This is a genomic window from Vibrio limimangrovi, from assembly GCF_054064025.1.
This window is the reverse complement of record NZ_JBSUGF010000014.1, coordinates 1-54,104: the sequence shown is the minus strand read 5'-3', so window position 1 is coordinate 54,104 and position 54,104 is coordinate 1. Positions and strand designations below refer to the sequence as shown.

The 54,104-nt window shown below is 43.1% G+C and carries 48 protein-coding genes; 33 read left to right on the top strand and 15 right to left on the bottom strand.

The features are described 5' to 3' along the window. Positions 1–434: 434 nt before the first annotated feature. From ACWYU8_RS18570 to ACWYU8_RS18555, 4 genes are all read left to right on the top strand, one after another. On the top strand, positions 435–1,556 hold the full coding sequence (locus ACWYU8_RS18570) for an endonuclease/exonuclease/phosphatase family protein (RefSeq protein WP_457521213.1): 1,122 nt from the start codon (positions 435–437) through the stop codon (positions 1,554–1,556). Positions 1,557–1,879: 323 nt separating this feature from the next. Beyond that, positions 1,880–2,677 (top strand): hypothetical protein, encoded by a 798-nt coding sequence (locus tag ACWYU8_RS18565; RefSeq protein ID WP_457521212.1) that lies wholly within the window; start codon positions 1,880–1,882, stop codon positions 2,675–2,677. Then, a complete protein-coding gene (locus tag ACWYU8_RS18560) occupies positions 2,667–3,773 on the top strand; it encodes a KTSC domain-containing protein (RefSeq protein ID WP_457521211.1) in 1,107 nt (368 codons plus the stop codon). The genes ACWYU8_RS18565 and ACWYU8_RS18560 overlap by 11 nt, the downstream gene beginning before the upstream one ends. 456 nt (positions 3,774–4,229) lie before the next feature. Further along, positions 4,230–5,468 (top strand): ISL3 family transposase, encoded by a 1,239-nt coding sequence (locus tag ACWYU8_RS18555; protein WP_457521210.1) that lies wholly within the window; start codon positions 4,230–4,232, stop codon positions 5,466–5,468. A gap of 216 nt (positions 5,469–5,684) precedes the next feature. On the opposite strand, the gene ACWYU8_RS18550 is transcribed toward ACWYU8_RS18555, so the two are convergent. The 3 genes from ACWYU8_RS18550 to ACWYU8_RS18540 form a co-directional block, all read right to left on the bottom strand. Next, on the bottom strand, positions 5,685–6,302 hold the full coding sequence (locus tag ACWYU8_RS18550) for a flavodoxin family protein (protein ID WP_457521209.1): 618 nt from the start codon (positions 6,300–6,302) through the stop codon (positions 5,685–5,687). Positions 6,303–6,388: 86 nt separating this feature from the next. After that, entirely contained in the window at positions 6,389–7,327 is a 939-nt protein-coding gene (locus tag ACWYU8_RS18545; protein ID WP_457521208.1) for an alpha/beta hydrolase, read from the bottom strand. Positions 7,328–7,400: 73 nt separating this feature from the next. Continuing rightward, complete coding sequence (locus tag ACWYU8_RS18540) at positions 7,401–8,315, bottom strand: alpha/beta hydrolase (RefSeq protein WP_457521207.1); 915 nt, start codon at positions 8,313–8,315, stop codon at positions 7,401–7,403. Positions 8,316–8,443: 128 nt separating this feature from the next. Between ACWYU8_RS18540 and ACWYU8_RS18535 the strand changes: the two genes are divergently transcribed. The 3 genes from ACWYU8_RS18535 (at position 8,444) to ACWYU8_RS18525 (ending at position 10,770) form a co-directional block, all read left to right on the top strand. Further along, positions 8,444–9,373 carry a LysR family transcriptional regulator gene (locus ACWYU8_RS18535; protein WP_457521206.1) on the top strand — a complete coding sequence of 310 codons (930 nt, stop codon included), beginning with the start codon at positions 8,444–8,446 and terminating at the stop codon, positions 9,371–9,373. 512 nt (positions 9,374–9,885) lie between these two features. Further along, the gene (locus ACWYU8_RS18530; RefSeq protein WP_457521205.1) at positions 9,886–10,371 is read left to right on the top strand and encodes an acyl-CoA thioesterase; all 486 of its coding nucleotides are present in this window, start codon (positions 9,886–9,888) and stop codon (positions 10,369–10,371) included. A gap of 153 nt (positions 10,372–10,524) precedes the next feature. Then, positions 10,525–10,770 carry a hypothetical protein gene (locus ACWYU8_RS18525; protein ID WP_457521204.1) on the top strand — a complete coding sequence of 82 codons (246 nt, stop codon included), beginning with the start codon at positions 10,525–10,527 and terminating at the stop codon, positions 10,768–10,770. 366 nt (positions 10,771–11,136) lie between these two features. Here ACWYU8_RS18525 and malG read toward each other — a convergent pair whose 3' ends face one another. The 3 genes from malG to malE form a co-directional block, all read right to left on the bottom strand. Then, positions 11,137–12,027: a maltose ABC transporter permease MalG gene (malG, locus tag ACWYU8_RS18520; RefSeq protein WP_444493664.1), complete on the bottom strand. Its 891-nt coding sequence runs from the start codon at positions 12,025–12,027 to the stop codon at positions 11,137–11,139. A gap of 12 nt (positions 12,028–12,039) precedes the next feature. After that, positions 12,040–13,614, bottom strand: a complete 1,575-nt coding sequence (malF, locus tag ACWYU8_RS18515) for a maltose ABC transporter permease MalF (RefSeq protein WP_457521203.1) — start codon at positions 13,612–13,614, stop codon at positions 12,040–12,042. A gap of 78 nt (positions 13,615–13,692) precedes the next feature. Continuing rightward, complete coding sequence (malE, locus tag ACWYU8_RS18510) at positions 13,693–14,871, bottom strand: maltose/maltodextrin ABC transporter substrate-binding protein MalE (RefSeq protein WP_457521202.1); 1,179 nt, start codon at positions 14,869–14,871, stop codon at positions 13,693–13,695. Between the two features lie 679 nt (positions 14,872–15,550). Here malE and malK point away from each other — a divergent pair. The 15 genes from malK (at position 15,551) to ACWYU8_RS18435 (ending at position 31,365) form a co-directional block, all read left to right on the top strand. Continuing rightward, a complete protein-coding gene (malK, locus tag ACWYU8_RS18505; protein WP_457521201.1) occupies positions 15,551–16,669 on the top strand; it encodes a maltose/maltodextrin ABC transporter ATP-binding protein MalK in 1,119 nt (372 codons plus the stop codon). A 468-nt stretch (positions 16,670–17,137) separates the two neighbouring features. Continuing rightward, a complete protein-coding gene (locus tag ACWYU8_RS18500; RefSeq protein ID WP_457521200.1) occupies positions 17,138–18,538 on the top strand; it encodes an undecaprenyl-phosphate glucose phosphotransferase in 1,401 nt (466 codons plus the stop codon). Beyond that, positions 18,528–19,757, top strand: coding sequence for an outer membrane beta-barrel protein (locus ACWYU8_RS18495; RefSeq protein ID WP_457521199.1), 1,230 nt, complete (start codon positions 18,528–18,530; stop codon positions 19,755–19,757). Before ACWYU8_RS18500 ends, ACWYU8_RS18495 begins: the two co-directional genes overlap by 11 nt. Positions 19,758–19,769: 12 nt before the next feature. After that, a complete protein-coding gene (locus tag ACWYU8_RS18490) occupies positions 19,770–20,303 on the top strand; it encodes a polysaccharide biosynthesis/export family protein (protein ID WP_457521198.1) in 534 nt (177 codons plus the stop codon). A 15-nt stretch (positions 20,304–20,318) separates the two neighbouring features. Further along, a complete protein-coding gene (locus ACWYU8_RS18485; protein WP_457521197.1) occupies positions 20,319–22,499 on the top strand; it encodes a GumC family protein in 2,181 nt (726 codons plus the stop codon). Then, positions 22,477–23,283 (top strand): putative capsular polysaccharide synthesis family protein, encoded by an 807-nt coding sequence (locus ACWYU8_RS18480; protein WP_457521196.1) that lies wholly within the window; start codon positions 22,477–22,479, stop codon positions 23,281–23,283. Before ACWYU8_RS18485 ends, ACWYU8_RS18480 begins: the two co-directional genes overlap by 23 nt. A 15-nt stretch (positions 23,284–23,298) precedes the next feature. Continuing rightward, positions 23,299–24,345: a glycosyltransferase gene (locus tag ACWYU8_RS18475; protein ID WP_457521195.1), complete on the top strand. Its 1,047-nt coding sequence runs from the start codon at positions 23,299–23,301 to the stop codon at positions 24,343–24,345. Further along, entirely contained in the window at positions 24,323–25,534 is a 1,212-nt protein-coding gene (locus ACWYU8_RS18470; RefSeq protein ID WP_457521216.1) for an O-antigen ligase family protein, read from the top strand. The genes ACWYU8_RS18475 and ACWYU8_RS18470 overlap by 23 nt, the downstream gene beginning before the upstream one ends. 25 nt (positions 25,535–25,559) lie before the next feature. Continuing rightward, a complete protein-coding gene (locus ACWYU8_RS18465) occupies positions 25,560–26,390 on the top strand; it encodes a putative capsular polysaccharide synthesis family protein (protein ID WP_457521194.1) in 831 nt (276 codons plus the stop codon). Beyond that, positions 26,390–27,421, top strand: a complete 1,032-nt coding sequence (locus tag ACWYU8_RS18460) for a glycosyltransferase (RefSeq protein WP_457521215.1) — start codon at positions 26,390–26,392, stop codon at positions 27,419–27,421. Before ACWYU8_RS18465 ends, ACWYU8_RS18460 begins: the two co-directional genes overlap by 1 nt. A 9-nt stretch (positions 27,422–27,430) precedes the next feature. Continuing rightward, on the top strand, positions 27,431–28,738 hold the full coding sequence (locus tag ACWYU8_RS18455) for an oligosaccharide flippase family protein (RefSeq protein WP_457521193.1): 1,308 nt from the start codon (positions 27,431–27,433) through the stop codon (positions 28,736–28,738). A 2-nt stretch (positions 28,739–28,740) separates the two neighbouring features. Further along, a complete protein-coding gene (locus tag ACWYU8_RS18450) occupies positions 28,741–29,130 on the top strand; it encodes a VanZ family protein (protein ID WP_457521192.1) in 390 nt (129 codons plus the stop codon). 92 nt (positions 29,131–29,222) lie between these two features. Further along, positions 29,223–29,549 carry a N(4)-acetylcytidine aminohydrolase gene (gene yqfB / locus ACWYU8_RS18445; RefSeq protein WP_457521191.1) on the top strand — a complete coding sequence of 109 codons (327 nt, stop codon included), beginning with the start codon at positions 29,223–29,225 and terminating at the stop codon, positions 29,547–29,549. A gap of 33 nt (positions 29,550–29,582) precedes the next feature. After that, entirely contained in the window at positions 29,583–30,182 is a 600-nt protein-coding gene (locus tag ACWYU8_RS18440) for a TetR/AcrR family transcriptional regulator (protein ID WP_457521190.1), read from the top strand. Between the two features lie 148 nt (positions 30,183–30,330). Next, complete coding sequence (locus ACWYU8_RS18435) at positions 30,331–31,365, top strand: NADP-dependent oxidoreductase (protein WP_457521189.1); 1,035 nt, start codon at positions 30,331–30,333, stop codon at positions 31,363–31,365. Between the two features lie 349 nt (positions 31,366–31,714). On the opposite strand, the gene ACWYU8_RS18430 is transcribed toward ACWYU8_RS18435, so the two are convergent. Continuing rightward, positions 31,715–32,590: an NAD(P)-dependent oxidoreductase gene (locus tag ACWYU8_RS18430; RefSeq protein ID WP_457521188.1), complete on the bottom strand. Its 876-nt coding sequence runs from the start codon at positions 32,588–32,590 to the stop codon at positions 31,715–31,717. Positions 32,591–32,754: 164 nt separating this feature from the next. On the opposite strand from ACWYU8_RS18430, the gene ACWYU8_RS18425 reads away from it, so the two are divergent. Beyond that, positions 32,755–33,399: an HAD family hydrolase gene (locus tag ACWYU8_RS18425; protein WP_457521187.1), complete on the top strand. Its 645-nt coding sequence runs from the start codon at positions 32,755–32,757 to the stop codon at positions 33,397–33,399. Positions 33,400–33,678: 279 nt separating this feature from the next. Beyond that, positions 33,679–34,131, top strand: a complete 453-nt coding sequence (gene azu / locus ACWYU8_RS18420; protein ID WP_457521186.1) for an azurin — start codon at positions 33,679–33,681, stop codon at positions 34,129–34,131. Positions 34,132–34,221: 90 nt separating this feature from the next. Here azu and ACWYU8_RS18415 read toward each other — a convergent pair whose 3' ends face one another. Then, positions 34,222–36,048, bottom strand: coding sequence for an ABC transporter ATP-binding protein (locus ACWYU8_RS18415; protein WP_457521185.1), 1,827 nt, complete (start codon positions 36,046–36,048; stop codon positions 34,222–34,224). A gap of 145 nt (positions 36,049–36,193) precedes the next feature. On the opposite strand from ACWYU8_RS18415, the gene ACWYU8_RS18410 reads away from it, so the two are divergent. From ACWYU8_RS18410 to fhuB, 4 genes are read left to right on the top strand one after another with little or no spacing between them, the layout of a single operon-like run. Further along, complete coding sequence (locus ACWYU8_RS18410) at positions 36,194–38,293, top strand: TonB-dependent siderophore receptor (RefSeq protein ID WP_457521184.1); 2,100 nt, start codon at positions 36,194–36,196, stop codon at positions 38,291–38,293. A 55-nt stretch (positions 38,294–38,348) separates the two neighbouring features. Continuing rightward, complete coding sequence (locus tag ACWYU8_RS18405) at positions 38,349–39,134, top strand: ABC transporter ATP-binding protein (RefSeq protein WP_457521183.1); 786 nt, start codon at positions 38,349–38,351, stop codon at positions 39,132–39,134. Continuing rightward, entirely contained in the window at positions 39,125–40,054 is a 930-nt protein-coding gene (locus ACWYU8_RS18400; protein ID WP_457521182.1) for an iron-siderophore ABC transporter substrate-binding protein, read from the top strand. Before ACWYU8_RS18405 ends, ACWYU8_RS18400 begins: the two co-directional genes overlap by 10 nt. Next, a complete protein-coding gene (gene fhuB, locus ACWYU8_RS18395; RefSeq protein ID WP_457521181.1) occupies positions 40,051–42,018 on the top strand; it encodes a Fe(3+)-hydroxamate ABC transporter permease FhuB in 1,968 nt (655 codons plus the stop codon). Before ACWYU8_RS18400 ends, fhuB begins: the two co-directional genes overlap by 4 nt. 48 nt (positions 42,019–42,066) lie before the next feature. On the opposite strand, the gene ACWYU8_RS18390 is transcribed toward fhuB, so the two are convergent. From ACWYU8_RS18390 to ACWYU8_RS18360, 7 genes are all read right to left on the bottom strand, one after another. Further along, positions 42,067–42,912 carry a mechanosensitive ion channel family protein gene (locus tag ACWYU8_RS18390; RefSeq protein ID WP_457521180.1) on the bottom strand — a complete coding sequence of 282 codons (846 nt, stop codon included), beginning with the start codon at positions 42,910–42,912 and terminating at the stop codon, positions 42,067–42,069. Between the two features lie 228 nt (positions 42,913–43,140). Further along, complete coding sequence (locus ACWYU8_RS18385; protein ID WP_457521179.1) at positions 43,141–44,481, bottom strand: HlyD family type I secretion periplasmic adaptor subunit; 1,341 nt, start codon at positions 44,479–44,481, stop codon at positions 43,141–43,143. Next, on the bottom strand, positions 44,453–46,174 hold the full coding sequence (locus ACWYU8_RS18380; protein WP_457521178.1) for a type I secretion system permease/ATPase: 1,722 nt from the start codon (positions 46,172–46,174) through the stop codon (positions 44,453–44,455). The genes ACWYU8_RS18385 and ACWYU8_RS18380 overlap by 29 nt, the downstream gene beginning before the upstream one ends. 62 nt (positions 46,175–46,236) lie before the next feature. Beyond that, positions 46,237–46,809, bottom strand: a complete 573-nt coding sequence (locus ACWYU8_RS18375) for a calcium-binding protein (RefSeq protein WP_457521177.1) — start codon at positions 46,807–46,809, stop codon at positions 46,237–46,239. A 201-nt stretch (positions 46,810–47,010) separates the two neighbouring features. Beyond that, the gene (locus tag ACWYU8_RS18370; RefSeq protein ID WP_457521176.1) at positions 47,011–47,667 is read right to left on the bottom strand and encodes a LuxR C-terminal-related transcriptional regulator; all 657 of its coding nucleotides are present in this window, start codon (positions 47,665–47,667) and stop codon (positions 47,011–47,013) included. 227 nt (positions 47,668–47,894) lie between these two features. Next, complete coding sequence (locus ACWYU8_RS18365; protein ID WP_457521175.1) at positions 47,895–48,563, bottom strand: LuxR C-terminal-related transcriptional regulator; 669 nt, start codon at positions 48,561–48,563, stop codon at positions 47,895–47,897. A 178-nt stretch (positions 48,564–48,741) separates the two neighbouring features. After that, on the bottom strand, positions 48,742–48,942 hold the full coding sequence (locus ACWYU8_RS18360) for a restriction endonuclease subunit S (RefSeq protein WP_444493717.1): 201 nt from the start codon (positions 48,940–48,942) through the stop codon (positions 48,742–48,744). A 372-nt stretch (positions 48,943–49,314) separates the two neighbouring features. Here ACWYU8_RS18360 and ACWYU8_RS18355 point away from each other — a divergent pair, with 372 nt between their 5' ends. From ACWYU8_RS18355 to ACWYU8_RS18335, 5 genes are all read left to right on the top strand, one after another. Then, positions 49,315–50,271, top strand: coding sequence for an AAA family ATPase (locus ACWYU8_RS18355; RefSeq protein WP_457521174.1), 957 nt, complete (start codon positions 49,315–49,317; stop codon positions 50,269–50,271). Between the two features lie 13 nt (positions 50,272–50,284). Beyond that, positions 50,285–51,211 carry a DUF58 domain-containing protein gene (locus ACWYU8_RS18350; RefSeq protein ID WP_457521173.1) on the top strand — a complete coding sequence of 309 codons (927 nt, stop codon included), beginning with the start codon at positions 50,285–50,287 and terminating at the stop codon, positions 51,209–51,211. Positions 51,212–51,242: 31 nt separating this feature from the next. Beyond that, positions 51,243–51,719, top strand: a complete 477-nt coding sequence (locus ACWYU8_RS18345) for a DUF4381 domain-containing protein (protein WP_457521172.1) — start codon at positions 51,243–51,245, stop codon at positions 51,717–51,719. Positions 51,720–51,729: 10 nt separating this feature from the next. Continuing rightward, entirely contained in the window at positions 51,730–52,716 is a 987-nt protein-coding gene (locus ACWYU8_RS18340) for a vWA domain-containing protein (protein ID WP_457521214.1), read from the top strand. Continuing rightward, positions 52,709–54,104, top strand: a 1,396-nt coding sequence (locus ACWYU8_RS18335) for a VWA domain-containing protein (protein WP_457521171.1), incomplete at its 3' end; no start/stop codon positions are given. The genes ACWYU8_RS18340 and ACWYU8_RS18335, both read left to right, overlap by 8 nt.

Below are 54,104 nucleotides of genomic sequence, written 5' to 3'. Positions count from 1 at the left end.
TCACAAGAAACCGAATATACGACCGCATCTTAACTTTGAATTGCTAAATCACTTTGTAAATACGTGGATTCCATATAAGGAATGGGGCAGAAACGCTTCAGCGAGGATCGTCGCTAGCAAGCCTCTGGACAAAACTACAACCTCAAAATTTTTAAACTATCGACTCGGCGGCCATTCAGAAATTGTTTGATATTATTAATTTAAGCAGCATTAAAAGGCTTTTGGTGATTCCAATCTACCAGCCTTGAACTAAATTAGTGAACTGACACTTATTCTCTCCACATAAATAATTTTCGGCTAAACGAACAATAAAAAGTAAATTATAAGTATGTCACAAATCATTTTTTACCTCATTATTCGGTGAAAACCTACTATGAATTAGGTCAATTACCATCTAAATCAGATTCTCTTGTTTACTAAAGCAAGGAGTCTGTATGTCTTTCAGTAAACTTCTCTATCACTCTATATTTTTCTTAATCATTTCAACGAAACCTGTTCACGCAGAACCTTCCGGCGCTGACACAGTTACGTTTTCAGTGGCTACCTATAACGTTAAATTTCTGTCCGCGTGTATGCACAAAGAGCGCCAGAAAAAATTCCAGCAAGTCGTAGACAATCTTGAAGGCGTGGATGTTGTTGCGTTGCAAGAAGTCCGTGACCGCTTTGCAGCAGAGTACTACTTCGACCCAGCCGAGTGGGTGGTGATTCTAGACGATGACAGTACCGATGACATGAACCTGGCGTTTGCAATACGAAAAGGTATTCATTACTCACTTGCCTCCGGAGCCGTAAAGAATGCGGATTCAATTCTGGATTTCGCGTTTGATAAGCACAACCCCAACTTCATCGACGAGCGCAGAGTTCTGAAGCTGATTGTGTCAACTGATGCCGGCGATGTCCTCGTGCTTAATCACCACGCCAAATCACGATATAGCGGTAGACTGGACACGGAGACTACAAGGGTTAACGCATCTCTCAATATTCTCGATTTCATCGATTCCAGCTCTTATGACAAAATCGTTCTGCTTGGTGATTTTAATGATACGCCGGATGACGCTTCTCTGAATACTTTAGAAACTGGGGCATTATCACCTCAAGCGCTTGAAAACGTACCGGGCACTTACTTTGTCAATCTGGCTGAGCCTTTAGTTGCTCAAAATCTGGTGAGCTATGGCCTGAAAAGTAACGCAAAAACCGACGCTCTAATTGAGCTTGTAGATGCTGTTGTTCCGGACAGCCGACAAACTAACCTCGACAATTATGCAGCCGACGTTGAAGTTACGCATGCAATGTATGATCAGATACTGGCAACCCCCGCTTTGTTATCGTCATACAACAACCAAATGTATGCCTATACCTTTGAAGAACTCGACGCCGTAGCCGGTAATGCGGATACCCGCGCTTCCGATCATACTCCCGTCATAGCTACTTTCGGTATCAATGCACATCCCCTACCCAAACTCGCCATTATTTCTCTGTTAGCCAACCCAGTAGGTACCGATTATCAGAACGAATCCATAACCCTTCTGAATACCGGATCGCCATTCAATGGCTAGTTACTGCTTAAGGATGCAAGTGATAAAAGCACGTTGCTCACAGCAAACTTAGCCAAAGGTGAACAAGCCACTTTCACTATCAGTTCCGGAGTCACATTGAACAACAGCGGGGACACAATCACGCTGCTTGACCGATATGAGCGAGAAATTCATACAGTTACCTACACATCTTCGCAAGAAGGGATAGAAAATACTTTTTGAGGAATATTACTTTTTTTGCCTGATGAGTCTTCATCATAGGTAACGTGCTCGGAAAGCATTGTTGTCGAAGTTAATTAAGCATCAAATTTAGAACAAACTTCAAGTAACAATTAAGGATAAATATGAAGTCAATAAAGAGTTTAGGGTTAATTACCCTTATGTGCTCTCAAAGTGCTTTAGCTAGCAGTGAGTGGGTCTCAGACCAGGTTTATACAGCTGGTGATGTAGTCACATGGCAAGGAGAAACTTACATTTCATCACACTGGACCAATGGTATCGAACCTGTCATCAATGACATTAGTTGGGACGGATGGGTGTATGTTGAAAATTCAGATATACAATCTTGGGAACCCAACAAAGAGTATGATGGAGGGGATCTCGTTAAGATCAACGCAGACTACTATATTGCGAAATGGTGGTCTAAAGACTCCATTCCCTCCGACTCGTCAGCATGGCGAAAGCTATCAGATTTTGATGTAGACCCACCAACAACTCCAATAGCGCCCGTACTCGGAAACGACGAAGATAACAACGGTATACGTGATGACTACGAAGAAGCAGTTGCAACCATGTATCTACCAAGCCAACAACGTTATACACAGGTAGCCATCGCAGCCAGTTTCGTTTGGAAGATGCAAACTGAGGTTGCACTCGATGACACTATCACTATGACACCAGAAGCTGCAGCTATTGCGTTTAACGAGGAACTAGCATTAGACCAATGCTTTTTACAACTCAAAGCAGAAGACCCAGATTTCGAATACCCTCACCTAGCTTACTACAACACTGTTGAAAGGGCTCATAGATCTCGTGTTGGCCATGAACGGATAGGAAAAATGATCGGCGAAAGAACAGACCTCATCATCATCCCAACAGAGCCATGCGTTGGTTACAATAAAGGAGATACCGATGAAATCTAAAATTATAACTCTCCTGACAATACTAACTAGTGGGCTATTTAGTTCAACAGCTATGGCCGACAGATATTGCGTGCAGAATGCGGACAAGCTCCAGCTGTTTTATGTAAACGGCATGTTCAAGAAACTTTCAGGTTTTACCACTGATCTGGCGGCTATCAATGAGTTTCAAGAAAACCACCTATACATGTTTGAGAAAGCAGGAAACGCTGAAGGGGTCCACAACTATGACGAAATTGTAGCAAACCAATTATTCGAGCTAGTGCAACATAAAACCAAGGACATGGAAGTAAATGATCCGATACGACTGCTTTTGATTTCGTTCGTAGCAGGAGAGCTCAACAAAGCTTCTCGTGGCATGCTGGAACAAATGAATAATATATTAAGTGTTATTAACTTTGAAAACATAATGGGCATTATCCACGAAACCAATTATAGAAACATGCGAACGAGACTTTTTTCAGTATTGGCACGTTGCAATAGAACAATATTGCTGACTCATGGGCAAGGAAATTTTTATGGTAATACACTTTACTCAGATATTTTCGACTCGTATCAATACTATTACGGACCCGAACTCAGTGAATTTCCTATGCTAGGTTATATGGGACTATCCAATCCAAGTCATGAAATCGGTGGTCCTGCTGGTGCTAACAACCCTTCTATTGCTAAGACATTTACCAATGAAGATGACCTTTTCACAAATGCATTTAGATTTAGTTTTGGTGGAGTACCATCTAATCCAGTCAGTGGCAGTTCTATGCGCGACTTCAGTGGCCATACACTACGATATTCTTACCTAGAAAGCCCTGCAGTACGTGACATTTTAGCGAGCATGTTTGAAGATATAACCAAGGGAATTACGCCTTTCCCAATGTATGACCAACATCCGTCCAGTTCATCCGCAATAAAATCCATTGGCTACTCGAAAATAAATAATATTCTAGACGTAGAGTTCGAACATGGTGGCGCATATCGATACTTCGATGTGCCAGTTGGTACTTGGGAACATCTATATAGGTCAACATCGCACGGTACATATTTCAACGAAAATATAAGAGGCAATTTCTCTTACGAAAAGTTAGAACCACTACCGTAACTGCCTTTGAAGAAAAAAGAGCGAAATTTCTAGTCTGATAACTCACAGGGATCTGAGTTTAACTCAGATCCCTTTTTATTTAATAAAAGTATAACCTTAGATTACAAAAATTTAAAAAAGCATAGGGTGATGTGCAGTATATATTTAAAATAGCATATGCTTAAACTCTAAGTGAAAGACTCCAATATATAGAATCTCATGGTAACTGCATTTACGAGAGTTTAAAGATCTCTTAATAATAAAACTTCTGTATCACACACCAAAATCATCACAGCAGTCGTTCAGGGTGTGCTAGAACGCCCATGGACATTTTCGTGTTAGGATTTTTGCACTAATGAAAGCATTTCAGATTACCAAAAGGGCTCTTCTCCGCTTACATGAGTCAGAAAACAAAACGCATTTATCATAAAGCCATGATTTATAATGCTTATTTTTATTATAAGTCAGTAGTGTATTTTGTCGTCTTTGTCTTCCTCGTTGTTTTGCTTTAAAGGCCAGTGTGTAGAATCTTGTTCAATAGAAGAGGTGTCTCAATCAGTATTCGTTCGCTGTCGTCGAGACCGAAGATATAAGGTCAAAGATCCAATCACAGGCACACCCTGCACCGTAGACCATTATGTTAAAAGACGACTTCAGGACCTGCCTGTTAGCGGTCGACCATGCACGATAGAAGTTGAGCTGGCTAAAACCAGAGATAAAGAAGGAAGACGATTGATTGAAGCGACTGACTATGTAGCTAAAGGAGGTCGCTATACCGCTCGCTTTTGCAAGTTCATCAGCGGCTTGTGCCGCCACATGAGCATACATGCAGTTTCTCAGCATTTAGGCATTCGCTGGGAGACAGTAAAGAACATCGATAGAGAATACTTGCGCTCAAGCCTACCAGCATTAGAGCCTGAGAAACTGAATAACCTGATCCATATTGGCGTCGATGAAGTAGCCAGAGCTAAAAGACACGATTATATGACCGTCGTTTACGACCTGGTTTCTGGTCATTTAATTTGGGTAGAACATGGTCGAAAAACAGAAGTCCTTGTCTCATTTTTCGAGCAGTTATCAGAGCAAACAAAAGCTGGCATTAAAGCAGTATCAATGGATATGGGGCAAGCTTACCAATCAGCAGTAAGGAAAATGCTACCCCATGCAGACATTGTTTTTGACCGATTCCATGTGATGCAAAATTACTGCATTTTAATCAGAAAAGAGAGGGCAAAAGCTTTTAGAAAGGGTTCTCACGATGAGAAAAGAATGCTTAAAGGAACACTCTTTCTCCTACTAAAAAATGCTCAAAAGTTGGATGACAAGCAGTCTGATCGACTCGATGACTTGCTCGAGAGTAACACGACGTTATGCGTTATTTATATGCTAAAAGAGCAGCTACAAACGATATGGGATGAATCCTGTTATGAAACCATGGTAGCGGCTCTTGAAGCATGGTGTCGCCTAGCGAAATCAACCCGAATACTGTCACTAAGCAACTTTGCCGACGCCATATTAGAAAGAAAAGTAGGCATCTGTAATTACGCAAAATACAAGCTGACCAACGCTCGGGTTGAAGCAGGTAATGTATCAATAGGATTACTTAGACGAAGAGCCAGAGGAGTGAGAGATACAGACTATTTTAAGTTGAAGATCAGACAAACATCGGTTCCTGATACCCACTCAACTTTTTACCCAAATATCAAGCTCACCTAAGCGGAGAAGAGCCCTTTTGTATGTCAAAATTAACTGAAAATCTATGTTCGTACTTTGGTTCACAACACGTTTCGGGGCAGATTCGTGTCAGCCGATACGGTGCCGACACACGATACGGTGCCGACATGTGATCACCAACCGATTTTGTCGGTGAACTAAATACCAAGGGAAAATAAATCATTTTTATGCTATTTGACTGTCGTGACGCTAGTAACCTCACTCCAATTTATCAAAGTTGTTTAGCATTTGCTGAGTTGAAATCTGGTCACCCATGCGTCCACGATTCACATATTGATGTTTAAAGCTAACCGCACCTTTGGAACGAACTAATAATTCAAAGTCTCTGATATAACTTTCTTCAAACTTGCTGTTAAAAGTATTGAATAGGACAACATTTTTACCTGTGAAATCGCTATTTTTAGCAAACTGCCATATTGGTGTTGCTGGGCTGTATAACCAGATAGGCGAGCCTAAATAAATCGTTTCATAAGTTGATAGGTCAATCGTTTCAGGACTGATATCAGCAATATTGTTGCGAGCATCCTTTAGCGCACTTATCCACCCCGGAATGCCAAGTTCATAGTCTTCTGCGGTAATCTCGTAGAGGTGTCCACTCCTTTTATCTGCTATATGGTTTGCCAGCACACCAGTATTTCCAGAGCGAGAGAACACAACTACAGCAACTTTTGAATTAGTCGCTACGGGAAGAGAGCCAACTTGCGTTAATAACTTGTTCTTTGAAAACTGCGAGTTTTCTACTCGAGTCACCACAAAAGCAACAGTGAAGACCGCTACAATAGCGAGTACTGCAATTATAATTATCCATCGTGTCATATTTGCTGACCTACCCACTTCAAACTCAATCTTACGGTGTTAAAAAAGCGCTTTGTAGCCATACAAAACGCTCCTAACTTGTTGTATTACTTTAGGTGTGTTCCAAGAAATGCAGAAACCTTGTCCATTGCCATGCTTACCGCTTCGGGATGGTCATACAGTTCATAGTGAGACCAGTTTTCCAAATTAACCAGTTGTCGGTCTTTTGATTGAACAGAGCGACCATAAATTTCCTGTCCATCACGATAAGCACCAAACGCCCCTACTTTTTGACCGACTACGGCCATAACAGGCTGAGTCAATAACGTTTCTGCGAATGCAAAAGCATCCCAACTCAGAGTTTTTTGTGCATGTGAAAACAACATACGTGTTGCTCCACCTTCGGTTTGTCCACGTGGCGTTTTATAGTATTCGGTAGCTTCGAAGACATCTCTCTCTGTTAACCCATTTTCTTTTGCAAATTCAACACTTGGAGGAAGAAGTTCATTGATTTGCAATTCTGAGCCACGCGCTTCGGCGGTTCGCTGTGCAGCCATAGCTTCAAGGTTGGCGATAGGGTCGTACATACTAAAACCTTCACGGAACAAGCGGCCTAAGTTGACAGGCGTAATACCTACGACAGCTTTCAAGCGCTTTTCGGTTAGGGCTGAATTGATGATGTAACCACCGCCGCCGCAGATACCGAGTCCACCAATTCTATTCTCATCGACATAAGGTAAAGTCACTGCATAGTCGATAACGCGACTGATATCTTCAACACGTTGACTTGGATCTTCTACGTAACGAGGCAATCCCCCCGATTCTCCCTGGAAGCTCGCATCAAATGCGATCACGACGTAACCTAACTCAGCAAGAGCCTTACCATAGACAGCGCTGGATGTTTGTTCTTTACAACTACCAAAAGGATGAACGCTTATCATTGTTGGGTAGCGTTTTGATTCATTAAAGCCTTCTGGGAATAAAACTAATGCAGACACATCCCAAGCCATATCAGCATTTCTGAAAGTAATTTTTTGCATGTTCATAATCAATACCTTAAGAGTAAAAAGCCTTGAGAGTAGAAAGGCTCAAAGAAATCGAGCCTTTCATCGGGGAATATTAAAGAGTGCGTTGGAAGAAAGAAGCGAGTTGGGATACTGCGTCATCGACGTATTCGGCAACATCATAAAGCGACATATGGTTTGCACCATCAATGACATACAAGGTTTTATCTGAACTCGCAGCTCGCTCCATCAGGTCATCACTCATCCACTTGCTGCCTGCGTCACTACCAACGACAGCAAGGATTGGTTGAGTCAAAAATGCTTCCGCTTTGTGGTACGCATCGTAAGTAATGATCTGGTTTAAGTTACGGGTTAGAGCAAAACCCGGAGCATTTGGATGTTCACAACGTGGTGTGTGGTAATATTCCCATGCTTCTCGCAGTTCTGCGTTTGGTGCATCTTCTTCACGCATCGGAGCTAGAGGAATGATTGCGAATTCAGAGCCATTAGCGTCAGTTGTACGTGCATTCGACCCAAACTCTAAGTAACCAAGGGCATCAGCATCATTAACCGAATTATCCCAACCATTACGGAACATTTGACCGATATTAACTGCGCTAACCATGCCTAAAGCTTTAATACGACGGTCATTAATCGCCGCGTTTGCGCTGTAACCCGCACCAGCACAAATACCCATCGCACCAATTTTGTCGTTATCGACATAGTCCAATGTTGTTAGATAGTCGACAACTGCACTCACGTCTTCCGTGCTTGTATAAGGGTTTTCCATTTGACGAGGTTGACCTGTGCTTTCTCCTTGGTATGAACGGTCAAAAGCAATAGCGATTAAGCCGTTTTCCGCAAGTTTACTCGCGTATAGACCTGCGGTTTGCTCTTTCACACCACCACCTGGGTGTGAAACAACAACGGCTGCATATTGTTTACTTGCATCAAAATCTGTAGGGAAGTTGATCACCGCAGAAATCTCAATACCTTGACCGTTTAGATTTTTGAAAGTGACTTTAGACATAGCGACATTCTCCAGTAGAGGTTAACTGTTCATCTCAGGCTGACCTAAGCTTTGATGTAATATTAGTCAACAGACTGTTTCGGATAAATATCGTTTTACCTACATGACTGTTTAGTTATACTTAACAAATGCGAATAGAACCTTCTTTACTTTCATCACTGACATGGTTTGCACATATTGCTCGCCATCGCAGTTTCACTAAAGCGGCCTCAGAAATGGGGGTGACACGTGCTGCCTTATCACAGCACCTGAAAGCGTTAGAGCAACAACTACAAGTACGATTAATCAATCGTACAACCAGAAACATGTCGTTGACTGAAGAAGGTCAGCGTCTGCTTGATATTTTACAGCCTTCATTGATTAGCATTGAACAAGTCGTAAACGAACTGAACGAATCTCATCTAGAACCTTCAGGATTAATTCGTATCAGTGTATCGAGAACCGCAGCTAGGCTGCTTATTGAGCCTCACCTCGCTGAATTCCTCTCTCGTTATCCCAAAATACGCTTAGAGTTAATCATGAATGATGGTTTTTCTAACATCGTCGCAGAAGGCGTTGATGCTGGCATTCGCTTAGGAATAAGCTTGGATGAACACATGGTCGCAGTTCCCATTACTCCACCATTAACAAATGCAATCGTCGGTTCCCCAGATTATTTCAAAAGAAATGGCACCCCTCAGAATCCTGAAGATCTAGAAACACACAATTGCCTCGCTTATCGTTTTACCTCAAGCGGAACAATTGATCATTGGTCTCTCACTTCTCCTGATGTTGAAAAGCACACCGTCGTTTTCGAGCCTAAAGGCAATGCTATTTTTAATGATGACTATAGTATGTTACAGGCCGCAATACAGGGTGTGGGTTTAGTGAAGCATATTGATTTATGGGTGGATAGACACATCAATGAAGGAAGATTAGCTCGAGTTCTTGCTCCTTGGTGTAAAGAGTTTCCAGGTTTTTATTTATACATACCTTCACGAGAGAACATGCCTAAAAAAATACGCGTTTTGATGGATTTTTTAATCGAAAAGCGCGAACTTCTGAAACCCAAAGAGTAATTATCAGATTACTTTGAATAGGGAAAGCGCTAAGGCACATTGAACAAAGTGCCATTAACCTAAGCTTTGGGGCATAAATGCGTCAGCCCAAAACGCTGAATCCTGAATGTGGTGACTCTATGTGTGGCGACGCTGTAAATAAGGCTGCTAATTGGCCTATTGATAATTGAAGCAAGTAATGTTCAAGCTCGGAGTCCGTTACAATTTCAAAGTCTGTAAATAGAGACACTGGCTTGACGGACTTACCAACACCTTGTTCTAAATGTACAAACTCTCTTCTATTCAATGTGCTGAGCGCATTTGATAGTGCGACTTAGCTCGCCCTGTCAAATCTGATAATTGATTAGGTTATCGCAAACATTCACCTCACAAAGCCTCTTTATGAAGTTGTCGTAAACTTACATAAGTTTAAGCAATGAGGGGCAATATCATTTTATGGTTGTATAAAATATCAATTTATGATTTTAATTATCACTTAATTGTTGCATCAGAAAATCACAAAGGAATGACAGATGAGCAGTGGTCAAAGAAATATTACCCTTCGCTTTTTAGCGGAACCGGGCGACGTCAATTTTGGTGGTAAAGTCCACGGTGGCGCTGTAATGAAATGGATCGACTTAGCGGCTTATGCCTGTTCGGCAGCATGGAGTGGGAAGTACTGCATTACTGCTTATGCAGGTGGGATTCGTTTTGTTGCCCCGATTCATGTCGGTAACCTAGTAGAAGTGAGTGCAAAAGTCATTTATACCGGACGCACTTCGATGCATGTCGCCATTGATGTACAAGCCAGCGATCCGAAAGAGATGAAAAACCGTTTAACCACTCACTGTATTGTGATCATGGTCGCTGTAGATGAAGAAGGCAAACCGACAGACATTCCGAAGTGGGTCCCTGAATCGGATGAAGACAAAGCGTTAGAACGTTCAGCGATTGCACTGATGAACATGAGAAAAGAAATCGGCGAAGAAATGGAAGCGCATGTGAAATATCTTAAATAGCTTTTATCTCTTATCAAAAAATAATTCCCGTTGATGTGTGAAGCAATGTCATGATTCAGCTAATTGTTTCGCACTCAACCATAATTGTCATAAATCCTTCACCTTGTTTTGCTTAAATCCCTGCACTAATTTGGCAATAAATGAGTTCGGATCTTGGCACAAGTAAAAACCACCTTAAGTGAAGAGACACTGACCAATTTAAAGGCGGTCGAGTATCAATGGGTAAGAACAATGTATGTCGAGGGTTATAGCGAGACTGAAATTAACCATTATATTCAGAAGTGCTTTGGTGGTGATGTTACATTCGCAAATCTTTTTCGTCGTGTCGCACTTCAGCAGGAGAGCTTATATACGCTCCTCCAATATCTTGGATGTGCCCCTTCCAGCCGTGAGTTTTAAGCCTGCTTTTCTCTTCTTAGTCGTTTAGAGAATCACCCATAGCTATTTATGTGAAGTACTACGCACAGCATTTCTGTACAACTATGTAATCCATTACAAAGCCGCTAATCTTGGCTTGTTTCCCCATATAGGCTGTGTATAGATATAAAAAAACCTGAGCGTAAACTCAGGTTATGGTTACAAGAAACTGTTAGTGATTGAGTCGTAAGGAACTAAGCTAACAGCCAGCTATGCGTAACGCCAATATAAGCACAATATTACTGATCGGCGGCCAAACCAAAAGTGTAATATCAATGCCAAGTATAAGGGCGACCATATGGTCGCCCTTTTCTAGTTATTCTTTCCAATCTCACAGACCAGTTGAGATTATCCTTTCACACCACCAGCGGTTAGACCACCAACCAACCAGCGCTGCGCTAGTAAGAATACTGCAGTGATTGGCACTGCCGAAAGTACTGCAGCAGCCGCAAAGTCCCCCCACAAGTAGTTTTGTGGGTATAGGTATTGCTGCATACCTACTGCTAATGTGTAAGAGTTTACATCAGAAAGCAGGAGTGATGCTACAGGAACTTCACCGATCACCATGATGAACGACAGGATAAATACGACCGCTAGAATTGGCACAGACAATGGTAGCAGTACCAAACGGAACGCTTGCCACGGTGTCGCACCGTCCAGTGCCGCCGCTTCTTCCAGCGACGAATCGATGCTTTCAAAGTAACCTTTGATTGTCCATACGTGCAGTGCGATACCACCTAAGTAAGCGAAGATCAAACCACCGTGAGTGTTCAAACCCAAGAACGGAATGTACTGACCGAGCTTGTCGAACAGAGCGTAAAGGGCAACCAGTGCCAACACTGCCGGGAACATTTGGAAGATCATCATCGCTTTAAGGATGGTGTTCTTACCCTTGAACTTCATACGTGCAAACGCGTAAGCAGAGGTCGTCGATAGCGCTACAATCAGGATTGCAGAGATGCCACCCACTTTTACTGAGTTCCATAACCATGTCATCACTGGGAATGGAGGCGGTGTTACGCTGCCGTCTGCGTTCGTAATTGAGAAACCTAGAGCCAGCTTCCAGTGATCCAATGTTGGGTTATCTGGAATCAAGCTACCTGTTGCAAAGTTACCTTCACGGAATGAAATCGCGATGATCATCAGCAAAGGGAAAATAATTAGTGCTAAGAATGCCCACATTGCGATATGAGTAGCCCAAACACGATACTTTAATGACTGACCTTGTACCATTGCCATTGTAATGTCTCCTTAGTCTTGAGCTACTTTAGTTACACGTAGGTTTAGTAGAGCCAACGCGCCAACCAATAGGAAGATAAGTGTTGCTACCGCACTTGCCAGACCAAAGTCTTGACCACCAGCACCTTCAAACGCGATTCGGTAGGTGTAGCTTACCAATAGGTCGGTGTAACCTGCAGGTTCAGATGTACCTATCATGTTTGGACCACCGCCTGTCAACAACTGGATTAGAACGAAGTTGTTGAAGTTAAACGCAAAGCTTGCAATCAACAGCGGAGTCAATGGCTTAAGCATCATTGGCATGGTAATGCGTGTAAAGTTAGAGACGAAGTTTGCGCCATCAATAGCAGACGCCTCGTAAAGGTCATCCGGAATCGCTTTAAGCAGACCCATACATAGAATCATCATGTAAGGGAAACCAAGCCAAGTGTTTACAATCAAGATCATGCTTTTCGCCATGAATGGGTCAGAGAACCAAGCAGGGCTAATACCAAACAGACCTTCAAGTAGCATGTTGATCTCACCAAAGCTTTGGTTAAACAAACCTTTAAAGATCAGGATAGAAATAAACGCTGGAACCGCATAAGGCAGAATTAGTAGAAGTCGGTAAACAGAGCGGCCTTTTAGCTCTTCCCACTGAACCACACTCGCCAGAACCAAACCGATGATTAGAGTAAATAGTACGGTTAGTGCAGAGAAAACAATCGTCCAGATAAAGATGCTAATAAACGGCTCTTTAATTCCATCGTCTTTCCAAACACGTTCAAAGTTGTGCGAGCCAATACCCACCACGAAACCCGGAGACACGGTACTGCCAACAAACTGACCATTGTCATCTACTGGCTGGTAATAACCCGTTTCCATATTAGGGCGAAGCGTTTCTTCAGTGCGGTTATCAAAGAGTGTCTCACCATCTTCTTGAAGTGTGTACAGAGGGACAACGGCTGCGAATTTACGCAAACCACTCATGCGGATGTCATCACCATTTGGCAGGTGAAGATCAACACTACTCAGCGCATCACGATTACCAACAATGGTTTTGATCTGTTCTTTTTCACCCGTCGCTTCTTGGATTGGCGTTAGATCTAAATCCGTTGCGGAAAAACCATTCAGCTGGAAAGTTGGAGTGGCAAGTAACTCACCATCCTTCTCAACCACAATTTGATGCCCCTGCTCAGTTTTGTATAGATTGAACGGGTAGCTATCACCGCTTTGATACGTTCTGTCCAAAAGTACAGTTTGTGCACGCTCAAAAGAGAGTTGGTTTTTCGCACTGTAGTTAGTAAAGGCCAAACCTACCGTATACGCCAACGGGAAGAGAATGAATAAGATCATCCCTGCGATACCAGGATAAATATAACGGTGAGCGTAAGTTTTTTTACTACCAAAAATGTACAGTGCTAGAGCGGTAAGAATGATCGTAAGTAGTGCAAACGCAATCTCTCCGCGCGAATACATAAGAATTGTTGCGTAACCATTAATAATGCCGACTGTGCCTAAAAGCGCCCATTTGATAAACACTTTTTTGCTGCTCGGAAGGTTGGCTGCTGGTGCTGTCATAGCTTTTGTACCTTGAACTGACTGCATAGGGAACCTGCTAGCGAATATAGAATAAATATAGAAAAGTAAGGAGGAGTTACCCCCTCCTTAAAAAGTACTACTGAATTATTTAGTCATTTGTTTTTCTGCATCTGCAAGCGCTGCATCTACAGTTTGACGGCCATCTACTACGTTGATGATTGCGTTCTTAGCCGCACCCCAGAATGCGTTCATTTGTGGGATATTTGGCATAATTTCGCCGTTCATTGCGTTATCCATTGTTGCTGCGATTCGTGCATCTGAATCTAGCTCACGCTGGAATGAGTTAAGCGCTACTGCACCTAGAGGCTTGTCGTCGTTAACTTTGCGTAGACCGTCGTTAGTCAGTAGGTAGTTTTCTAGGAATTCTACCGCTAGGTCTTTGTTAGGAGACGCAGTGCTGATACCCGCAGTTAGAACACCAACAAATGGCTTAGAAGACTGCCCCTGGAATTTAGGTAAAGTGGTTACGCCGTAGTTGATACCAGACTTCTCGATGTTACCCCAAGACCATGGGCCGTTGATGGTCATCGCTGTCTCACCCTGGTTGAACGCAGACTCAGATACTGAGTAGTCCATATCTGGAGAGATGATTCCTTTATCAACAAGACCTTTAACAAAGTTCATCGAATCTTTAACACCTTGCTTAGCGATACCAACGTCTTTAACGTCATAACCTGCAGAAGTGTATTTGAACGCGTAACCACCATCAGCCGCCATTAGTGGCCATGTGAAGTACGGTTCTTTTAGGTTCCACATGATTGCAGACTTGCCGTCTTTCTTAAGCTTCGCGTCAAGCTCTGCAACTTCTTCCCAGCTCTTAGGCGGATTTGGAACAAGATCTTTGTTGTAAATTAGAGATAGAGACTCAACTGCTACTGGGTAGCCGATAAGTTTGCCGTCGTAACGCACAGCATCCCACGCGAAATCAACAATGCCTTCCTGGATTTCTTTAGAAGGTTTGATCTCAGCCAGAAGGCCAGCTTCTGCGTAACCACCAAAACGGTCATGCGCCCAGAATACGATATCAGGACCATCGCCTGTAGCAGCTGTTTGTGGGAATCGGTCTTGAAGACCGTCAGGGTGAGCCACTGTAACTTTAATGCCAGTGTCTTCTTCAAACTTCTTACCAACTTCCGCAAGGCCGTTATAACCTTTATCGCCGTTGATCCAGATAGTTAGTTGCCCTTCTTCGATGGCAGCATGAGCACCAAAAGACCCCAAAGCAACAAGAGTACCTAGTGCTACAGCGCTTAACTTTTTCATGTTCGTATCCTTTGTTATATTTTTCATGTAGGGCTAGTCCATTGAGGTTCAGCCGTATTTCGACACATATCATCTGAAATAATCCAATATGTCTCATCCTCCTAATCCCTACGCCCTCATAATTATGGCGTATTTTCGTGATCTTCATCGCCATGCATTAGAGACTTAAATCACAAAAAAGACTTATGTCGTGATCGACTTCAAGTTTAAGCCACGCAATTATGTGATTTCCGCCCAACTCCTTCATTACTACTCCTTTTTTACTCCTCCCCATCTACTCCCCCTGCAATTATTTCGATTAGGAGGATGTGACAATTGGAACAATCTTAGAAACTTCACCCATCCAAGAGTGGATGGTAAGAACCCTTTCCCAGCAATACCTAGAGTTAGGTGAGAAGACTTGCTGGTTTTGCATTGCCATACGAGTGGAATGTCATTAATAGTCGTTGTTTGTGGTTACTATTTTCACGGGGGAGACAACGCTATTAATGTGGGGGAAAGAAACTCGTACTTGGCTGTGATGGGTAGCACTTCTTTTAGGACAATTTATTGAAGTGCTACCCTAACTTTTCTTATCAACCACCATTACTATTACTTACCAATTCCTACCGTTACTGCTCGCTAGATAATTCATATAATTGAGTGGTACATAATAAAAATTTGATCGAGGACGAGCTACATGGCGAGTGTTACGTTAAAAAATGTGTGTAAAGCGTATGGCGACGTACTGATTTCTAAAAACGTAGACCTGGAAATACACGAAGGCGAATTTGTTGTTTTCGTAGGTCCATCAGGTTGTGGTAAATCTACCCTTTTACGTTGTATTGCTGGCCTTGAAGACATCACTTCAGGTGATCTGTATATCGGTGACCAACGCATGAATGATGTTGAACCATCCAAACGTGGTGTTGGTATGGTCTTCCAGTCTTACGCGCTATACCCACATTTGAATCTCTACGACAACATGTCTTTTGGTCTAAAACTGGCAAAAGCAGACAAAGCAGAAATCGACAAACGCGTTGATCACGCAGCAGAAATTCTACAACTTGGCCACCTTCTTGAGCGTCAACCAAAAGCACTTTCTGGTGGCCAGCGTCAACGCGTTGCGATTGGCCGTACACTGGTTTCACAACCGGATGTATTTCTGTTGGACGAACCTCTGTCTAACCTTGATGCGGCACTGCGTGTAAACATGCGTTCTCAAATCACCAAGCTACAACGCCAGTTGGGTTGCACCATGATTTACGTAACGCACGATCAGGTAGAGGCGATGACAATGGCTGATAAGATCGTCGTTCTGGACGGAGGCTATGTCTCTCAGGTTGGTAAGCCTCTCGAGCTATACCACTACCCTCAAAACCGTTTCGTTGCAGGCTTCATCGGCTCTCCAAAAATGAACTTTATGAGTGTTTTCATTGAAGAAGCCGAAGCAGAACGCGTAAAAGTTCAGCTTTCTAACGGTGTATCTTTCTGGATTCCTGTTGATGGTACGACTGTGAACCGCGGTGACCGTATGTCTTTAGGTATTCGCCCTGAGCATCTACTGCAAGCGACCGAAGCGGACGCAAGCATTCACGGTGAAGTGATGATTGTTGAGAAACTAGGTAACGAAACTCAGGTATACCTGAACCTTGAAGGTGCAGATGCTGACGTTATTTTCCGTCAACCAGATACGCTAGCTGTCGACCTTGGCGATAAATTAGAAATTGGCATCCCGGCACACCGTTGTCACCTATTCCACAGCGATGGTCGCGCATGTCGTCGCCTATTTAAAGAGAATGGCGTAGACGTCAAATAATTTATTTTCATTATTGGTTATCAATCCCTCTCAATCGAGAGGGATTTTTTATATCTAGCCTAATAATGGATCGGGAGTAATTGACCATTTCCCCTCTGGAACACTCATGGCCAAATATAATTACACCCACAACTTATCCATTACCTTTTCGTTCCAAAATTAGTTCATTAGACAACTACCAGACTAAACCTTAGTTTAAATGTTTAGCCCGAATTCATAATACTTTTACTCAACCATACCTTCTAAGTACCAGCTTTTTCCTAAACAAGAAACTTCGACCTAGGTCTAAATTTCATTCTTAATTCCACTTACCTCGCGAAGCCGAATTTTTAAACTTAACTCGGAATTTAAGTGTTAGAACAGCACAAAAATTTCGTTGCAGAATCTGTTCACTAATTAAAACGTTTACGAAGCAGCTATTGGGTAATAACCCCAGTGGCGGTAGCGTGTCAGAAGGGAATCTAGGTAATGAAACACAAAGGACTTATTCGTTCTCATGAGGCAGAGTTCGCTTTTTTATATCGAATCGCAGATCTTGCGGTCATTGTCTCCTTCATGCTGTTTCTGGTATTCGAGCGTATGAATACCTTCATAGGTAAAGACTATCTCCTATTGTCATTCGTGGGAGGAATCTCATTCGTGATCATGGCTGAAAGCGGAAGTCTTTATCGTTCTTGGCGCACCAGTTCATTCCGAGTGCAAGTGCTTATCGCATGTATGTCCTGGCTATTCACCGTCGCATTGCTTTTTGTTGTTCTTTATTTCGCTGAAGTCTACCCACTATTTGACCGCAATACGTTAGCTCTATGGGTAACCATTACGCCGATTTTACTTTTGGTGTGGAGAATTACATTCCGTACGGGTTTAGCTTACTTACGAAAAATGGGCTTTAACACGCGTACTGCAATTATTGTTGGTCAAACACCTCATGGCATTACCCTAGCCAATGAGATCCAAAACCATGCAGAGCATGGCGTCCTGTTCGATGGATTTTATGACGAGCGTACTGCAGGTCGAGTACCAAACTCGGAATACCCTATCAAAGGGGGAGTAAGTCAGGCATTAGAGCGAGCCAAGCGTGGAGAAGTCGATTACGTTTATATTGCGATGCCAATGCATGCCAAAGAACGTATCGTCTCTATTCTTAACCAATTCTCTGATACGACGGCAAATACTTATTTAATCCCGGACTTCTTTACCTACAACTTACTGCATTCTCGCTGGGATCAAATTGGTCAAGTACAAACTCTGAGTGTTTTCGATACGCCATTTGCTGGGTTTTCTTCCTGGATAAAACGAATCGAAGATATCATCTTCTCCAGCATCATCTTGGTGTTGATCTCCCCTATCCTGCTCGCCATCGCTATTGGTATTAAACTGACGTCCAAAGGACCAGTAATCTTTAAGCAGTACCGCTATGGCTTAGATGGACGCAAGATTGATGTCTGGAAATTTCGCTCCATGACCACCATGGATCAAGGTTCTCACATCAAACAGGCGACTAAAAACGATCCTCGCATTACCCCATTTGGCGGCTTTCTTCGTCGTACCTCGCTTGACGAATTACCGCAATTTTTTAACGTCTTACAAGGCACTATGTCCATCGTAGGACCTCGACCTCATGCCGTTGCGCATAACGAAGAGTACCGCCGAATTGTTGACCGCTACATGCTTAGACACAAAGTAAAACCAGGCATCACTGGCTGGGCGCAAATAAACGGTTATCGCGGCGAAACCGATACTCTGGATAAGATGGAAAAACGTGTTGAGTTCGATTTGGATTACATCCATCAGTGGTCTGTCTGGATGGATATCAAAATTATCTTCCTCACCGTGTTTAAAGGCTTCACTGGTTCTAATGCTTACTAAGGTCAAAACAATGAAGAAGGCAACGCCAATCATTGCACTAGCGTTTTGGTCTACGTTCTCTGTAGCAGAACCCATGGCCGTGACAACCGAGTCAGGTATTGAATTTATTCCTCAAGTTAACGTCTTTTACGAAGGCGATGACAACGTGAATAAAGACGAAGAAAATGCTAAATCCATCAATACCTGGGGGCTTGAACCAAGCCTGCTTGCACGTATCGAACGCAACCAATACCGCGCAAATATTCTGTATAAACTGAAAGCGGGATTCTCATCTGATGACCGCAATGATTTCGATGATCATACGTTTCAATTTGCCAATTTCCTCGAGTTTAACCATCGCAATCGTCTGGTTATCGATTACCAATTCCGTGCCCAGCACGAAGTGAGAGGTGAAAATATTACGGAAGGCAATGGTGGTGCCGTGGATACACCAATTAGATTTCACCGTAATGATATTAAAACCAATTACATTTTTGGTTCCCAAGGAGCGAAAGGGCGGTTTGAGTTCGGTATCGACTACAGTGACAAAACCTATCAAAACTATCGCGACGGCTTAACGTCCTCATCGGATCAGAAAACCAAATACAACGACTTTAGAGCACCCAGTGCTCATGCTGAGTTTTATTTGCGAGCAACGCCAAGAACTTATTGGTTGGTAGGTAGCAGACAAATCCAAACTGATTATCAGCACCAAAACCCAGACGCATCTTCCAGAGACAACACGACTGGCTTTTACTATACCGGGGCTGAGTGGGAAGTGACCGGAAAAACACAAGGTATCGCTCGACTTGGCTACCAAATTAAAGATTTTGACAGCAACGAGAGAGAGACGTTTAAAGGTTTCAGCTGGGATATCGGCTTCGAGTGGCTACCTCAAGAACACACTCTCATTACGGTAAAAACAACCCAGGCTGCGGTTAATCCCGATCAAGATGGCGACTATAACCTACAAACACGCTATCGAGTCGACTTGAAACATGATTGGAACAGCTACCTCTCTACACAGTTCGGTGCTTTATACCAGGAAGATGATTATACCGGGGAATTTACGGGGAACAGAGATAGTGAACGTTACGCTCTGTCTACAGGTATCGATTATCAAATAAAGCGCTGGATATTGTTACAGGCAAACTGGCAATACCAAGACAAAACTTCGGATCGACCAGACTATAGCTTCAACCAGAATACTTGGACATTAAGCGCTCAATTTTCGTTATAACAAGGATTTTTAATGAACCCATTAATTAAGTTTATTAGCTTGGTGTTTTTGCTATTCAGCACGCTTGCTACTGCTAGTTCTAATGAACAAGACTATTTACTCGACACCGGGGATACCATTTCGGTACAAGTCTATGGAGAAGAGGATCTCTCGATCAAAAACATCCTGATCACATCAGATGGCTACTTTGATTACCCTTACCTAGGCCGAATTAAAGCCATCCAGAAAACGCCTAAGCAGATCAAAGACGAGATAGAAACAGGACTGAAAGGCGATTACCTCATCAACCCTAAAGTAATGGTCACGATCAATACCTTTCGCCTTTTTTACGTAAATGGCGAAGTTCGCAAACCCGGCGGTTTCGAATATCGCCCCGGTTTGACGATTGAAAAAGCCATCGCATTAGCGGGTGGACTTACGGACAGAGCATCACGCAAGGGTGTAAATCTCACCAAACATAAAACCGGAAAAACAGTAGAAAGCGTCAGCATGGACCTGAATGTTGAGCCTGGTGACATTGTATTTATTGATCAAAGTTTCTTTTAAGTGATAGGTACTCAAATGAACGGAACTCATCCACACAACTTCCAGATGAACAAAGTAGAATTGATTCGTTTTGGCCATCACTATAATACGCTTAAAAAGAACGGGTTAAGCATTGCTGCTTTTACGTTGATTTTCTCTTTGGCATGCACTTGGTACATCTATTCAAAAACGTCAATTTACCAAGCGACGGCAACGCTTTTGATTCAGGAAGAACAAAAAAGCGCCCTATCCATAGAAGAAGTCTACGGCGTCGATACCACCAAAAAAGAGTACTTCCAAACTCAAGTGGCGATATTACAGTCAAATCATATTGCCGATAAAGTGATTTACAACCTGAACCTGACTCAGTACCCTGAATTTTCACGTACCGGGGGGCTAAAACAGAAGATTGATGAATTAAAATCGGTCCCACTGATACAGGACTTACTCAACGTCGCCCCAAACCCAACAGAAACCGCACAGTACTCTCAGTCTTATTACCGAGCCTTGCAAGTATTTAAAGAGCAACTCGATATTGACCCCGTACGCAATACTCAGATGGTCAAAATCAGCTTCCGCTCTGCTGACCCAATACTTGCAACTCAAATCGCCAATGCGGTAGGGCAAGCCTATATCGACGCTAACTTCGAAGCGAAACTGGTCGTCACGCAAAATGCAGCAACTTGGTTAACAAACAACTCTCAAAAACTTGAAGAGCGTTTAAGAGGTTCAGAGCAAGTACTGCAAGAGTTTCTGCTACAAGAAGGTCTGATTGATATCAACGGTATCGATGAAATCTATGCTAATGAACTGGAAGAGCTCAACCGTAAACTCAATACCGCAGTTAATAACCGCATTGAAGCGCAAAGTTTGATTGAGCTACTAAGACGCAAATCATCACAAAGCTTAGATAGCCTTCTCTCTATTGATGAGTTCGCCAATCAGGCACAGATTCGCGATCTAAAACTCTCAGAAGCTCAGGCTCAAAAGAACTTATCTGAGCTGGCTCAGCGTTACGGACCTAGACACGATCGTATGGTCCAGGCAAAGGCTCAATTAGCTTCTATCCAAACTCGAACCCAGCAGTTGATTCGCGAAATTTCATTTAGTAAACAACAAGACTTACTCGCAGCGAAATCTCAAGAAGACATGCTACGTGCAGAATTAGATCGCAAAAAAGTGGAATTTCAATCCTTAGGCTCTAAAAAGGCACGCTATGATCAACTCAAACGCGAAGTTGAGTCTAACCGAGACCTCTACGAAGCATTCTTAAACCGCGAAAAAGAAACCAGCGCAACCAGTGATTACAAAAATGTCACCGCTCGTTTTACGGATAAAGCAATTATCCCTCTGTTTCCAATCGCTCCGCAAAGAATGAAGCTTGTGCTTATCGCGACATTCTTCGGATTTGCTATTGCGTGCGCACTGGTCATCATATTTGAAACGCTAAACGAAGTAATAAGAAGTGATTCTGATGTTGAGAAAAAACTTGGCGTTACCTGTTTAGGGATGATTCCTACGGTGAAAAAGCGCAGTTTAAGAAAAAATGGGGTTAGTTACAGCGCTTATTTGGATAAAGATGAAAAATTGTTCAGTGAAGCCTGCCGTTCTGTTAGAACATCTTTGCTACTGAGATTAACCAACTCTAAACAAAAGGTTTTACCTTTTACGTCAGCGATTCCAAAAGAGGGAAAAACCTCCACTAGCATTAATATTGCGACGTCATTCTCTACCATGGAGAAAGTACTGATCATCGACTGCGACCTGCGTAGACCATCAATAGCAAAACGATTCAACATTCCAGAGTCTAGCCCTGGCCTAACCAACATACTCAGCATGGATACTGCGATTAAAGATTGTATTGTGCGGATCGATGCGGCAAACCTCGATGTGCTGCCAGCAGGAATACTACCGCCAAATCCTCAAGAATTATTGGCTTCCGATCGCTTCAATAAACTCCTCGATTATCTGGCAAGTAAGTACGATCGAATCATTATTGATACTCCACCTCTGTTGTCAGTTAGCGATGCATTAATCCTTGGTAAATACGCGAACGGTTTGATTACCGTAATCCGCTCTGAGTCAACCAAAACAGCGATGGTTAACTTAGCGTTATCCAAGCAAATTCAGCACTCGATACCTTCACTAGGCGCTCTGCTTACCCAAACGAAGTCCAAGACAGGAGAGACAGCTTATGTCCAAAAATACGCATACTGATCAAAAAATGTCGTGGTATAAAAACGTAAAGCACGCTAAGTGCCCAGTATTGATTTATCAAATGGGTAAAGTGGGTTCGAGTGCGCTTGAAAAATCGATTCCCAATTCGATTCACCTGCATGACTTAATGGCAATTCAAGCTCACAAGCAGATATCTCCGGTGAGGGCAAATCTACATAGGCCAAAAACCAATTACATAAAACGCATGCTCAAACGTACTCTTATGACCAGAATGCTCAAGCGTAAAGAGCAAGTACGTATTATCTCACTGGTAAGGGAACCTATTGGTAGAAACATCTCAATGTTATTTCAATCCCTACCTTTTTGGGTGGCAGATAAGTATCTAAAAGACGACAGCGCCGTACGATCTGAACGTCCTCAACTACTCCATGAAACCTTTGAAAATCATGTTAATCATCATTACCCCCTTGAGTGGTTTGACAATGAAATTAAAGCACTGACTGGAATTGATGTCTTTATTCATCCGTTTAATCATGAGCTTGGTTATCAAACTTACCAAAAAGGTAATTTCTCTCTAATGGTAATCAGAACGGATAAATTGGATCAGTCACAGCAAGCCATCAGTGAATTTTTGCAGCATGACATCCAAGTGGTTCATGACAATCAATCTGAAAACAAGTGGTACTCACCACTTGCCGATGAGTTCAAACGTTCGTATCAACTAAAGCCAGAATTTGTAGAAGAAATGCTCTCGGCAAAGCTAACTAAGCACTTTTTCACTGCTTCTGAAATTAACAGTATTAAAAACAAGTATTCAGCCTAATAATTGGATAGATACATGAAAATACTCCATATAATTAATGACTTGTCTAATAATGGGGGAGCTCAACGCTTTCTGGTTGACCTCGTTGTTAAACACAAACCACATTACGAAATAAAAATACTGGTTCTAAATGAAGATAATGATTTCGAAGCACAGTTAAAAGAGAACGGTGTTAGCTTTTATTACTGGCCATCACTTTCACTAAAAGAGAAATGGAATATCTTACGTTGGCCTGACTTAATTCATAGTCATTTATTCCCTTCGATATATATCGCTTTATTAGCTATCGGGAAAAAGCGGGTACAAACAGAACACAATACGACGAATAGGCGAAGGGATTACCCTGCCTTGAAGTTTATGGAATATCTTATGTACCAAAGGCACGAGAAAACGATCTGTATAACCAATAAAGTTAAGGAGGAATTAATCAGATTTCTTCCTAGATATAAACAACGATATGACGTTATCTATAACGGTGTAGACTTAAATCGTTTTTCTAGAAAAGCCAAATTATATAAAAATACTAAACCGGACAGTCCTATTAATATCGGTATGGCAGGAAGACTTCATGGATATAAAGATCACCCGACTCTCATACGGGCGCTAGCGAAACTGCCAGAATACTACCATCTTCATTTAGCTGGTGATGGTGAAAAAAAACAAGAGCTTCAAACTTTGGCGGCGCAATTGAATTGTGATCACCGAGTTCACTGGCATGGTGTTATCTCTGATGTACCCACTTTTTTATCTAATCTGGATGTGTATGTTCAATCTTCAATCATTGAAGGCTTTGGACTTGCAGCCGTAGAAGCGATGGCAGAAGGACTACCCGTCTTGGGCTCAGATGTTCCAGGGTTAGATGAAGTTATCGGTAATGACGCATATTTATTTGAACTAGGAAACGAGCAAGAATTAGCCGATAAAATTGAGTTAATCTGCAACAACCAATCCCACTATGAAATGGCCACCCGCTATTTTGTAGAACGTTGTAAATCTTTTACTCTGGAGCAATTCAGAGATAGTTACTACAAAGCTTATGATGAACTCTATGCCAGTAAGTAATCGCATCTCTTTGCTGGCAGCAATTGCCTTAGCACTATTCTTTGTACCGGTAAAAATTCAAGCCGGAGGCATAGCATTAGCGCCTAGCGACATCGTGAGCCTTCTCTCGCTTGGATTGAGCGCTCTTGTTGTTCTCGAGAGTAAAGCACGCAAGTTGTTCCATCCGTGCATTGGCTTCGTGTTGTTGTTTACTGGCTATGTGTTTATCAGCGGCGTGCTCAATCGTGTGCCGCTTTTGCCTTTAGTGACAGAAACCGTTCAATGGGTTGCGATTCTTAGTTTACTCGGTATTTTGTATGCATACGGTGCGTTTGATGATGACCGAATCATGGTGTATTTATCTTACGCTCTGTTTGTCATCTGTTCTCTGGTAGCTGTATGGCACTTCTCTCAGGGGTACCAAAACGGCTTTAAGCTTCTTGGCGTGAGTAAATATGCTTTCGGAGTGCTCTGTTCGATACTTTATCTTTATCGAGACAAGATCCGTGCTTATCCAGTATTAATGCTCATCGCGTTGGTTTTACTAGTGTTATCACAAGAACGAAAAGCACTACTTGGCTTCTGCTTACTGTTCTTATTAGACCATCTCTACGTCAAACACTTGATAAAGCAAACGTTCAATGAAACCTACACCTGGGCTATTGTGTTCGTGTTCTCTTTGATGATTTTAGCCGCGGTTTCCACCACACTCTATGTCGGTTTTGATACGTTGGCTGACCAGTTAGAAATTACCCAAGCTGACATTTTATTCGCTAATCAAAGTGAAGCAAGATGGGTATCGAATCTGCACCGAAAACTGCTACTCGCCAATGGTATCGATATCCTGCTGCAGCACCCTATTCTAGGCGTCGGAGCCAAAATGTTACCCAACTTCATGCTCAGTTATTTTAACTATGATGAATTGGCTATTTATACTCATAACTTCGTTCTTGATACTGCGATCGAATATGGTTTACTCGGTATTACGATCTTATTCGGCGGGTACTTCTTATTTATGAGAGATTGTTTTCGCAGCCTAAACGAAAACAGGAAAAGCCTTTTACTAGCGGTCTACGCACTTATTATGGTGTTCTTCGTCGCCGTCAATACCACCATTATTTTAATACTCTTACTGCCAATAATGATCAGCATTAAACGAACTCATGTAACCCACAGCATCATTGTACAAAAACGATACCAACAGCAGTGATATTAATAAATCAAGGATTCGATAAATGAAATATTCAATCGCTCGACAATTTGAAAAAAACCGAGAACTTCGGGCCGACAATTTTGTATTGGTGTATCAAATGGGCAAAGTCGGTTCTTCTTCCATTGAACACACTTTAGGGGAACGTAATATACCGAGTTACCATATTCACACCTTTGATGATCATGAAGAGTTTCATATGTATCACAATAAAAAAGATGTGAGTAAATTCTTCGACTTTAAAAATCGTGCTATTTACCGTCTTGTTCTCAACCAGAGAAAACGTATTTTACAAAAGCGTAAACAGATAAAAATAATAACGTTAGTGCGCGATCCTATCGCTACAGTCTTCTCTCGTTTTTTTCAGGATCTTCACTTCCAATTTATTGAAGGTAAAAAAAATGAAGCCATTCATAACGATTTAGAAGTCACCTACAAACATCTTGAACACTGCTTCGATAACTACATCAACCTGAATTACTTTGCAGACTGGTTCGATAACGAACTAAAACGTAACTTTACTATTGATGTCATGCGTCAAGAAGTCGATAACACGCTTCCCTTCTTCACGTTTAGTAATGAGCAGGCGGAGGTCATTTTAATTAAATGCGAGAAGCTTAGCTCGTTGAATAAAGAAATTGGTGAGTTTCTCAACTTAGATAATTTTGTCCTCAAGAACAGCAATGAGGCAAAAAATAAATGGTACTCCCATATTTATCAATACTTTAAACAGCATTACGACTTTTCCAAATTATTTTACATGTATGATTTGCCGCTCTACCGACATGTATATTCAGACCAGGAGCGAGAAGCCTTTAAAGCAAAATGGCAGCAAACCCCGGGAACAAAGTCATGATGAAAAAAGTACTTCATATCACAGAGTCCTTTGGTGGTGGCGTTCAAACTGCGCTGTATAGCTACGTCCACTCTTCTCGTCGTGAACCGTACAGCCATTTTCTCGTAGCAAGAGCGCGCCAAAATGATTTGACCAATGACAGTAATGACAACGTTTTTGTTAAATCGCGTTGGGTAAAAGGTGGTTTGCTGCAATTTATGCGAGACGCAAACCAGACAATTGCCGAAGTCAAACCAGATATTGTGCACTTGCACTCGAGCAAAGCAGGCTTCTTAGGGCGCTTTTTAAAACTCAACAACGCTCGTTTAGTCTATACACCTCACTGCTATGCATTTGAACGAGAGGATATTTCCGGCTTAGCTCAACAACTCTACAAAGCGTTAGAAAAAGTGAGGTTAAATAAGATCGATGTGGTCGCCGGCTGCAGTCAGCGTGAGTGTGACTTAGCGATCAGCATCGGGGCTAAGCGTGCAGAGCTACTCAATAACTATGTCTCCTATAAAACTGAGGAGCGCGAAGGTAGACAGGAAAACGCCACATTGAAGGTCGTGGTACTTGGCCGAGTTGCGCCTCAGAAAGACCCTCTGTTCCTGATTAGCACCCTTTCACACCTCGATCTGGTTGGGCTAAATCGTCAGTTGGAAATCAAATGGATAGGCGGCGGTGACAGAGACCTTGAGCAGCGTTTAAAAGATGCCGGAGTACAGGTGACAGGCATGCTACCGCGTGATGAAGTTGTTAAACAATTGAAGGCGTCAGATATCTATCTGCATACCGCAGCCTGGGAAGGAATGCCTTTAACGATCCTCGAAGCGGCGAAATTGCACCTTCCGATGGTTATCCGTTCGATTGGTGCGACTAAAGATCTGAATTATCCGTTCTTAGCACAAACACCAGAAGATATGGCCAAACATATGGCTCACTGTATCAATCATTATAGTGAAATTGATTTTTGCCGATACACGACCGAATTGAATGAAACGTTTAGCGAAGAAAAGCAGCGTCTCGCTCTGAACAACATCTACAGCTAGAGAAAATACATGTTTCAAGCCATTCAACAAAAATTGCAGTCCAAATCTCAAGGACAAAACAGCCTGATCTCTCTAGGCTTAAAAGCCGCAATAACCAAAGTACTGGGTGCCCTGTTTGTCTTTCTACTCACTATGTCCGTTTCTCGCACTACGGATGCATCTGTAGCAGGACAGTTTTTCTTTCTCTTTAATCTGGTTTCACTTACCGCCATTATTTCACAAATGGGTTTTGACGTGACGTTAGTGAGATACAACGCGATCGCGTTTAATAATGCCGATACTCAGCAACAAAGTGATAATTACCGAACTGCACTCTCGCGTAGCCTAACATTTTGCTGCTTAGCGAGCGTAGTGCTATTTGCCGGATTTTATCTCTTTCCCGACCAAGTGAATCAGACTAACTCTCCGCTCATGGCAATCACGCTCGCACTATTCTGTGTCCCTTTTCTGGTTCTCGCACAGACAAATAGCCGAGTCTTACAAGCGAGTAAAAAAGTCGTATCGTCCCTGTTTGCACTCCAATTAGGTGTAAGTTTGCTGATGGTGATTTTTATTTTTGCGGTAGATACTTTAGGCAAGCAAAGCATCAACTATTTGATGGCTGCCCTATTACTGGCAACCAGCATTGTCGCCACATCATCAACCATCAACTGGCGTCGTTCAGGTCAATATACCAAGCCTTCTACCGCACCTAACTTAAATCTGGTCGCTTCTGCGAGGCAAGTCTGGATAGGGAGTATATTCAACAACATCCTTCAGTGGGGAAGTTTAGTGATTGCAGGTTTTTTCATTTCGGCTTCCGAGATGGGCCTATTAGGCGCGGCTCAGCGAACGTCGCTACTGATTGGTTTTGTTCTCATTACGATTAATTTCATCGTTGCTCCGATGTTTGCCTCTCTTTACAAAGAAGGTGAGATGAATAAACTGCGCAACTTAAGCAGAATGGCTTGCCGACTGAATATCGCTGCGGCCCTAATTCCAGTATTAATCTGCATGCTATTTCCTACATTTGTGATGGCGCTTTTTGGCGAAGAGTATGTTTCCGCTGCGCCGCTTTTGGTTGCGCTCTCTCTCGGCCAATTGATTAATGTGGCAACGGGTTCTGTAGGATACTTGTTGCTAATGAGCGGCCATGAACGAACCATGAAATACATCACTATCTGTTCTGGAACGATTTCCATTTTGCTGTTGATAATGCTGTGTCAAAGCCATGGCGTCATAGGTGCAGCCTGGGCGATGGCAACCGGTATGGCGATTCAAAATCTTGCCGCTCTTTACTTCGTTAAACGTTATTTAGGTTTCTTTCCGGTAGGCTAACTATGTCATCTAAGATTGCACGCATTAGTTTTGTTCTCGTTTCACTTCTGACTGTCAGTCTCTCTATATGGAAGAGTTCCGAAATAAACCATACCGCCTATGTATCGATGGAGAACTATGTCGGCGGCTCGACAACGCTTCATTTTACCTTCAGTTTGATGATTGGCTTTTTTGCCGTTTTTACGTTTCCTAAAGCTGCTCAACCCAACCAAACCGACGCTTTTGGGATTCGATTACTGATCTGCTTACTGCTAGTCATTTCAGCTGATGAATTTAGTCAGTTGTTTATAGCCAATCGCACATTTAGCTTCAATGACTTAAATACCAATTGGACTGGTATGCTGCTTGGCTACTTTGCGGCCAAAATACTTAAGGTAGTTCGTCAGCATTAGTTCTTTAAATAACCATCCCTCTAGTGAACCAAACATTTCAGGGTTATTTGGAGTTATAATCTAGCCCAATAACCTTGAGAAACGAGTTCACCATGTCATCCCATCCAACAACGATCACTTTCTTTGAATTTCTGACTCCGTTGATTACATCGGGTAAAAAGACCATCACGATTCGCGATGAATCAGAAAGTCATTACGTACCCAATACCGAAGTAGAAGTATTTACCTTAGAAACGAATCGTAAAGTCTGCAATATCAAGATCTTGTCTGTAGAACCTCTGAGTTTCGATAACATCAATGAGTTTCATGCGGAACAAGAAGCCATTGAACTGCCGAAATTAAAGCAACTAATCCGCGAAATTTATCCAGACACTGAAACCCTTTTTGTTATCGAATATGAACTGATCAAAAACAACTAGACGACTGGTCTAATTTAAAATAAAGTACGCTACATGAACGCAAAAACTAACGACACACGCCAACATATTCTCGACGTCGGGTACGAACTTATCGTAACCCGAGGGTTTACCAGTGTTGGACTTTCAGAGCTCCTAAAAACGGCCGCGGTGCCGAAAGGCTCGTTTTATCATTACTTCAAATCTAAAGAGCAGTTTGGTGAAGCCTTGATCCAGGATTACTTTCATAAGTATTTTGATGGATTGAATAAACGCTTTGCGAATAAAGATCTGAATGGCTATCAACGTCTAATGAGCTACTTTGAAGAGTTAGTGAAAGTAGATCAAAATGTGTGTAATGCGAACAAATGTCTGTTAGTGAAACTTAGTGCTGAAGTCTCTGATCTTTCCGAGCCGATGCGTATTGCACTGCGTCGTGGAGCCGATAAAACCATTCAAGCCATCGCGGAATGCATTGAGATTGGAATCCAAGATGGTTCTATTGCAGATGGTAATAGCGCTTTATTAGCAAGGCAACTCTACTATCTTTGGAATGGCGCAAGTTTACTTAACAAACTGTATCAAGATCAGGCAGCACTAACAGAGAGCCTGACCTATACTCAACATATCCTGCAAAACACACGAACTTTATCTTAAGTGAAAGTGAAAACCGCAAGATAGTTACGCTACAAGTGTCCGATTAAGAATCACTTCATTTGTGACACAAAAATCCTTCCCGCCCAGATAGCGGGATATTTTTAAACAAAAAACTAGACGACCGGTCTAATTTAAGGTGAGAAATAACATGACAAACGCATTCAACCGTAGAATCGTACTTGCATCACGTCCATACGGTGCACCAACAGCTGAAAACTTTAGGCTCGAAGAAGTAGCAAAACCAGTCCCACAAGACGGTGAAATGTTGTTAAGAACCGTTTACTTATCACTAGATCCCTACATGCGTGGTCGTATGAGCGACGCTAAATCTTACGCAGAGCCAGTAGCGATTGACGACGTAATGGTTGCAGGCACCGTGTGTCAGGTAGAAGTATCAAACCACCCAGATTACGAAGCAGGCGAATGGGTACTCGCTTACACCGTTGGCTGGCAAGATTACGCGATTTCAGCCGGCGAAATGGTCATTAAACTGGGTAAAGCACCACAAAACCCATCCTATGCACTGGGTGTTGCTGGCATGCCTGGTTTTACGGCTTATATGGGCTTACTTGATATCGGTCAGCCAAAAACAGGAGAGACCATCGTCGTTGCGTCAGCTACTGGACCTGTAGGTTCAACGGTGGGTCAAATTGGTAAGATTAAAGGCTGCCGCGTTGTTGGTATTGCAGGTGGTGAAGAGAAGTGTCGCTACGCAAAAGAAGTGCTTGGCTTCGATGAGTGTATTGATCATAAAGCGGATGATTTCGCACAACAGTTACAAAATGCGTGTGGCAATGGCATCGATGTTTACTTCGAAAACGTAGGTGGCAAGGTATTTGACGCAGTACTTCCGCTGCTAAATACAAACGCCCGTATTCCTGTGTGTGGTTTGATTTCTCAATACAATGCGACTGGGCTTCCACAGGGTACTGACCACTTACCACTACTAATGGGAAACATTCTGACAAAGAGAATGAAAGTTCAGGGGTTCATCATTTTTGATGACTATGGACACCGTTACGATGAATTCGCGCAAGACATGAACCAATGGTTAGCGGAAGGAAAGATCCAATACCGTGAACAACTCGTTCAGGGATTGGAGAACGCACCAGAAGCGTTTATGGGTCTGTTAGAAGGCAAAAATTTCGGCAAACTTGTTGTACAGGTAAACGATCCTCTATAACGCAAAGAGACATTCCTTAAATCGGATAAGCCCTTTGGTAGAACAAAATACCAGAGGGCTTTATATTTCCTTCCATAGAATTGAAGTACTTAAGAGGATGAGAAATCAACAAATTTTAAGTAGTACTTGTCTGATTTCATCGAGTTCTGGAGCATAGTCACCGACTATCAATTCAATAAGTACAATCAGCTTTTCACCGAATTAATTCCGTCATAATCTTCCCTACAGGTTCTGAGATTAAGACAAATAAAAAGAGGCACATTACGTACCTCTTAATTTAGAAGGAAATCAATATGAGTAGCTTCGACTTTTTTAAACTCTTTGATACTAGAGAATTATTTATCTACTACTAATTTTTAGCCACTGCTTTAATCAATACAGAGGTATCCATACGCCCCAAACCATCACGTTGCAGGTCTGCGTATTGCTCGTCAACCATTTTAGTCAAAGGAAGCTCTAGTCCGACACGCTTTGCCTCATCCAGGCAGAAACCAAGGTCTTTGCGCATCCAGTCAATTGCAAAGCCGAAATCAAACTTATCTTGCGCCATGGTCGTGGCACGATTTTCCATTTGCCATGACCCAGCGGCACCATGCTTCAGCGTTTCGACGACTTGTTCAATATCTAAACCTGACTTTTTGGCCAGTAATAACGCCTCACTCAGACCTTGTAAAACACCGGCAATACAAATCTGATTGACCATTTTACAACGCTGACCCTGCCCGTTCTCTCCCAGTAACGTAATCTGTTTCGCGTATACATCCATCACAGGCGCAACCTGTTCAAATACACTCGAATCACCGCCACACATGATCGTCAAGACACCATTTTCCGCGCCCGCCTGACCGCCGGAAACAGGGGCGTCAATAAAGTGATTTCCGACCTTGGTACAAGCGTCTGCCAGTTCAACAGCCAAATCTGCAGAAGTCGTAGTGTGATCAACCAGAACCGCACCTGCTTTCAGACCAACAAGAAGTCCTTCTTCTCCATACACAACACTGCGGACATCATCATCATTGCCTACACAGGTGAAAACAATATCGCATCCTTCAGCCGCTTCAGCGGGAGTTTCACAGGCAACACCGTTATATTCTGCGGCCCATTTATCCGCCTTCGCCTTTGTGCGGTTGTATACTTTCGTTTCATAGCCCGCTTTACTTAAATAGCCTGCCATTGGGTAGCCCATTACACCCAAACCAATAAATGCTACACGTAGTTTTTCCATTGCCTGCTCCCCTAATCAACTGAATTGTGACGTTTTGTAACATGCTACTAAAGATTCCTACTCATTACTCGTGATTTATTCTGTATCCTGCCTGGTTAAATTCACGAGAAATAAAATGCGGGCTATGTCACAATGTCCCTCTCACTCAACAACCCTGTAAAGTAATGAATTACCAAGCTGCTATTTTCGACATGGACGGTTTACTGCTGGACACCGAACGAGTCTGTATGCGTGTATTCCAAGAAGCCTGTGACGTGCAAGAACTTCCGTTTTATAAAGAGGTTTATCTGTCCATCATTGGACGCAATGCGGTGGGTATCGAAGCTATTTTCCGTAAAGCTTATGGAAATGATCTGGATCGCTTACATCAAGAATGGCGTACTCGCTACAACGCGGTAGTAAAGCATCAGGCTATTCCGATAAAAGACGGGGTTGTCGAGCTATTGGAGTGGATGAAAGGGCAAAACGTACCTACCGCTGTAGCCACATCAACAGCGAAAGATGTCGCCAAGATTAAGCTCGAATTGGCAGGGTTGAGTAAATATTTCGATAACGTCACGACTGGCTGTGAGGTAAGCAATGGCAAACCTGACCCAGAAATCTACCTGCTCGCGGCCAACCGTTTAAATGTTGATCCAACAAAATGCTTAGCGTTTGAAGATTCAAATAACGGTGTAAAAGCCGCCGTAGCCGCTCAAATGTCGACATATCAAATTCCGGATTTGGTTGAGCCATGTGACGAAGTCCGTCAGTTTGGTCACTCAATCGTCCCTTCACTGCACGATGTATTGAAAGAATTAAAAAGATAGCGTTAACACTCAGTCATTTAAATAAGCTCAGCCTCGTGGTTGAGCTTTTTCATTTTTAGCCTAATTCCAATTTGCCTGCTATTTTTTATCTGTCTCTTGTTCTGTACGTTAGTAACGCACAAGGCATGTGATCATTCAAAGAGATAAACGAGTATAAATTTGCAACAAAGTGTCAACGTACTGCTCACAGCACAGTTTCTCAGGAGTAACCCGTTGATAATAGGAACTATTGGTTCATAAGAAACCAGTCAGCCAAAAATATAAAATGGAGAGTGTTAAATGAAGTTACGTTTATTAGCAGCAACCTTCGCCCTTATCGGAATGAGCTTCGGTGCACAAGCCAGTACTGAGTGTGAGGTTTCAATCGATGCCAACGATATGATGCAATTTTCAGAAAAAACGTTGAGTGTTCCAGCTACATGTAGCGAAGTAACGTTGACTCTTAACCACACTGGGAAAATGCCAGCACAGTCTATGGGTCATAACGTCGTGATCGCTGATACTGCAAACATTCAGGCAATCGGAACCGATGGTATGTCTGCCGGAGCAGAAAACAACTACGTAAAACCAGAAGATGACCGAGTGTATGCGCACACCGATGTGGTTGGTGGTGGCGAAAGTACCACGATCACCTTTAGCACCGAGAAAATGACCGCGGGCGGTGACTACTCATTCTTCTGCTCGTTCCCAGGTCATTGGGCTATCATGCAAGGTAAGTTCGAATTCAAATAAACAAGAAGAGCGTTACTTCAGTTGAATAAGTAAAAGGGATGCAATAATAGCTTCCCTTTTACTTTGAATGTTCAGTCACTTAGTTCATGATTACTCGGTAAGGAAACCGCCTGTCTGATGTTTCCACAATCCGGCATAAATCCCGTCTAGTTTCAGCAACTCCTGATGAGATCCTTGCTCAATAACCTGACCATCGTCCATCACAATCAAACGGTCCATCGCTGCGATAGTAGAAAGACGGTGTGCTATTGCAATAACGGTTTTTCCTTCCATCAACACTTCGAGGTTTTCCTGAATTGCTGATTCAACTTCAGAATCCAATGCTGACGTCGCTTCATCCATTATCAAAATAGGCGCATTTTTAAGCAGAACACGGGCGATAGCAACACGTTGGCGTTGACCACCAGACAGTTTGACACCGCGCTCTCCCACTTCTACGTCGTAACCGACATTGCCTTGCTCGTCTTTGAGCGTTTGAATAAAGTCGTGCGCATGTGCTTTCTCAGCTGCTGCAATCACATCTTCCATTGAGGCATCTGGATCGCCATATAAGATGTTTTCTTTGATAGAGCGATGCAGCAATGACGTGTCCTGAGTGATCATGCCGATATGTTGACGCAATGACTCTTGTTCTACCTGAGAAATGTCCTGTCCGTCGATGCTGATTTTACCTGAATTCACATCGTAGAAACGCAGCAATAAGTTAACCAGCGTTGACTTACCTGCACCAGATCGACCAACAATACCAACTTTCTCACCCGGTTTAATCGCCAGATTTAGGTTCTCGAATACGGCTTTTTCTTCGCTGTAGTTAAAGCCCACCTTATCGAAACAGATTTCACCTTGCTGAATTTGCAATGGTTTTGCATTCGGTACATCTTTCACTTCAACATCGTTAGAAATGGTGCTGATACCATCCACAACGGTACCAATATTCTCAAATAGAGCACTCACTTCCCACATGATCCATTTCGACATCCCTTGCACACGCAAAGCAATACTGATCCCGATGGCAATCGCGCCAATCGTAACCGCCGCATCCAGCCACAGATAAACGGAAATCACGCCAATAGACAGTAACAACAGATAGTTGATTGCATCGACACTGAACAGCAAGCAAGTCACCATTCGCATTTGGCGGTAAACAGTAACCAAAAACTGCTTCATGCTGCTTTCTGCGTATTCCAATTCGCGCTGAGAATGGGCAAACAACTTCACTGTTGAGATGTTAGTGTACGAATCAACAATACGTCCGGTCATGACTGAGCGTGCATCTGCCTGATCCGTCGCAACTCGCTTCATTTTTGGAATAAAGTAGAGCTGAATTAACACATACAGAGCCAACCAAATAACGATAGGCAACATTAATAAGCCGTCAGCCTCACCCATCATCCATATCATCGAAAGAAAATAGACGCTGATGTAGACTAAAACATCCAGAAGCTTCATTACGGTTTCTCGAACCGCCAACGCACTTTGCATGACTTTGGTTGCAACACGTCCAGCAAAATCGCGCTGGAAAAATCCAACCGCTTGTTTCAGTAAGTAACGGTGAATAAGCCAGCGAATCGACATTGGGTAGTTACCCAACAGCGTTTGATGCATCACCATCGAATGCACAAAACCTAATGCTGGCATAACGACGACCACCAGGAAGAGCATCATCAACATCTGATCGCCCTGATCTTGCCAGAAAGTGGCACGATCCTGGTTAGACAATATATCGACTAGCTCACCCATGTAGCGCAACAGGGTGACTTCAGTGATCGCAATCAGCGCACTAAACACCGCCATGATAATAAGCGGCACTTCAAATCCACGAGTATAAAAACGACAAAAGCCAAACAATGTCTTGGGTGGCTTTTCGGTCTCATTCAGAGGAAAAGGTTGGGTAAGTTTTTCAAACCAATTAAACATAACAACTACTTCAGTTACATCGATCAAATTTGCAGACGTTTTACTATCTTTTGAAGCAAAAGTCAGTAAAATACGCAAACAATAGATTAAATGATAATAATTACAATTAAGTTTTTTGTTTGAAATAATTGTCGGGAATGTATTAATGACAAATCATAACTATCTCGCCATCGCTGTTCGTAAAGCGTTGGTTTGTGCTATCGCGCCAGCTGCAGTGGTATCGTTTATGGCACACGCACAACAAGATGATTTAACTGAGATGGAAACCATCACAGTCACAGCACAAGCACTTAAAGTCGAAACACCAGCCAAAGAAACACCACGCAGCGTTTCTATTATCTCTGAAGATGAACTGCGCGTTCGTGCACCACAAAAGCTAGATGAAGCGTTACGCTATACATCAGGTGTCACATCTCAACCTTATGGCGCTGATAACGACACAGATTGGTTTAAAGTACGTGGCTTCGATGCCGCAACTTATTTGAACGGCAACCGTTTGTTCCGTGACGGCTACTACACCTGGCTCGTTGAACCATACGGTTTGGAAAGCGTTGAAGTCGTAAAAGGCCCATCAGCTATACTATTCGGTGAATCGGCACCAGGTGGCGTAGTAAACGCCGTTCAGAAAAAGCCAACGTTCACACCACAAGGTGAAGTAAAGGTTGAAGTCGGCAACAACAATCATCAGTCAATAGGCTTTGACATTGCTGACGAAGCTAATGATTCAGGTACGATGCGTTACCGCTTGGTTGGCTTGATGACCAGTCAGGATGGTGAATTGGACGATACAGAAAATGAACGTTTCTACATCGCTCCGAGCCTGGAAATCGATGTTTCAGATCGTACCATGTTGACCCTGATGGCGACCTATCTAAAGGATGATGGTGTGCCAACTAACCCATTCTTCCCAGCTACAGGTACACTAGTCGACGCGGAATACGGCAAGATCGATCCATCAACTAACTTAGGTGAGCCAGATTACGACAAGTATGAACGTACTCAAATCTCACTTGGTTACTTGCTTGAACATGATATAAACGACACTTGGACATTCTCGCAGAACGCAAACTACGGTTCTAACGAGCTCTTCCTACGTAGCGTATACAGCATGCCATCTCCAGGCTGGGATTTAAACGACGACTCGCTTTACTATCGTGGAATTGTATTCCGTGACGGCAAAAACCAAAGTTTCACCTTCGACAACAATGCGGTTGGTAACTGGATGACGGACAATGCCGAGCACACGGTGTTGGTCGGTGTTGATCTGCAATATCACAACACGAAAGGTGACGAACAAGACAACTATTCATTCGGTACCGTAAACCCATTTAATCCAAGCTACGGAAACTACACACCACTGGACTCCGCGGACAACATCAAGCGTGAGATCGACAAGTATCAGGCCAGTGTGTACTCACAATACCAACTCAAATTCCACGAACAATGGATTGGTAATGTTGGCGCCCGTTACGATTGGGTGAAAACAGAAAACAGTGGTAAAGGTGCAAGCGTCGATCAGAGTGAGTCTCGCGATGATAGCGAACTGTCTCTGAGCGCTGGCCTAATGTACCTTGCAGACAACGGGCTTTCTCCATACGCCAACTACTCTCAATCATTTGAAGTGATCAGCACCATCGACACAGCAACCGGTAAGCTCTACAAACCACTTGAGGGTGAGCAAGTTGAAGTGGGTGTGAAATATGAACCAAGCTTTATGGATGGCTTCGTTAACATAGCATGGTTCGATATCACGCAGAAAAATGCACTGGTAACTAACCCATCAACTTGGGTGGCAACTCAGACTGGTGAAGTGACATCAACTGGTGTCGAAGTTGAAGGTACTGCTCAGTTAACCGAAGACCTTAAACTGATGGCAAGTTACACCTACACTAAAGCGGAAACTGACGAGACTTACGGCAAGGGAACTCAACAAGCAGGCCTTATTCCAAAACACCAGGCATCGGCATGGTTGGATTATAGCGCATATAGCTTAATCCCAGGCCTGAACGTTGGAACAGGTGTTCGTTACGTGGGTGAATCTAAAGACAACCCGGCGAGTTCAGATCTGACAGTACCATCCGTAACGCTATGGGATGCATCCGTAACATATGACATCACATCACAATGGCAGGCACAGCTAAATGTGAACAACATCTTAGACAAAGAGTTTATCTCTGGCTGCGATTACTACTGTTACTTCGGTCAGTCTCGCTCTGTGATGCTAAACGCTAACTACCGCTGGTAATTGTTCTTCCAACTCCCCTCTCTTTTTGAGGGGAGTATCATCTTGAGACCTATCCATGTTTCAACTATCTAATATTCAGATTGTTCGAGGTGGACGTCAAATCCTCGCAATCGAACAACTCAACATTCCAACCAATGCGCTTACTGTCGTACTCGGTCACAATGGTTCCGGGAAATCGACATTAGTCAATTTGCTCTCAGGTCAAATGGCACCAGACAAAGGCAGTGTTGAACTCAACGGCCAATCCCTCTCATCCCTAAAAACCAAAGAACTGGCAAAACAAGTCGCCTATCTGCCGCAGAAATTGCCCTCTTCAGCAGGTTTAACGGTTGAAGAACTGGTACGCCTAGGCCGTTTTCCCTGGCGTGGAGCACTCGGACGTTGGAACTCAGAAGATAAGCAGATTATTGCGCAGGCTATGCAGTGTACCGGCGTGACTTCATTCGCTCAGTCTCTGGCTGATGACTTATCTGGCGGTGAACGTCAAAGAGCTTGGGTATCCATGTTACTCGCTCAACAGTCACCAATACTGATCCTTGATGAACCGACTTCAGCACTTGATGTTCACCATCAGTTTCAGCTCATGGCGTTACTCGCGGAACTCAATGAAACCGAGAACGTTGGCATCATCGTAATCCTTCACGACCTGAATCTGGCCTTACGATATGCAACTCATATCGTGGCTCTCAAAAAAGGTCACATCGCTTTTGAAGGCAATGCCGAAATGCTTCTCGACGAACAACGTTTGTCCGCACTTTATGAGTCGCCAATTACCTTGATCGACCACCCTGCTCCGGCTGATACGCTTGCCAGTCGTAAGGTTGCGGTTGTATGCGCTTAGTCAGGAGTGTACTAAAAAATCTCGGTATAAGCGCAATCCTGATTGGATCTTTACTAGTCCAGGCTCAGGCTAGGATAACTATTACCGACGACTACGGCACCCACACATTTGAGCAAGCGCCTCAACGGGTGGTTGTCTTAAACTGGGATATTCTCGAACAGGTGCTTGCGCTAGATGTAGAACCCATAGCAGCACCAAATTTACCGGGATACCGTCAATGGGTTGTTAACCCTTATGCTCCAGAGTCGATTGAAGACATTGGCACACGAGCAGAGCCTAACTTAGAGAAAATTGCCAGTTTGAAACCGGATGTGATTCTCGCAGCCTCTCCGCAGCAGGATTTAATCCCGCTGCTTAAGCAAATTGCGCCCGTGATCTATCTACCAAACTTTTCGGAACAAGAAGAAGCGGCAGACACCGCTATTCGACATTTTCGCACACTAGGAAAACTACTTGAAAAACAGAGCCTTGCAGAAGATAAGTTGACAGCTTTATTTCACTCGTTTGAACAGCTGCGTTCGCGCATCCACCAATATTACCCACAGCCACTAGAAGTACTAGTGATGCGTTTTTCTACTCCTAATTCTGTATTTCTTTCCACAGAAAACTCGACTACTGACTATGTTGTTGAACAACTGGGCTTAAGCAGCCCGATAAAAGAATCAGCGCGTGCCTGGGGAATAAAACAAGATCGAATTAACCGTCTTCAGGATCTCAAAGATAGCTACATCCTCTATGTGCAGCCTTTCCCCCAAGAAAAGAAATTGAAAGACTCTCCTCTTTGGCAAGCGATGCCATTTGTTAAAAAACAACACGTCAATTCCGTAAAAGCCGTTTGGGCATATGGTGGTGCTATGTCTCTGCAATATATGGCCGAAGCGATAACCGACAGTTTGATTGAGTTGGCACAAGAACAATGAGAATGAAACAATACATAGGTTACCTTGCACTGATTTTATTGCTCAGCATTTTGAGCCTGCAACTTGATACAAGTTTAACAGCCATTGAGCAGTGGAATTTGTTAACACAACAACAGCCTGCCAGCGAATTTCGTGACGTATTCTTCATGCAATCTCAGTTGCCGCGGTTGTGCATTACGCTACTGGTCGGAGCTATGCTCGGTTTAACAGGCAGTTTGATGCAGCAATTAACCCAGAACCATTTAACCTCACCACTCACATTAGGCACTTCATCTGGTGCCTGGCTTGCGCTTGTCGTAGTGAATATCTGGTTTGTGGATTGGGTGGCGGATTACTCGGCTCTGGCAGCAATGGCAGGCTCACTTATCGCGTTTGGACTGATCGTATCGATTGCCGGCATTCGAAATATGACAGGATTGCCTCTCGTCGTATCGGGGATGGTCATCAACATTCTGCTTGGTTCAATCGCAACCGCCATTATCATTCTTAATACACAATACGCGCAAAATATCTTCATGTGGGGTGCCGGTGACCTCTCGCAATACAGTTGGGACTGGTTTGAATGGCTATTACCACGCTCAGCAATTGCGCTCATTATTATTCTGATTGCCCCGCGTATACTCACGCTTCTTAAACTCGGACAAGAAGGCGCAGCTGCCAGAGGTTTAGCGGTGCTTCCAGCATTTGGTGCACTAATGGTCATGGGAATTTGGCTGGTCTCGGCTTCGATCACCGCGGTGGGTATCATCAGCTTTATTGGTTTATTAACACCCAACATCGCTCGAGCTATGGGCGCGAGAACACCTCGCGAGGAATTGATAAGCAGCTTGCTACTTGGTTCTGTATTACTACTTGTAACAGACTCGCTCGCCATCACATTGAGCCTGTGGTTTAAAGAGACAATCCCTAGTGGTGTGGCCGCCGCAGTCATTGGCGCTCCTGCGTTGATATGGTTTACTCGTAAAAAACTAACAGTGACCGATCAGCTCAACCTTTCTATGAGTCAGGGGAAGATTCAGCTATCAAAACTGACAATCTGGAGCATTATCGCGCTGAGCATAGCTGGCATACTTGTCTATTCACTGATTACACACGGATCGAATGGAATCCAAATAGCGCTGCCAGGTGAATTTCAGTGGCAGCTACGTTGGCCACGTATGATGACAGCGATATCAGTCGGCATCGCACTTGCTGTTGCAGGGATCATTTTGCAACGTATCGTTTATAACCCTCTAGCCAGCCCAGATATTCTTGGTGTCTCTTCCGGCGCTACATTCGCCATCATTATCACAGGAGTGTTGTCAGGATCGCTTCTTTCTTCTTTTAGCTGGGGCGTGGCTTTTTTGGGTAGCTTGGCGGTATTAATGCTTCTGCTATTTATCGGTAAACGAAGCCAGTTCAATCCTTCTAACTTTGTCTTGTCCGGTATTGCACTATCTGCACTTCTACAAGCACTAGTTCAATTTGCCCTAGCTCAGGGATCAGGTGACAGCTACAAGATCCTTTTGTGGTTAACAGGGTCAATTTATAGAGTGACTTCCCAAACAGCAATTATGCTAATGATTTCTGTATGCGTGCTGGTTATCGGCGTGCTAGCTATTTCGCGATGGCTGACCTTAATTTCGATTGGTCGCGCATTTTCCAACGCCCGAGGTTTAAACCCTTCAACGGCCAACAGTGTGATGCTGACTATCGTTGCCTTGTTGTGTGCCTTTTCTACCGCAACGGTAGGGCCAATTGCATTTGTGGGCTTAGTAGCTCCTCACATGGCAATCATGCTGGGCGCGAGAAAAGTAAAACAACAACTTTTGGTTGGCAGTTTAATCGGTGCGACACTTATGCTTTGGGCTGACTGGCTTGGACAGATTGCCATTTATCCAAGTCAAGTTGCAGCGGGTACCTTAGTCGCAATTTTAGGTAGTACTTACTTCCTATTCCTGATGCTCAAAAGTAAGTTTAGCTAGATCAACAAAACCCGCTCTCAACAAAGCGGGTTTTATTTTATATATGGGTTATTTGATCTCTGGCGGAAAACGTTGCTCATAGAGCTCCATAAAGTCTTGGCGAATCAGATGTTCCAAATGATTGGCTTTGTCCGTTGGGCAGAAAATCATCACGTGAACTATCTGCTCGCCCGTCGCATTACTAGAAATATGAATGTGTGGTTCCGCTCCAGGAAGGTCAACACCCGCATGTTTTTCAATCATAGCATTGTAGCGATGTGCTACATCACTGAAGTAACGACAATGCTCCTCAATTTTCTCTGTCAGCGGCGTAAGTAAAGGATATAAGTTGACAAACTCACGGACCACTACCGAAAAATTATGGTAGACATATCGCTTCATAAAATTAAGGTTTTTTACCGGAAAAGTAAAAAACATGCTATTTGGCAAAGTAGCGGTTTTACCCGTGTAATGGTATTGACCATGGTGAAGATCGATTTCTTGAATCACAGTAGCCATCATGTTGTGTTCAATCACTTCACCACATAACTTACCCACTTCAATCCAGTCACCAACTCGGAAAGAACGTGAACTCGCTCTTTGGATAGAACCCGTAAAACAAAGAATAATTTCTTTTGAAGCCACTACGATGGCAACAGCAATCGCTGTCACACTTAACGCGAATTCGCTAATTTCAGATTGCCAAAGCACAAAAAGAATCAGCAGCGTGATGATAAAGGTGCCATTTTTGGTCCTCGACATCCAACTGCGCTGTTTTTCTGTAAGTAACGTATGCTCACCACGAATCATGGCGAGAATAGAACGACGAATGAACCACACTGCGATAAGAATTAGCGTGGTAAATAACATTTTATGGGTGAGCAGAAAATCGACAACCAACAGTACTTTCTCCATTACCCAGCTCCCTTTTGATTAGATTATTATTTTTTGATTAGGTACATACCCGTGGAGGAAGCAACCATAGCAAATTATCTGGTTGGTTGTCCGTGCTAACGCACTTTAAATTAAAGAAATTTTTACCCAAATGAGATCAATAAGTTTGATTCACGGTAAATATTTGAATGGTGTTAGTTTGAAGTAAATTAGAAGTTAATGGGGAAGGCATACCCCTCCCCTTGACGGTTACTCTTCTCTAAACGCGCGGTTCATACTTTCTGTCAGTGGTTTTAGCAAATAACTCAGCGGGGTTCGGGGCTCTGACAAAATCAGCACTTCAGCATTCATTCCTGAAGTGAGGCGATATCTTGTCGTATCTTCGTCAGAAATAGCAATTCTGGCCAAATAGAAATCCTCTTGATTTTCATCAGAGAGCTTATCTGCTGAAATGGTGAGCACTGTACCATCCAATGGAGCCAGGCTACGTGCGTTAAAAGCAGTAAGTCGAATTCGAGCTTGTTGACCAACACTCACTAAATCAATATCTTGAGGATTCACTTTGGCTTCCACCAATAACTTGTCATCTTGTGGAACCAGTTCTAATAACGTTTGCCCCGAACCAATCACGCCCTTTTCCGTAAAGACCTGCATATTAACGACACGACCAGATATAGGCGCTTTAATTGAAGTCCTTGCCACAATATCCTGGGCAGAATGGTATTCCTCACGAACAGCCACCATTTCAGTTTGGGTGTCTCTTAACTGTTCAACAATTTCATTGAGTCTTTCAAGTCTCAACTCTTCTATCTGGGCCTGACTCTCATCAAGCCGTTTACTGACCGTCAACGATTGCCTATCTAACTGACTAAGATCGCTCCGGACTTCAGCAGCAAGACGCTTGAGTTGTAGTAAGGTTGATTTACCTGAAAAACCTTTTTGAACCAATGCTTGGTTACTATCGATTTCTTCTTCAATAAAATTAAGTCTTTCTCTTTCAATGAGTTTAGTTTGCTTTAAGTTTTCTAGCTCTAGGTTCGCTCCGGATATACTCTGTTCAATAATACTGAGCTTGCTATCAAAGAAGCGTTTTCTGGCCTCAAATATATTGTTTTGCACCAACTGTGCTTCGCGCACAACTTCCGTTCGAGTGATGCTATCAAAGGCGTCTGACCAAATGATCGTCGGCAGATCGTCTAACTCTGAACTCAGGCGATTTTCTTTGGCGAGTGTATGGATGAACTGCCCACTTAGCGCATCCAATTTAGCCATGGGTTGACGCATAGAGAGTTGAATCAGTAGCTGGCCTTTCTCTACCAAATCCCCTTCCTGCACATAAAGCTTGTCAATAATCCCACCTTCCAGATGCTGGATTTCTTGTCGTTTAGACAGAACGGATAAATCACCGTATGCTATCGCAGCACTTTCTAACTTTGCGGTCACCGCCCAATAACCTAAGCCACCTATAAAAAGAAAAGTAGCCACCAAGGCAAGCAAAATAGGTTTTCTGTAACTTAGCTTGGGTTCCGGGCAATAGCGATACACACTCTCGGTGGAAAGCTCATTGACTGCTGGCAGTTGATTGCTCATTGGTCACCCTCGGTATGTCTGTCTTATCTTTACCCATTAAACGCTTCAGTACTTCATCGCGTGCGCCATATAGTTGGGCACGTCCATCTGCCAAATAAAGTAACCGATCCATCTGCCTTAGTGTGCTCGCGTTGTGCGCTATCACAATAGTGGTTGAACCTTGTTCTTTTAAATGTTTAATCAGACGTTGAAACGCGGCCTCACCTTCTCCGTCCAGATTGGCGTTTGCCTCATCGAACACCGCTACTGATGGATCACCATATACCGCGCGCGCTAGAGCGATTCTCTGACGCTCTCCTCCAGAGAGACCCCTACCATGTTCTCCAATCTTAAAGTCATAGCCTTTATTCTTTTTGAGGATCAACTCATGGCACCCAGCCAACTGTGCTGCCCGAATCACTTTTTCTGGATTCTCTTCTTTAAACCGGGCGATATTCTCTCTAATCGTACCGGGGAAAAGTTCCACTTCTTGCGCAAGATAACCAAAGTGAGCACCACGATCCTCAGGGGCCCAGGTCGAAACCTCCATACCATCCAGCGTCACTTTTCCCGCAGAAGGTTTAATATTTCCGAGTAGCAACCGCGCTAATGTTGATTTGCCTGTACCCGAAGGGCCGATAAGTCCAATCGAAGATCCAGCCGGAATAGATAAAGAAATTGACGAAAGTACGGGTTCTGTTGAGCCAAAATGTCGATAAGTGAGCCCTGTTAGTTCATATTGACCCTGAGGTTTAGGTAACGGCATATCAGACTCTTCTGGTCGCACAATTTCATCAATCTCCATTAAGCGTTGATATGAATGCCTAGCTGACATAGCGCCTCGCCATGTACCGATTGCTTGTTCCATAGGGGATAACGCCCTGCTCATAAGAATGGAACTGGCGATCATGGCACCAGCGGTGATTTCATGTTGAATAACTAACCATGCTCCGCCTCCAAGTAATAAGACCTGCAGTGTACTGCGAACAAATTTAGACAAATTGGTGATATAAATGGTTTTCCCTGCCACCTTTTCTTCAAGTAAATTAACTTGGCCAGAACGTGATTGCCACCTTTCCAGAAACGCATTCATCATTCCCATTGCAAGGATGGAGTTGGAGTTTTGAGTAGCAAGTTCAGCATCATTTATTTGGGTGAGCGCTTTAACCTCACTTTCTCGAATTGTCTTTTTAGCCATAAACTCATTGAGTATACCCAACCCAAAAAGAACAATAGAGCCAAACAATGCGATATGCCCCAATAGAGGGTGAAGCAGATAGACGAAAAATATAAACAATGGCGTCCAGGGTGCGTCCAGTAATGGGTAAGGTGCTTGACTACTTAAAAATCCTTTGATGTTTTGAATGTCTCTAAGCACTTGAGAAGTGAAACTTTTACCAGTATGTGATTGATATTGAATACTGCGTTTGAGCATAAACGCAGAGAGTGTCGTATCCATCCAATAGCCAAACGACTTGCTCATCTGGGCACGAGCAATATCAACAACTGACATAGTAAACAGAGCAGCCACTACAATCACAGTAAGCACAACTAATGTATCTATTGAGTAGGAAGAGAGAACTCGGTTGTACACTTGCATCATGTACAACGGAATAGAAAGAATGAGCAAATTGATAAAAAGACTAAAGCCAATTAGCAAACTCATCAGCGCAAATAGTTTATGTCGGACTAGTTTGAAAACCGTTTTATGCACGATATTTTCCGTTTATATCGAAAATACAGAGCACTAGCGTACCTAGTACTCTGCTTAACATCCTAAATAACAAATAAATCAGCGCCGTAGGTGTCGATATCTGTCTCTGTAATACCAATAAGTTTTACGGTTAAGTCAGCACCGTCAGTAAACACTGCATTACCAGCCGCATCGTAGCTAAAACTTAAGTCAGCAAAATCAGTTACTGTGGAACTGTTAATACGAATGGTATCCTCGCCGATGGTAAAGTCAGCAATTTTTGCTTCGCCGTGACCACCAAATTTATCAGTAAACACAAATATGTCACTACCAACTCCGCCAACCATAAAGTTGTCACCGGAACCAGCAACCAATATATCGTCTCCGACACTACCATTTAGCGTATTGTTACCAAGAAGCCCTAGCAATATATCATCGCCAAAGCCGCCGCCCAGATAGTCATCACCGGTGCCACCTCTTAGAATATCGTTTCCAGCACCACCGATTAAGCGGTCATTGCCAGCACCACCAATCAATAAGTCGTTACCAGCACCGCCAACAAAAACGTCATCGCCGCCGAATCCAATAAATAGATCATCGCCACCCTCGAAGTCAGAGATTTCATCTACTTCTGGTGTACCTATATAAATGCTCATTTTTCACTCCCTTTGCCTAGGCTCAATAATTGATTAGACCCTTTATTTCTGTCTGATTTGGAATATTTGCAGACATGAGAAGTCTAGTAGGCAAATGAAGGTGCACGAGTTTGAATAAGGAATGAATTTTAAAGCTAATACTAATTTAATGACTTACAAAACGTAGTACTTTATTTTTTTATGTTACTACTATCTCTAATACTACAAATTCCTTTTCGCCCAACTCGTTGCTTGGGTTCTATTCTTTACTTCTAATTTTCTAAAAATGTTATATAAATGTGATTTAATTGTGTGCTCGCTAATAAATAATGAATCTGCAATCTCCATATTAGATCCGCCATCTTTTAACATTTTCAATACCTGGATCTCTCGTCTCGTCAGCTCTACTTCTACCGCTGGCTCGACAATAGGATCCATTTCTTTTCCTTTATAATAACACACCAATTCTTCCAGAAGCCTGCGAGGAAGCCAGTTGTCGCCATGGATAATTGAACTCAATCCTTGGCATACCCTGTCCATGGAATCTTTGGGACCAAAAATTCCCTTAACATTAGGCCAAGAGGCTAATTCTTCAATATCGAGGTCGTAGCTCAAATTGAACATGACCGTTCCTAATACTTTATTACTATTTTTTACATAAACTAAAGTTTCAGAATTCATATCAACAGAAAAATCAACCAATAGAAAATAACGTTCTGGAATACGTTCATGATAACTAGGATTTTTAGAATCTAAGATCGTTATCTTGGTCTCAGTATTTTTAGCAAGCATTACTTTGAAGTTTTCACTCTGTAAGCTTTGCTGGGTGATCATTAGGACTTCCGGCTTTTCCGTTTGCTGTTCCATAATGTGTCTCATACTTTCATTGATTTAATATCCATGAATTAGTAGTAAATCATTAGCTATCTAATCCTTCTAAGTATTATGAGGGATAGAGTAAAGTTATTTCGGTTAGTTTAAAATTCAAAAATAATTAAAAATGGAAACAAAAAAAGCGTTTCTCATAAAAGAAACACTTTTTCCAGTACTTAAGATTCGCCTAATATAAGTCAAGTCTAAATTAGTATGATGATATTTCTGTAAATTTAGACAGACATCGAATATTCCGAAATATTTTCTTTCGCCCAGATAAGGGCCTGAACTCTATTTTTAACGTCAATCTTCTTAAAAATATTATGCAAGTGTGTTTTTACAGTGTTCTCACTGACAAATAACTGCTCGGCAATTTGTTGATTCGATGCCCCCATCGAAAGGAAAGTGATTATCTGACGCTCTCTTTTGGTCAAAATCGTTGGGACATTCTTGTTAAGGGGCCTGCTGTTCTGGCGTAAGTGTGTAATGTACTGCTGAGAAAATTTTCGGCTGAACCACATATCCCCTCTCAGGATCTTATCGATACCTGTTTGCAAGGTCTGGATATCATCTGACGTATAAAAAACACCCGCTAAAGTATGCCAGATAAAAAGGTCATCGGTAGAAATAGACTTATCACAGTTTATCAGGATTTCCCGAATTCCTTTGGCTTCAGATGCCTTGAAGTCCATATAACGAGCATGTGTATCTTCGGTAACAATGCTGAAGTCTAAAATAATCGCAGAGATATGTTGATCCTTGACGGACCAGTTGGCAAGGTTTTCTGGAGTTATCAAAATAACGTTTATACCGAGTTTCGTTTCTAAAACATCTTTCAGTAAAGACGACTGCAAACTGCCCTCAGTAATTAAAATGATATTCCTTATATTATGATGCTCCATCCCGCTTGCATTCCTTAGTCATTTAGATTGAATCTGTGTAATAGATTTGGATAGAGCGCTAATATTGTCAAGTATGAAAACAACTAATACTAGTGATTAATAGATTGATACTTCTATGGTTTTTTATTCAAATGGCGATATTAATAAACTAAAAAAGGGAGTAAATACTCCCTTCTTATCAATGGATTGGCACTGCGTTCTTCTGATTAAACTGACCAAAATGCTGCTCTAGAACCTCTGGTGTCAGTTTACCTTCCGCTTCTAGTTTCTTCAGCTCAGCTACGATCGCCTTTTGCTCTTCCAGCGAAGGCAATTTTACTTCTTCTTCCTGAGCAACTTCTTGAGAAATTTGCTCTAGCTCTTGTTCGAAGTCATTCATAATACTTACCTAAATTTAGTCATTGAACGGTTAACTTTGTCTATTCTATCCAAGTCTGGCGGCTGACGCTACCAAGCATCTAAACGACAAGGCTGAAATGACGGAATAGTCAGACTGTCTCTTCACTACGACCAGAATTCCAACCGCTCTTGTCACATCCGCAATACGCCGAGTCGTTGCCCATTATTAGACGAAACACCTACAATACGTTGTCATTCTAAGCCATTCCTTGATCTAGCTGGCTTGCAATCTTTATAGTACCCCAATATTGAAAAGATAGTTTTCAATCTCGCACTGGAACTTTTTCCTGATGCCGAATGACCAATACTGATAACTAAAATTAAAATCAAATGGATATCGAGAGTCCACAACATGCATAAATCTAACTTCGAAACTCTTCAACGATACCTAGAGTCTCAGATCATTGGCCAGCAGGATCTGGTCAAGCAATTGTTGATCGCCCTTCTTGCCGACGGACATATTTTGGTCGAAGGTCCTCCTGGATTAGCAAAAACCCGTGCCGTTAAATCTTTGTCAGACTGTGTTGAAGGTGACTTCCACCGCATTCAGTTCACTCCCGATTTGTTACCAGCCGATTTAACGGGTACCGACATTTACCGACCAGAAACAGGCCAATTCACGTTTCAGTCAGGTCCTATTTTCAACTCACTCATTCTCGCAGATGAGATAAACCGGGCACCAGCCAAAGTTCAGGCTGCCATGCTTGAAGCCATGGCAGAGAAACAGGTGACTGCAGGACGACATACCTATCCGCTGCCGGATTTATTCCTAGTAATGGCGACTCAGAACCCCATTGAGCAGGAAGGTACTTACCCGCTTCCAGAAGCGCAACTCGACCGCTTCTTGCTGCACTTAGAAGTGAATTACCCTGATGCCGAGCATGAATTAGCAATTTTGCGCATCAATCGAGGTGAAGCAAAAGGCGAAGCAGCACTCGAGCGTCCGAGCATCAGCCAACAAGATATTTTTACAGCACGAAATGAAGTACTCGATATCCATATGGCCGAAACCATTGAGCAGTACATCGTACGACTCGTGATGGCAACTCGACAAGCGAACAACTATGACAGTGAACTCGATAAATGGTTAGCAATGGGCGTCAGTCCTCGCGCTACGATTGCCCTAGATCGTTGCGCCCGAGCTCATGCCTGGCTAAATGGGCGTGATTTTGTTTCACCGGAAGACGTGCAGACGATGGCTTACCCAGTGTTGCGTCACCGACTGCTATTGAGTTATCACGCTCAAGCTGAAGGCATTACCGCGAATCAAGTCATCGACAAGCTACTTAATCTTGTAGGCAGTGCATAAACAGGTAAGTGATATGTCTGTAATAGAATCATTACCACCTCATGCAAATGGGGTGACATTAACACTCGAAGAACTGCTGCATTACCGAACTCAATCGGTACGCTGGCTACCACCCGCGCAAAGCATCTGGTCACAAATGAGTGGCAACCATTCCAGCCGCCAGAAAGGTCGTGGTATGGACTTTATGGAAGTTCGCCAATACCAAGCCGGAGATGATATTCGCAGTATCGATTGGCGAGTGACCGCACGCACAGGAAAAGCCCACACAAAACTGTTTGCCGAAGATAAAGAGCAAGCCGTGATTTTGTACATAGACCTGTGTTCTAGCCTGCACTTTGGTTCACGTTATGTCCTAAAGTCCGTACAACTGGCTCATTTTGCCAGTGTGTTAATTTGGCTCACCCTGGCGAAAAAAGACCGTATCGGCGCAGTCATTGATGATGGTCAGCAATGTTTGGAATTTCGCCCCTCTTCACTTCAAAAGCAGGGACTTCGCATTCTCAATGCCATACTCAGCACACACAATGCGCACTTCGCCAGCAATGAAAAAGGTGACGAACGTTCTATGCCTTATTCAGAGGTCTTCGAGTCACTTCATACGTTAACACCAAAAAGCAGTGAGCTGATCTTACTCAGTGATTTTGCGCAAATGGGTGAAAAAGAGTTAGCGCAATTACGCCGACTCAAGCAACACAACAGCGTGAGAGCCATTCAATTTTATGACCCGTTAGAACGAGGAGACACAAACTTCCGAGGACAAGTAAAAGCATCTGACGGCCACCGGAGCCAATGGTTTAATTTCGGCTCAAAAGGACAAAGGAAAGAGCTCGAATCGCACTTTATAAATCACCAAAAATCCATCAAGCATCTGTGTCATTCGATGGCGATTCCATTTAACAGCTTGTCCAGTGGCTCTCCATTGATTCAACAATTAAGCTAGCAAGCCATAATTAACTTAAGCAGTAACAACAATGACAACAAATACCCAAAACCTAAACCTTGAACCATTGATATTGCCTAACGCCCCAGAGTGGTTCCCACTTGCATGGGGTTGGTGGGCCGTATTAGTGGGCATCTGTATTATCGTTTTGAGCTTATACCTTTACTTTAAATGGCGTACCAAGCGCCTGCTTGCCAAAAGAACCGCTTTAAAGCTTTTAACGCATTCTGTAACACCCCATACGCCTTCTTCCGCTTTGGAGATTTTACGTCAGGCTGCGTTGAGCTACTTCCCTCGTGAGGATATCGCACCGCTGACTGGATCAGCATGGTATGAATTCCTTGATAATCATACTGACGAAACCCGATTTGTAGACAAACAACAACAGTGGCAAGCCGCGTTGTATCAGAAATCCCCTTTAGGGCAGCATCAAGATCTCATTGATGATTGTGCTTTCTGGATTAACCACGCATTGCCGCCGAAGAAAAAGGCCAACACCCGTGACTGAAGCCTCATTCATGACGGACATTAACCATTGGTTGAATATTGAGCTTGTCTGGTGGTGGGCACTCTTTTTGTTGCCCTTACCACTGCTGATATACAAGCTTTTGCCACAAGAAAGCCATCAAGCAGAAATTAAGCTGGCTTATCTGCCTGACAACACACACCACGGTAAGCCCAAACAATTACTGCAAAAATCCTTGTGCATTGGTATTTGGATTCTGATTGTTATCGCCTGTGCACGTCCCGTTTGGTTTGGTGAACCCGTAGAGTTTCAACCCAAATACCGTGACTTGATGTTGGTCGTAGACCTTTCGGGTTCAATGCAAAAAGAGGACATGAACGTTGATGGTGAGTACACCGACCGACTCAGCGCCGTGAAAAAAGTCTTGTCTGATTTTGTTGAGAAACGTAAAGGCGATCGCTTAGGTGTTGTACTGTTCGGTGACCACGCTTATCTTCAAACTCCCCTGACGGCAGACAGGGAAACAGTCATACAGCAAATCAACCAAACAGTTATCGGTTTAGTAGGCCAAAGAACGGCAATGGGCGACGGTATTGGCTTAGGAACCAAAACTTTTGTCGATAGCGATGCACCTCAGCGTGTCATGATTTTACTTAGCGATGGTAGCAACACGGCAGGCGTGCTTGATCCGGTTGAAGCAGCAGAAATTGCGAAAAAATATAACGCCACCATTTATACCGTTGGTGTTGGTGCGGGTGAAATGATGGTGAAAGACTTTTTCATGACTCGTAAAGTCGATACTGCTGCCGATCTTGATGAACAAACCTTAACCAAGATTGCCGAACTAACTGGAGGTCAATACTTCCGCGCAAGAGATACAGACCAACTTAAAAGTATCTACGAGACCATTAACCAATTAGAACCCGTCTCGATCGACACACAAACATGGCGACCTCAATCCGAGTGGTTCCCATATCCATTGGGCAGTGCTCTGTTGCTTTCTGTATTGTTATTCTTCCTAAGGAGAAAACATGGCTGAGTTTATCTTCCTCAATCCATATTGGCTCATTGGACTTATCGTGATACCTATTGGGCTGATTTTAAATAGCAAGTTCGCAGAAAAAAAGTCTTCCCTGATTGCACCGCATTTAGCCAAAATACTCGGACATTCAGTGCAATCGAAGCACTACTTTATCATTTGGGGAATCTCATGGTCCTTGGCCTGTATTGCACTGGCAGGACCAAGTTGGCAATCCAATGAACGCCCGAGCTTTAAATTGAGTCAAAATCGTATGTTGGTGCTTGATATGTCACGCTCAATGTACGCTACGGATATAAAACCGAATCGACTCGCGCAAACGCGTTATAAAGCTCTGGACTTACTGCCAAACTGGAAAGAAGGCTCAACAGGTCTTGTCGCTTATGCAGGTGATGCATACAGCTTGAGTCCGCTCACGACAGACTCAAACACATTATCAGTAATGATAGAGAACCTGTCCCCGGAGTTGATGCCTTTTCAGGGGGCTAATCTGCCTTCTGCAATTCAGTTAGCGTTAAATCAGTTCTCTCAGGCAGGAACCAATCAAGGCGACATCATTCTTTTAGCTGATGATCTCGACGATTCAGAACTGGATAGCGCACTGGAGTTATTAAAAAATAAACGTTTCCGAGTGTCTGTACTTGCGATCGGGACAGCAAACGGAGCACCTATCGCCTTGCCAGATGGCTCTCTGCTCAAAAATAGTCAAGGCACAACGGTCGTCGCGAAAACAAACCTGAAAAACTTACAGAAGTTAGCCAATAACACAGGTGGACTCTTTGTCCCGATTCAATATAGCAATCGTGACGTTGAAAGCATCGCCGCTTTTACCAATAATTCGAGTAGCCTTGCAGCCAAGCAAAACGACGAAGTGAAAACTGGCTCTAGAATGAACGACGGGTTCTGGCTATTGCCATTGTTATTGCTGCCTGCCGCGCTGCTATTTCGACGTGGTGTACTTTGGCTATTTATCGCAGGACTCACGCCTATGACTTGGACAGCTAAAGTTGAAGCAAATCCATTCCTAAATGAAAACCAACAAGGTGCGCAGCTCTATCAGCAGGGGGACTTTGAAAAAGCACAACGCCTTTTTACTGACTCAAATTGGAAAGGGGCTGCGAGTTATCAGATCGGTGATTACGAGTCTGCTATCAAAGCATTTGCGGATAATCCTTCAACCGAAGGCCGCTATAATCTGGCGAATGCGCTGGCGCAAAATGGTCAGCTCGAAGAAGCCGCAGACTTATACAAAGCCTTAATTAAAGAACAGCCTGATTTCGACGCTGCAAAGAAAAACCTTTCGGTTGTGGAGGAGAAACTGAAGCAACAGCAGCAACAGCAGCAACAGCAACAGCAGCAACAGCAACAGCAGCAACAGCAGCAGCAGC

Excerpts from the sequence above, each read along its gene's own strand:
- ACWYU8_RS18570 (WP_457521213.1), top strand. The coding sequence starts at position 435 with ATGTCTTTCAGTAAACTTCTCTATCACTCTATATTTTTCTTAATCATT.
- ACWYU8_RS18565 (WP_457521212.1), top strand. The coding sequence starts at position 1,880 with ATGAAGTCAATAAAGAGTTTAGGGTTAATTACCCTTATGTGCTCTCAA.
- ACWYU8_RS18560 (WP_457521211.1), top strand. The coding sequence starts at position 2,667 with ATGAAATCTAAAATTATAACTCTCCTGACAATACTAACTAGTGGGCTA.
- ACWYU8_RS18550 (WP_457521209.1), bottom strand. The coding sequence starts at position 6,302 with ATGACACGATGGATAATTATAATTGCAGTACTCGCTATTGTAGCGGTC.
- ACWYU8_RS18545 (WP_457521208.1), bottom strand. The coding sequence starts at position 7,327 with ATGAACATGCAAAAAATTACTTTCAGAAATGCTGATATGGCTTGGGAT.
- ACWYU8_RS18540 (WP_457521207.1), bottom strand. The coding sequence starts at position 8,315 with ATGTCTAAAGTCACTTTCAAAAATCTAAACGGTCAAGGTATTGAGATT.
- ACWYU8_RS18535 (WP_457521206.1), top strand. The coding sequence starts at position 8,444 with ATGCGAATAGAACCTTCTTTACTTTCATCACTGACATGGTTTGCACAT.
- ACWYU8_RS18530 (WP_457521205.1), top strand. The coding sequence starts at position 9,886 with ATGAGCAGTGGTCAAAGAAATATTACCCTTCGCTTTTTAGCGGAACCG.
- malG (WP_444493664.1), bottom strand. The coding sequence starts at position 12,027 with ATGGCAATGGTACAAGGTCAGTCATTAAAGTATCGTGTTTGGGCTACT.
- malF (WP_457521203.1), bottom strand. The coding sequence starts at position 13,614 with ATGCAGTCAGTTCAAGGTACAAAAGCTATGACAGCACCAGCAGCCAAC.
- malE (WP_457521202.1), bottom strand. The coding sequence starts at position 14,871 with ATGAAAAAGTTAAGCGCTGTAGCACTAGGTACTCTTGTTGCTTTGGGG.
- malK (WP_457521201.1), top strand. The coding sequence starts at position 15,551 with ATGGCGAGTGTTACGTTAAAAAATGTGTGTAAAGCGTATGGCGACGTA.
- ACWYU8_RS18500 (WP_457521200.1), top strand. The coding sequence starts at position 17,138 with ATGAAACACAAAGGACTTATTCGTTCTCATGAGGCAGAGTTCGCTTTT.
- ACWYU8_RS18495 (WP_457521199.1), top strand. The coding sequence starts at position 18,528 with ATGCTTACTAAGGTCAAAACAATGAAGAAGGCAACGCCAATCATTGCA.
- ACWYU8_RS18490 (WP_457521198.1), top strand. The coding sequence starts at position 19,770 with ATGAACCCATTAATTAAGTTTATTAGCTTGGTGTTTTTGCTATTCAGC.
- ACWYU8_RS18485 (WP_457521197.1), top strand. The coding sequence starts at position 20,319 with ATGAACGGAACTCATCCACACAACTTCCAGATGAACAAAGTAGAATTG.
- ACWYU8_RS18480 (WP_457521196.1), top strand. The coding sequence starts at position 22,477 with ATGTCCAAAAATACGCATACTGATCAAAAAATGTCGTGGTATAAAAAC.
- ACWYU8_RS18475 (WP_457521195.1), top strand. The coding sequence starts at position 23,299 with ATGAAAATACTCCATATAATTAATGACTTGTCTAATAATGGGGGAGCT.
- ACWYU8_RS18470 (WP_457521216.1), top strand. The coding sequence starts at position 24,323 with ATGAACTCTATGCCAGTAAGTAATCGCATCTCTTTGCTGGCAGCAATT.
- ACWYU8_RS18465 (WP_457521194.1), top strand. The coding sequence starts at position 25,560 with ATGAAATATTCAATCGCTCGACAATTTGAAAAAAACCGAGAACTTCGG.
- ACWYU8_RS18460 (WP_457521215.1), top strand. The coding sequence starts at position 26,390 with ATGAAAAAAGTACTTCATATCACAGAGTCCTTTGGTGGTGGCGTTCAA.
- ACWYU8_RS18455 (WP_457521193.1), top strand. The coding sequence starts at position 27,431 with ATGTTTCAAGCCATTCAACAAAAATTGCAGTCCAAATCTCAAGGACAA.
- ACWYU8_RS18450 (WP_457521192.1), top strand. The coding sequence starts at position 28,741 with ATGTCATCTAAGATTGCACGCATTAGTTTTGTTCTCGTTTCACTTCTG.
- yqfB (WP_457521191.1), top strand. The coding sequence starts at position 29,223 with ATGTCATCCCATCCAACAACGATCACTTTCTTTGAATTTCTGACTCCG.
- ACWYU8_RS18440 (WP_457521190.1), top strand. The coding sequence starts at position 29,583 with ATGAACGCAAAAACTAACGACACACGCCAACATATTCTCGACGTCGGG.
- ACWYU8_RS18435 (WP_457521189.1), top strand. The coding sequence starts at position 30,331 with ATGACAAACGCATTCAACCGTAGAATCGTACTTGCATCACGTCCATAC.
- ACWYU8_RS18430 (WP_457521188.1), bottom strand. The coding sequence starts at position 32,590 with ATGGAAAAACTACGTGTAGCATTTATTGGTTTGGGTGTAATGGGCTAC.
- ACWYU8_RS18425 (WP_457521187.1), top strand. The coding sequence starts at position 32,755 with ATGAATTACCAAGCTGCTATTTTCGACATGGACGGTTTACTGCTGGAC.
- azu (WP_457521186.1), top strand. The coding sequence starts at position 33,679 with ATGAAGTTACGTTTATTAGCAGCAACCTTCGCCCTTATCGGAATGAGC.
- ACWYU8_RS18415 (WP_457521185.1), bottom strand. The coding sequence starts at position 36,048 with ATGTTTAATTGGTTTGAAAAACTTACCCAACCTTTTCCTCTGAATGAG.
- ACWYU8_RS18410 (WP_457521184.1), top strand. The coding sequence starts at position 36,194 with ATGACAAATCATAACTATCTCGCCATCGCTGTTCGTAAAGCGTTGGTT.
- ACWYU8_RS18405 (WP_457521183.1), top strand. The coding sequence starts at position 38,349 with ATGTTTCAACTATCTAATATTCAGATTGTTCGAGGTGGACGTCAAATC.
- ACWYU8_RS18400 (WP_457521182.1), top strand. The coding sequence starts at position 39,125 with ATGCGCTTAGTCAGGAGTGTACTAAAAAATCTCGGTATAAGCGCAATC.
- fhuB (WP_457521181.1), top strand. The coding sequence starts at position 40,051 with ATGAGAATGAAACAATACATAGGTTACCTTGCACTGATTTTATTGCTC.
- ACWYU8_RS18390 (WP_457521180.1), bottom strand. The coding sequence starts at position 42,912 with ATGGAGAAAGTACTGTTGGTTGTCGATTTTCTGCTCACCCATAAAATG.
- ACWYU8_RS18385 (WP_457521179.1), bottom strand. The coding sequence starts at position 44,481 with ATGAGCAATCAACTGCCAGCAGTCAATGAGCTTTCCACCGAGAGTGTG.
- ACWYU8_RS18375 (WP_457521177.1), bottom strand. The coding sequence starts at position 46,809 with ATGAGCATTTATATAGGTACACCAGAAGTAGATGAAATCTCTGACTTC.
- ACWYU8_RS18370 (WP_457521176.1), bottom strand. The coding sequence starts at position 47,667 with ATGAGACACATTATGGAACAGCAAACGGAAAAGCCGGAAGTCCTAATG.
- ACWYU8_RS18365 (WP_457521175.1), bottom strand. The coding sequence starts at position 48,563 with ATGGAGCATCATAATATAAGGAATATCATTTTAATTACTGAGGGCAGT.
- ACWYU8_RS18360 (WP_444493717.1), bottom strand. The coding sequence starts at position 48,942 with ATGAATGACTTCGAACAAGAGCTAGAGCAAATTTCTCAAGAAGTTGCT.
- ACWYU8_RS18355 (WP_457521174.1), top strand. The coding sequence starts at position 49,315 with ATGCATAAATCTAACTTCGAAACTCTTCAACGATACCTAGAGTCTCAG.
- ACWYU8_RS18350 (WP_457521173.1), top strand. The coding sequence starts at position 50,285 with ATGTCTGTAATAGAATCATTACCACCTCATGCAAATGGGGTGACATTA.
- ACWYU8_RS18345 (WP_457521172.1), top strand. The coding sequence starts at position 51,243 with ATGACAACAAATACCCAAAACCTAAACCTTGAACCATTGATATTGCCT.
- ACWYU8_RS18340 (WP_457521214.1), top strand. The coding sequence starts at position 51,730 with ATGACGGACATTAACCATTGGTTGAATATTGAGCTTGTCTGGTGGTGG.